Source organism: Pedobacter glucosidilyticus DSM 23534 (assembly GCF_000425145.1).
GTDB classification, from domain to species: Bacteria; Bacteroidota; Bacteroidia; order Sphingobacteriales; family Sphingobacteriaceae; genus Pseudopedobacter; species Pseudopedobacter glucosidilyticus.
This window is the reverse complement of the sequence record NZ_KE384314.1, coordinates 1-57671: the sequence shown is the minus strand read 5'-3', so window position 1 is coordinate 57671 and position 57671 is coordinate 1. Positions and strand designations below refer to the sequence as shown.

Annotated in this window: 49 protein-coding genes and 1 pseudogene (1 of these 50 running past the window's edge); 42 read left to right on the top strand and 8 right to left on the bottom strand. The window is 34.9% G+C overall.

Translation table 11 applies throughout. The annotated features are described in order from the left end of the window. Both H510_RS0116820 and H510_RS0116815 read left to right on the top strand, forming a co-directional pair. A protein-coding gene (locus tag H510_RS0116820) for a phospholipase D-like domain-containing protein (RefSeq protein ID WP_211226598.1) crosses the window boundary here: on the top strand, positions 1 to 281 show its 3' portion. The gene continues 2533 nt to the left of window position 1, outside the view; the window shows 281 of its 2814 coding nt (coding positions 2534-2814); its start codon lies off the left edge, out of view; it ends in the stop codon at positions 279 to 281. A gap of 87 nt (positions 282 to 368) precedes the next feature. Then, positions 369 to 1757, top strand: a complete 1389-nt coding sequence (locus H510_RS0116815; RefSeq protein WP_026905377.1) for a Gfo/Idh/MocA family protein — start codon at positions 369 to 371, stop codon at positions 1755 to 1757. Positions 1758 to 1832: 75 nt separating this feature from the next. Here the strand turns inward: H510_RS0116815 and H510_RS0116810 are convergent, their stop codons facing one another. Then, entirely contained in the window at positions 1833 to 2597 is a 765-nt protein-coding gene (locus H510_RS0116810) for a DeoR/GlpR family DNA-binding transcription regulator (protein ID WP_026905376.1), read from the bottom strand. A gap of 190 nt (positions 2598 to 2787) precedes the next feature. Between H510_RS0116810 and H510_RS19290 the strand changes: the two genes are divergently transcribed. The 37 genes from H510_RS19290 to H510_RS0116625 all read left to right on the top strand — a co-directional run bounded on the left by H510_RS19290 (position 2788) and on the right by H510_RS0116625 (position 42099). Next, complete coding sequence (locus H510_RS19290; protein ID WP_051291366.1) at positions 2788 to 4401, top strand: glycerol-3-phosphate dehydrogenase/oxidase; 1614 nt, start codon at positions 2788 to 2790, stop codon at positions 4399 to 4401. Between the two features lie 4 nt (positions 4402 to 4405). After that, complete coding sequence (glpK, locus tag H510_RS0116800; RefSeq protein ID WP_026905375.1) at positions 4406 to 5896, top strand: glycerol kinase GlpK; 1491 nt, start codon at positions 4406 to 4408, stop codon at positions 5894 to 5896. Between the two features lie 60 nt (positions 5897 to 5956). Beyond that, the gene (locus H510_RS0116795; protein WP_026905374.1) at positions 5957 to 6685 is read left to right on the top strand and encodes an MIP/aquaporin family protein; all 729 of its coding nucleotides are present in this window, start codon (positions 5957 to 5959) and stop codon (positions 6683 to 6685) included. 225 nt (positions 6686 to 6910) lie between these two features. After that, complete coding sequence (locus H510_RS0116790) at positions 6911 to 10153, top strand: SusC/RagA family TonB-linked outer membrane protein (protein WP_051291364.1); 3243 nt, start codon at positions 6911 to 6913, stop codon at positions 10151 to 10153. 13 nt (positions 10154 to 10166) lie between these two features. After that, the gene (locus H510_RS0116785) at positions 10167 to 11699 is read left to right on the top strand and encodes a SusD/RagB family nutrient-binding outer membrane lipoprotein (protein ID WP_026905372.1); all 1533 of its coding nucleotides are present in this window, start codon (positions 10167 to 10169) and stop codon (positions 11697 to 11699) included. Positions 11700 to 11716: 17 nt separating this feature from the next. Next, positions 11717 to 13303: a DUF5689 domain-containing protein gene (locus H510_RS0116780; protein WP_342662640.1), complete on the top strand. Its 1587-nt coding sequence runs from the start codon at positions 11717 to 11719 to the stop codon at positions 13301 to 13303. 154 nt (positions 13304 to 13457) lie between these two features. Further along, complete coding sequence (locus tag H510_RS0116775; RefSeq protein WP_026905370.1) at positions 13458 to 14864, top strand: calcineurin-like phosphoesterase C-terminal domain-containing protein; 1407 nt, start codon at positions 13458 to 13460, stop codon at positions 14862 to 14864. A 20-nt stretch (positions 14865 to 14884) separates the two neighbouring features. Continuing rightward, positions 14885 to 15556, top strand: a complete 672-nt coding sequence (locus tag H510_RS0116770; protein ID WP_026905369.1) for a GDSL-type esterase/lipase family protein — start codon at positions 14885 to 14887, stop codon at positions 15554 to 15556. 173 nt (positions 15557 to 15729) lie between these two features. Then, positions 15730 to 17409 carry a GMC oxidoreductase gene (locus H510_RS0116765; protein ID WP_026905368.1) on the top strand — a complete coding sequence of 560 codons (1680 nt, stop codon included), beginning with the start codon at positions 15730 to 15732 and terminating at the stop codon, positions 17407 to 17409. A 10-nt stretch (positions 17410 to 17419) separates the two neighbouring features. Continuing rightward, complete coding sequence (locus tag H510_RS0116760; protein ID WP_026905367.1) at positions 17420 to 18862, top strand: Gfo/Idh/MocA family protein; 1443 nt, start codon at positions 17420 to 17422, stop codon at positions 18860 to 18862. A 24-nt stretch (positions 18863 to 18886) separates the two neighbouring features. After that, entirely contained in the window at positions 18887 to 19459 is a 573-nt protein-coding gene (locus H510_RS0116755) for a gluconate 2-dehydrogenase subunit 3 family protein (RefSeq protein WP_026905366.1), read from the top strand. Between the two features lie 5 nt (positions 19460 to 19464). After that, positions 19465 to 20607, top strand: coding sequence for a Gfo/Idh/MocA family protein (locus tag H510_RS0116750; protein ID WP_026905365.1), 1143 nt, complete (start codon positions 19465 to 19467; stop codon positions 20605 to 20607). Positions 20608 to 20649: 42 nt separating this feature from the next. Continuing rightward, positions 20650 to 21702: a sugar phosphate isomerase/epimerase family protein gene (locus H510_RS0116745; RefSeq protein ID WP_026905364.1), complete on the top strand. Its 1053-nt coding sequence runs from the start codon at positions 20650 to 20652 to the stop codon at positions 21700 to 21702. Positions 21703 to 21712: 10 nt separating this feature from the next. Then, positions 21713 to 22108 carry a c-type cytochrome gene (locus tag H510_RS0116740; RefSeq protein WP_026905363.1) on the top strand — a complete coding sequence of 132 codons (396 nt, stop codon included), beginning with the start codon at positions 21713 to 21715 and terminating at the stop codon, positions 22106 to 22108. After that, positions 22108 to 22797, top strand: coding sequence for a 3-keto-disaccharide hydrolase (locus H510_RS0116735; protein ID WP_026905362.1), 690 nt, complete (start codon positions 22108 to 22110; stop codon positions 22795 to 22797). Before H510_RS0116740 ends, H510_RS0116735 begins: the two co-directional genes overlap by 1 nt. Positions 22798 to 22833: 36 nt before the next feature. Continuing rightward, positions 22834 to 24102: an MFS transporter gene (locus tag H510_RS0116730; protein ID WP_026905361.1), complete on the top strand. Its 1269-nt coding sequence runs from the start codon at positions 22834 to 22836 to the stop codon at positions 24100 to 24102. A gap of 8 nt (positions 24103 to 24110) precedes the next feature. Further along, complete coding sequence (locus H510_RS0116725; RefSeq protein WP_342662639.1) at positions 24111 to 24998, top strand: hydroxypyruvate isomerase family protein; 888 nt, start codon at positions 24111 to 24113, stop codon at positions 24996 to 24998. A gap of 12 nt (positions 24999 to 25010) precedes the next feature. Continuing rightward, positions 25011 to 25877 carry a sugar phosphate isomerase/epimerase family protein gene (locus H510_RS0116720; RefSeq protein ID WP_026905359.1) on the top strand — a complete coding sequence of 289 codons (867 nt, stop codon included), beginning with the start codon at positions 25011 to 25013 and terminating at the stop codon, positions 25875 to 25877. Between the two features lie 34 nt (positions 25878 to 25911). Then, positions 25912 to 26952, top strand: coding sequence for a tetratricopeptide repeat protein (locus H510_RS0116715; protein ID WP_026905358.1), 1041 nt, complete (start codon positions 25912 to 25914; stop codon positions 26950 to 26952). Positions 26953 to 27037: 85 nt separating this feature from the next. Then, positions 27038 to 27766 carry an acyl-CoA desaturase gene (locus H510_RS0116710; RefSeq protein WP_026905357.1) on the top strand — a complete coding sequence of 243 codons (729 nt, stop codon included), beginning with the start codon at positions 27038 to 27040 and terminating at the stop codon, positions 27764 to 27766. A 394-nt stretch (positions 27767 to 28160) separates the two neighbouring features. Next, positions 28161 to 28817, top strand: coding sequence for an N-acetyltransferase (locus H510_RS0116705; protein ID WP_026905356.1), 657 nt, complete (start codon positions 28161 to 28163; stop codon positions 28815 to 28817). A gap of 64 nt (positions 28818 to 28881) precedes the next feature. Next, positions 28882 to 30075, top strand: a complete 1194-nt coding sequence (gene argG / locus H510_RS0116700; RefSeq protein ID WP_026905355.1) for an argininosuccinate synthase — start codon at positions 28882 to 28884, stop codon at positions 30073 to 30075. 1 nt (position 30076) lies between these two features. Continuing rightward, positions 30077 to 31108, top strand: a complete 1032-nt coding sequence (gene argC / locus H510_RS0116695) for an N-acetyl-gamma-glutamyl-phosphate reductase (RefSeq protein WP_026905354.1) — start codon at positions 30077 to 30079, stop codon at positions 31106 to 31108. Positions 31109 to 31131: 23 nt separating this feature from the next. Further along, positions 31132 to 31494, top strand: a complete 363-nt coding sequence (locus H510_RS0116690) for a four helix bundle protein (RefSeq protein ID WP_026905353.1) — start codon at positions 31132 to 31134, stop codon at positions 31492 to 31494. Positions 31495 to 31528: 34 nt separating this feature from the next. Next, on the top strand, positions 31529 to 32662 hold the full coding sequence (locus tag H510_RS0116685; protein ID WP_026905352.1) for an aspartate aminotransferase family protein: 1134 nt from the start codon (positions 31529 to 31531) through the stop codon (positions 32660 to 32662). Positions 32663 to 32699: 37 nt separating this feature from the next. After that, positions 32700 to 32897: a hypothetical protein gene (locus H510_RS0116680; protein ID WP_026905351.1), complete on the top strand. Its 198-nt coding sequence runs from the start codon at positions 32700 to 32702 to the stop codon at positions 32895 to 32897. Further along, positions 32894 to 33184 (top strand): type II toxin-antitoxin system RelE/ParE family toxin, encoded by a 291-nt coding sequence (locus tag H510_RS19285; RefSeq protein ID WP_036693332.1) that lies wholly within the window; start codon positions 32894 to 32896, stop codon positions 33182 to 33184. Before H510_RS0116680 ends, H510_RS19285 begins: the two co-directional genes overlap by 4 nt. 72 nt (positions 33185 to 33256) lie before the next feature. After that, complete coding sequence (locus H510_RS0116670; protein WP_211226597.1) at positions 33257 to 33478, top strand: DUF433 domain-containing protein; 222 nt, start codon at positions 33257 to 33259, stop codon at positions 33476 to 33478. Next, positions 33478 to 33819: a DUF5615 family PIN-like protein gene (locus H510_RS0116665; RefSeq protein ID WP_026905349.1), complete on the top strand. Its 342-nt coding sequence runs from the start codon at positions 33478 to 33480 to the stop codon at positions 33817 to 33819. The genes H510_RS0116670 and H510_RS0116665 overlap by 1 nt, the downstream gene beginning before the upstream one ends. 15 nt (positions 33820 to 33834) lie before the next feature. Further along, a complete protein-coding gene (locus H510_RS0116660) occupies positions 33835 to 34782 on the top strand; it encodes a Rossmann-fold NAD(P)-binding domain-containing protein (RefSeq protein ID WP_026905348.1) in 948 nt (315 codons plus the stop codon). After that, a complete protein-coding gene (argB, locus tag H510_RS0116655) occupies positions 34782 to 35573 on the top strand; it encodes an acetylglutamate kinase (protein ID WP_026905347.1) in 792 nt (263 codons plus the stop codon). The genes H510_RS0116660 and argB overlap by 1 nt, the downstream gene beginning before the upstream one ends. Before the next feature lie 4 nt (positions 35574 to 35577). Further along, complete coding sequence (proC, locus tag H510_RS0116650; RefSeq protein WP_026905346.1) at positions 35578 to 36399, top strand: pyrroline-5-carboxylate reductase; 822 nt, start codon at positions 35578 to 35580, stop codon at positions 36397 to 36399. A gap of 6 nt (positions 36400 to 36405) precedes the next feature. After that, the gene (locus tag H510_RS0116645) at positions 36406 to 37467 is read left to right on the top strand and encodes a M20 family metallo-hydrolase (RefSeq protein WP_026905345.1); all 1062 of its coding nucleotides are present in this window, start codon (positions 36406 to 36408) and stop codon (positions 37465 to 37467) included. 48 nt (positions 37468 to 37515) lie between these two features. Further along, positions 37516 to 37755 (top strand): ORF6N domain-containing protein, encoded by a 240-nt coding sequence (locus H510_RS19935; protein WP_155978031.1) that lies wholly within the window; start codon positions 37516 to 37518, stop codon positions 37753 to 37755. Positions 37756 to 37869: 114 nt separating this feature from the next. Continuing rightward, the gene (locus H510_RS0116635; RefSeq protein WP_026905343.1) at positions 37870 to 39219 is read left to right on the top strand and encodes a Fic family protein; all 1350 of its coding nucleotides are present in this window, start codon (positions 37870 to 37872) and stop codon (positions 39217 to 39219) included. 79 nt (positions 39220 to 39298) lie between these two features. Continuing rightward, positions 39299 to 40630, top strand: coding sequence for an argininosuccinate lyase (gene argH / locus H510_RS0116630; protein ID WP_026905342.1), 1332 nt, complete (start codon positions 39299 to 39301; stop codon positions 40628 to 40630). Positions 40631 to 40842: 212 nt separating this feature from the next. After that, positions 40843 to 42099 (top strand): pyridoxal phosphate-dependent aminotransferase, encoded by a 1257-nt coding sequence (locus tag H510_RS0116625; RefSeq protein ID WP_026905341.1) that lies wholly within the window; start codon positions 40843 to 40845, stop codon positions 42097 to 42099. 8 nt (positions 42100 to 42107) lie between these two features. Here the strand turns inward: H510_RS0116625 and H510_RS0116620 are convergent, their stop codons facing one another. From H510_RS0116620 to H510_RS0116610, 3 genes and pseudogenes are all read right to left on the bottom strand, one after another. Continuing rightward, entirely contained in the window at positions 42108 to 43610 is a 1503-nt protein-coding gene (locus H510_RS0116620) for a lipopolysaccharide biosynthesis protein (protein ID WP_026905340.1), read from the bottom strand. Between the two features lie 4 nt (positions 43611 to 43614). Next, positions 43615 to 43896, bottom strand: a pseudogene (locus tag H510_RS20720) (CatB-related O-acetyltransferase); the annotation flags it as partial. Between the two features lie 395 nt (positions 43897 to 44291). After that, a complete protein-coding gene (locus H510_RS0116610; RefSeq protein ID WP_026905338.1) occupies positions 44292 to 45167 on the bottom strand; it encodes a 6-hydroxymethylpterin diphosphokinase MptE-like protein in 876 nt (291 codons plus the stop codon). Between the two features lie 66 nt (positions 45168 to 45233). Here H510_RS0116610 and H510_RS0116605 point away from each other — a divergent pair, with 66 nt between their 5' ends. Next, positions 45234 to 45968, top strand: coding sequence for a glycosyltransferase family 2 protein (locus H510_RS0116605; protein ID WP_026905337.1), 735 nt, complete (start codon positions 45234 to 45236; stop codon positions 45966 to 45968). A gap of 70 nt (positions 45969 to 46038) precedes the next feature. Here the strand turns inward: H510_RS0116605 and H510_RS0116600 are convergent, their stop codons facing one another. The 3 genes from H510_RS0116600 to H510_RS0116590 all read right to left on the bottom strand — a co-directional run bounded on the left by H510_RS0116600 (position 46039) and on the right by H510_RS0116590 (position 52336). Next, positions 46039 to 48522, bottom strand: a complete 2484-nt coding sequence (locus H510_RS0116600) for a hypothetical protein (protein WP_026905336.1) — start codon at positions 48520 to 48522, stop codon at positions 46039 to 46041. Between the two features lie 127 nt (positions 48523 to 48649). Continuing rightward, complete coding sequence (locus H510_RS0116595) at positions 48650 to 51037, bottom strand: T9SS type A sorting domain-containing protein (RefSeq protein WP_026905335.1); 2388 nt, start codon at positions 51035 to 51037, stop codon at positions 48650 to 48652. 9 nt (positions 51038 to 51046) lie between these two features. Then, positions 51047 to 52336, bottom strand: coding sequence for an OmpA family protein (locus tag H510_RS0116590; RefSeq protein ID WP_036693327.1), 1290 nt, complete (start codon positions 52334 to 52336; stop codon positions 51047 to 51049). A 142-nt stretch (positions 52337 to 52478) separates the two neighbouring features. On the opposite strand from H510_RS0116590, the gene H510_RS0116585 reads away from it, so the two are divergent. Next, a complete protein-coding gene (locus H510_RS0116585) occupies positions 52479 to 53237 on the top strand; it encodes a LytR/AlgR family response regulator transcription factor (RefSeq protein WP_036693324.1) in 759 nt (252 codons plus the stop codon). Here H510_RS0116585 and H510_RS0116580 read toward each other — a convergent pair whose 3' ends face one another. Continuing rightward, the gene (locus H510_RS0116580; protein WP_026905332.1) at positions 53238 to 55061 is read right to left on the bottom strand and encodes a sensor histidine kinase; all 1824 of its coding nucleotides are present in this window, start codon (positions 55059 to 55061) and stop codon (positions 53238 to 53240) included. Between the two features lie 373 nt (positions 55062 to 55434). Here H510_RS0116580 and H510_RS0116575 point away from each other — a divergent pair, with 373 nt between their 5' ends. Next, a complete protein-coding gene (locus tag H510_RS0116575) occupies positions 55435 to 57501 on the top strand; it encodes a LamG-like jellyroll fold domain-containing protein (protein WP_026905331.1) in 2067 nt (688 codons plus the stop codon). Positions 57502 to 57671: the final 170 nt, after the last annotated feature.

Sequence of the window (57671 nt, the reverse complement as noted above, 5' to 3'; positions counted from 1 at the left end):
CATTATCTGAAATCAAAGTTGTAAATTATGGTTTGTTAACCAATGAGTTAAAGGCTTATGCCGATGATGTTAAAGTGATAGCTTTTATAAATCAACAAGAGGTAGATGAAGGTTATTTAAGTATTTTCGACATATCAGGGAAGCAACTTTTGTCAGAAAAGGTAAAATTAAGTTCGGGCTTAAATAAGATAATATTACCTATCAATTTAGTTAAAGGTGTGTATGTATTAAGGTTAGATAAATTACAGGAAAATTATACAATAAAATTTATAGCAATCTAAATTCTAAATAAGAATCTTTCTTAGTCATAATAATTTTTTTTATTTTTATTTAAGCTAACTTTTAAAAAAAATTATAAAACCTAATTCATGAATCGTAGAAATCTATTAAAAACAATAAGCATCTCTTTGGGTGCTTCAGTGATCAGCACAGAGGTTATTGCAAAATTGGCTAATGATTCTTTTTTGTATAACAGCAAGCCAAATTTATTACATAAGCCTCTTAGTAAGGCAGTAACAGCCATTACCATTGGGGCTGGCAACAGAGGTACAGTTTATGGTAATTTTGCAGCTAAATTTCCAGATCAATTAGATATTATTGGTGTAGCAGAGCCAAACAGTTTTAGAAATCAGAAATACGCAAAACAACATCAAATAGCAGATAAAAATAGATTTAAGACTTGGGAAGATGTTTTTAAACAACCCAAGTTTGCTGATGCTGTTATCATCTCTACCCCAGACGATTTACATTATGCACCTTGTATGAAAGCCCTAGAAATGGGTTATGATATTTTACTTGAAAAGCCTATTGCACCAACAGAAAAAGAATGCAGAGCTATCTTAAGTTTGGCTAAAAAGAAGGGTAGAATTGTTGCAGTTTGTCATGTGTTGAGGTATGCACCTTATTTTGTTAAAATGAGAGATTTGATAGCGCAGGGAGCTATTGGTGAGGTAGTGAGCATTCAGCACTTTGAGCCAATAGAACATACACACATGGCACATTCTTACGTAAGAGGTAATTGGCATAATGCAAAGCAAACAACACCTATTATTTTGGCAAAATCTTGCCATGATTTAGATATCATTAAATGGATTATTAATAAACCAAGTCAAAAAATAGTTGCCATGGGCGATTTGAAATGGTTTAAAAAGGAAAATGCACCGGAAGGAAGTACTGCCCGTTGTACGGATGGTTGTAAGGTAGAAAGAGAATGCCCTTATTCTGCTATAAAAGAGTACTACGAAAAGAGGAAAAGATTAGGTGTTTTAGATTTACCTGAGGATAAAACTAAACACGCAGATGTGATTATGGAACGTTTAAAGACTACCAATTATGGCAGGTGTGTTTACCGTATGGAGAACGACCAGCCAGATCATTATGTTACCAGTATCCAGTTTGCTGATAGTGTTACGGCAAGTTTCTCTATGGAAGCTTTCACATCATACCACGGAAGAAGAACCCGTATTATGGGAACTATGGGAGATATGGTTGGCGATATGGAAGAATTAGTTGTAAGTGACTTTAGAACAGGTAAATCGGTTAAATTTATACCTAAAGTAGAAGATGTTGAGGGTTATAAAAACAGTGGTCATGGTGGTGGCGATTGGCTTTTGGTTAAAGATTTTGTGCAAGCCGTAGGTCAGCAAAATGCTAGTATTTTAACTTCTACTATTGATGAATCTATCGAAAGCCATATCATGAGTTTTATGGCCGAAGAAAGTAGAAAAACCGGTAAGATAATGGATATTAAGATTTAAATTTAGTTTGGAGATGTATAACCACAGCGCTTCTCTTTTTAGGAGGGCGCTGTTTTTTTTATTTCTGATAAATAATTAAACAACAGTAACATGTATACCCATACTTTCTAAAGCCTGTAAAGTTGAAGCAGATATACCGCTATCTGTAATGATATGGTCTATTTCATCAATTGGACAAATTTTGCCAAACCCTCTTTTACCAAATTTTGTAGAATCGGCCAAAACAATGGTTTTTTGGGCAACTTTTATCATTTCTCTGTTTAACTGAGCTTCCATAGAACTGGTTGTGGTTAAACCAAATTCTAAATCAATACCATCAACACCTAAAAAAAGCTTATTACAGAAAAAATCTTTTAAAATGGTTTCTGCATAAGAACCCGTAACAGATGAAGAACTTTTTCTTAATAAACCACCCAATTGCATAACTTCAATGTTTTGGTGCCTAGTTAATTCTAGCGCCACGTTTAAAGCTGCTGTAACAACTGTAAGATGCATGTTTGCAGGAATAGCCCTTGCTAAAGCTAAAACAGTAGTGCCAGATGCAATAATTAAAGCATCGTTCTCCTGTATCGTTGCTGCTGCAGTTGATGCAATTTTAACCTTCTCCAGAGATTGAATTTTCTCTTTTTCATTAACAGGCCTATCTATAGTGTATGGGTTCTGTAATGTTGCTCCACCATGCGTTTTGAAGAGTAAGTTTTTTTCCTCTAGTAACTTTAAATCTTTTCTAATCGTTACAGGAGATACATCAAGTTCTTTACACAAATCTACTACGGCTATATACTCTTCTTTTTGAAGTTTATTCAAAATAAACTGATGGCGTTCTGCAATATTTATCATTACACTAATTTTTTGATTTTCTAAGGTAATAATTAAATATAAAAAGAAAATGTTTTATAGGTTATCAAAATATTTTCTAATCTCTTTTCAATGCATTAAGGTTTTCTTTTTATTTTTATTTGTTCTTTTTTATTTCGATTTATTTTCTTATAATTGTTTAGTGTTTCGATTTACTTTCGATTTTTAAATTATGGATAGCAATAGAGAAGGCCAAGTAAAAGAATTAGAAAAAGATATACAGTGGGATATTGTGGTGATAGGAGGTGGTGCAACTGGTTTAGGTTGTGCTGTTGATGCTGCTTCAAGAGGTTTTAAAACCTTATTAGTGGAGCAATCTGATTTTGCAAAGGGAACCTCAAGTAGAAGTACCAAATTGGTGCATGGCGGTGTTAGGTATCTGGCAGCCGGAGATGTGGCATTGGTATACGAGGCTTTAAGAGAAAGAGGTTTGTTATTAAGGAATGCAGCTCACTTGGTTAAAAAACAACCTTTTATTATACCATGTTTTAGTGTTTTTGAGCAGCTTAAATATGTAGTAGGTTTAAAACTTTACGATTGGTTATCCGGAAGGTTTAGCTTTGGATCATCAACTATCTTAAATAAAAAAAGTGTAGAGAAAGCTTTGCCAGGTTTAGATAGTACGAAGTTAAGAGGTGGTGTAGAGTATTATGATGGTCAGTTTGATGATGCCCGCTTAGCAGTAAACATGGCGCAAACCGCCATAGAACAAGGCGCTACTGTACTTAATTATATGAAGGTAGAGGGCTTGCTTAAATCTGGTTCTAAGGTTAATGGTATTGCTGTAAGAGATTTAGAGACGCAAATTACTTATAATATTAAAGCCAAAGCTGTAATAAATGCTACAGGAGTTTTTGTTGATGATATTTTAAGTATGGATAAACCAGGCTCAAAAGCTTTGGTAAGACCTAGTCAGGGTGTGCATATCGTGTTAGATAAATCTTTTATGCCTGCTGATGCTGCCTTAATGATTCCAGAAACTTCTGATGGTAGGGTACTCTTTGCAGTGCCATGGCATAACTATCTAGTAGTAGGTACAACAGATACACCGCTAGATAAAAACAGCCTCGAGCCAAAAGCACTACAACAAGAAATAGATTTTATTTTACAAACGGCAGCGCTATATCTGGCTAAAAAGCCAACCGAGAAAGATGTATTAAGCGTTTTTGCGGGCTTAAGACCTTTAGCTGCGCCAACAAAAAATACAGGTAAAACAAAAGAAATATCTAGAAGTCATAAGCTTATTGTAAGTGATACTGGCTTGGTAACCATTACCGGTGGCAAATGGACTACCTACCGTAAAATGGCAGAAGATACCATCAATCAAGTCATTCAGGTTGCTCAATTATCAAAAGCAGATTGTAAAACAGAAGCCTTAGCTATCCACGGAAGTACAACCCAGAAACTTGGTAATCATTTAGATTTTTACGGTCTTGATGCGGTATATATTCAGAATCTTATGAAGCAAGATTCAAGTTTAAAAGCTTTGCTACATCCTAAATTCCCACATTATTTAGCAGAAATAGTTTGGGTTACTAAAAACGAGATGGCCCGCACCGTAGAAGATGTATTGGCTAGAAGATTGCGTATTTTATTTGTTGATGCGCAAGCGGCTATAGAAATGGCTCCTAAAGTTGCAGATTTAATGGCATCGGTTTTAAACCAAAATGAAGAATGGAAAGCCCAACAAATAAGCAATTTTATAACTTTAGCTAAGCAGTATTTATTAAACAAGCATCCGGTAACGCCAGCTTATAAAGAAGACCAATTATTAACTAAAGCTTGATATCATGAGTAAATACATTTTGTCTTTAGACCAAGGAACATCAAGTTCAAGAGCAATCATTTTTAATGATGAAGGCAAGCAACTGGCTGTTGCTCAAAAAGAATTTACGCAAATATATCCACAAAGTGGCTGGGTAGAGCATGATGCTATGGAGATATGGAGCTCGCAAATAGGTGTGGCAACAGAAGCTGTTATCAAAGCCAGAATTTCTCCGCAAGATGTTGCTTGTATTGGTATCACCAATCAAAGAGAAACTACCATCGTTTGGCATAAACAAACCGGCGAGCCTATTTGTAATGCTATAGTTTGGCAGGATAGAAGAACAGCTTCTTTTTGTGATGAGCTAAAAGCAGCTGGTAAAGAACCATTGATTAAGGAAAAAACCGGTTTAATGGTTGATGCCTACTTCTCTGCTACCAAATTAAAATGGATTTTAGACAACGTTGAAGGTGCAAGAGCAGAAGCCAATGCAGGAAACTTACTTTTTGGTACAGTAGATAGTTGGTTGGTATGGAAACTTACTGGTGGAAAAGTTCATATTACCGATGTGAGTAATGCATCAAGAACAATGCTTTTCAATATCCATACTTTAAATTGGGATGACGAATTGTTAAGCATTTTTGATATTCCAAAATCGGTTTTGCCAGAAGTTAAATCATCAAGTGAAGTTTATGGAGAAACGGCTGGAGCTATATTTTCTGCTAAAATTCCAATCGCAGGTATAGCGGGCGACCAGCAAGCGGCACTTTTTGGGCAGCTTTGTACACAAGCGGGTATGGTGAAAAATACCTATGGTACAGGTTGTTTTATGCTGATGAATACCGGTAACAAACCTGTAATGTCTAAAAATAATTTGGTTACTACCGTAGCTTGGAAGATAAACAACGAAGTTCATTATGCTTTAGAAGGCAGTATCTTCATGGCTGGCGCTATTGTACAATGGTTAAGAGATGGTTTAGGGATTATTAAAACATCTTCAGAAATTGATGATTTGGCTAATGCTTGTGAAGATAACGGAGGTGTTGTGTTAGTTCCTGCCTTTACTGGTTTAGGCGCTCCACATTGGAATCCTTATGCTAAAGGAACAATTTTTGGCTTAAGCCGAGGGACTAAATCATCGCATATTGCGAGAGCAGCTTTAGAAAGTATAGCCTATCAAACCATGGATGTTTTAAAAGCTATGGAAGCCGATGCAGATTTTGCCATTAAAGAACTACGTGTGGATGGTGGTGCTACCGTAAATAATTTATTAATGCAGTATCAGGCAGATGTTTTGGATACATCTGTTATAAGGCCTAAGGCAGCAGAGTTAACTGCTATTGGTGCAGCCTATTTAGCAGGTTTGGCGGTTGGTGTTTGGGCTAATATAGAAGAAATAAAGAAGCAGTGGGAAGTAGATCAAATTTTTGAGCCAGCCCATACAACACAGGTTCAAAATAACATTAAGCAATGGAAAAAAGCTGTTCAGGCAGTTAACCATTGGACAACTTTATAAAATAAATGCACCCAGTCTAGAAAAGGTGCATCACCAATTATAAACTAAAATAAAGAAAACATGAATCAGTATGTAGCCGAGTTTTTGGGTACATTTTTCCTGATTTTATTGGGAAATGGTGTTGTAGCCAATGTAGTGCTCAATAAAACAAAAGGACAAAATTCTGGCTGGATAGTAATTACTACTGGTTGGGCCTTAGCTGTTTTTGTAGGAGTTGTTATTGCAGGGCCTCATAGTGGTGCGCATCTAAATCCTGCTGTAAGTGTAGCTTTGGCTGTTGCCGATAAATTTGCTTGGGCAGAAGTTCCTGCTTATGCATTATCACAACTATTAGGAGCGGCAGCTGGTTCCTTAATGGTATGGTTTTTTTATCATGATCATTTCAAAAGCACAGACGATATTAGCCTTAGAGCTGCTTGTTTTTATACACAACCTGCCATTTTAAACAAAGGCATAAACTTCATGAATGAAGTGGTAGGAACGTTTGTACTCATCTTTACCATTTTTTATTTTACTGATGCCGAATTGGCAAATCCTAAAACAATAGTGGGTTTGGGCTCTCTTGGTGCTATACCTGTTGCTTTTTTAGTTTGGGCAATTGGATTATCATTAGGAGGCACAACCGGGTACGCTATAAATCCGGTAAGAGATTTAGGGCCACGTATTGTTTTCTTTTTCATCAATAAAGGAAAAGCCGGTGTATGCCAGTGGTCTTATTCATGGATACCCATTATAGGACCCTTAGTTGGAGCAGTTTTGGCTGCTTTATTATTTACACTACTCTCATAAATAATCATAACAAATACTTAACATTAGAATAACCCATTAATAACATTTAATTGCTCTATTTGTGCCGCTTAACAACAAAAGGAAACAATAAAAAATAAATTGTAAATAATATGATGTTTTTAAATGTTTTTATTTTTAAATTTAATAAACAAAACAACTTCATAATTTTATTATCGAAGTTAAGCCTAAAATTAAACAACTAGTTGAAAATCAATTTTTTAAATAATGAATGAGAAATGTTTACCCCGCTTAAAGAAAGTGGTAAAAGCAAAAGGTTTAGGCCTTTTATTTCTATCCTTTTTTTTAATTATTTTTAATACGTTAAGTGTTTTTGCCCAAACGGCACAAATAACGGTTAAAGGAAAACTTCTAGGCGATGATGACGGTCAGCCTATTATTGGTGTGATTATAACCGATAATAATAAGAAGAATTTAGGTACAACCAACTTCGATGGTGAGTTTTCTATAAACATACCAAAAAACACTACAGTTACTTTTTCTTACATAGGCTATGATCCTACAACAAGGACGTTTGCAAATAGCCAAAGCAACTTATCTATCAGATTAAAAGTTGCTACTACTGCTTTAAACGAAGTTGTTGTAACGGCTTTAGGTATTAAAAGGGAAGAGAAAGCCTTGGGGTATGCTGTTACAACAGTTCAAGGCGAACAGCTAACAGATGCTGTTTCCAATAACTGGACAGATGCATTATCTGGTAAAGTAGCGGGTTTAAACTTAGTAAGATCTAATAGTGGTCCTGCTGGTTCTAATAAAATTATCCTTCGTGGAGAAAACAACTTAACAGGAGATAACGAAGCTTTAATTGTTGTTGATGGGGTTGTGATTAACCAAGGTACAGGTAGGCGTACTGCTAACGCTGGCGAAAGTGCTTATGGTACAGGAAGTGATAATATGCCTGCGGATTATGGTAGCGGTCTAAATGATATCAATCCGGAAGATATAGAAAGTGTTTCTGTTCTGAAAGGACCGGGTGCGGCTGCTTTATACGGGCAAAGAGGAGCCAATGGTGCTATTATCATTACTACAAAATCTGGAAGTGCTAAAAGAAAAGGTTTAGGAGTTACATTTAATTCAAACGTGGCTTTTGAGAGCGGTAATCGCTGGCCAGACTTACAATACGAATACGGTCAAGGTACTGGTGGTGCCAATTATTATTCTTTTGGCGCTGGGCCAGATGGGCCAAGTACCAGCGGAACAAGTTCGGCATACGGACCAAGATTTGACGGACAAATGTTTTTTCAGTATGACCCAGTAACACAAGCTAGAGGTACAGAAAGAACTCCATGGGTACCTTATCCTGGTAAATTAAACGATTTTTTTGATGTAGGTCAGACTTTTACCAATTCAGTTAGTTTAGATGGCGGAACGGATAAAACTACCGCTCGCTTTTCTGTTACTAATGTTAAAAACACTTGGATAACACCCAACACTGGATATGATCGTAATTCCGTAGCTTTATCCGTAAGCTCTAAAATAAATCCAAAACTTCAAGTTACCTCTAAAGTAAACTATACAAACAGAAATAGTGATAATTTACCAGGTGCTGGTTATGGTAACCAATCTTTAATGTATTGGTATATATTTTGGCAGCCAAGTGCTGATCCAGACTGGTTAAGAAATTATTGGAGAAACGGTGAAGTTGGAAGACGTATTCAATATCCATTTAGTTCTTTCCCAGAAAACCCTTATGCTATTTCTTACGAGTTCATCAACAAATCAGACAGAAATACTTTAACAGGAAATATCCAAGCTACCTATAATTTCACCAAAAACTTAAGCTTAATGGTGAGAACTTCCTTAGATATGGGATACGAGAGAAGAGCGCAAGAGCGCCCTTACGATGCAGGAACTAGATTACCAAAAGGATCTTATAGATTCCAAAACATTTATTCGCAGGAAGCAAGTAGTGATTTCTTATTAAGATATACGAAGAAATTTAAAAAAGATTTCGAGATAACTGCAACTGCCGGAGGTAGTGTGCTTAAAAACATCTATAATAGAGATGAGATTAGAGCCGATTCTTTAAACCAGCCAGGTGTTTATACCATAGCTAATAGCGCTGGACCTTTAGCAACCTTTCCATTTAAAAGTCAATACAATATCAACAGCTTTTATGGATTATTTTCTGGTGTTTACAAAGACTTCCTTTATCTTGATTTAACTGCAAGAACAGATTGGAACAGTGTATTAGCTACTCCAAATCGTACTGATAATGTAAACTTTAACTACCCATCAGCCAGTTTAAGCTTTTTAGCTTCTGAATTATTAAAACTTCCAAAAATTATAGATTTTGCTAAATTTAGAGTATCAGCTTCTGGGGTTGGTAGTGGTTCTACTACACCTTATAGAACTTCTTATAATTATGAAATTGCAGGAAGTGGCTTATATCCAGGCGGAGCTTTAAATAATCCTACACTTTTGCCTAATCCTAATTTAAGACCTTTAAGAACAACGACTTACGAATACGGTGCTGACTTTAGGCTCTTTAAAAACCGTTTAAATTTTGATGTTGCTTATTACTATGGTAATACTAAAGATCAAATCTTAACCCGTGTAGTAGATCGTTCAATAGGCTATAATCAGGTTCTTGTGAATCTTGGTAAAGTAACCAATAGAGGTTTTGAGCTAGCAGTTAACGGTACACCAATTAGTACAAAATCTGGGTTTAAATGGACTTCTTATTTCACTTTCTCCTCAAACAGAAACAGGGTTGAAGAATTGGGAGATAGCTCTGTAGTGTTAAGAAACGGACCAGTTGGTGGAGGCCAAATTGTAGTAAAAGTTGGTGGTAGCATGGGTGATTTATATGGAAGAGGTTACCAACGAGCTCCAGACGGACAAGTAATTTACGATGAGCAAACAGGTTTTGCAAAAATAAGTGATGAGGTAGTATATCTAGGAAACACCATCCCGAAGTTTAGAACAAGTTTAGGGAACGAGTTTAGATATAAGCAATTTAGATTTAATGCCTTATTTGATGCTCAAATTGGAGGTGTAGCTCACTCATTAAGTCATTATAAATTGGTTGAGCAAGGTAAACTAACCAAAACATTACCAGGTAGATATAGTGGTATCATAGGAAATGGTGTTATTCAAAATGCTGATGGAACATTTCGTCCTAATGACGTCATTACTTTCGATGTTGATGGTTATTACAGATCACACATGGGTATCGATAACGCAGAGGGAAGTACTTTTAGAACAGATTTCTTGAAATTTAGAGAAGCCAGATTGGATTACACGCTCACCCCTAAACTTGTTAGAAAATTAGGCATGCAAAGGGCTTCAATAGGGGTTTATGGACGTAACTTGTTTATATGGTCTCCATGGCCAATATTCGACCCAGAATTTGGTACGCTTGCCGGTACTGATATTGTGCAAGGTTTTGAAACTGCTCAGTTTCCATCAACAAGAACCTACGGTGTAAACTTAGTTATAGGACTTTAATCAAAACATAGAAATGAAAACGATATTAAGAATAACGATGATATATATGACCATCTTGGTGTTTATAGCACCAGGATGCCAGAAAGATTTTAAAGAAATTAATACCGACCCTAATGGTACTCCAACTGCATCACCTGCACAGCTTCTTGCTCCAGCTTTGGTGAATACCTTAACGGTAAATATGGTTAGAAATAGAAATCTTAACAACGAGTTGATGCAGGTAACAGTTAATCAAACTGATGCAGAAGCTACAATTTTTAGATATGAAATTAGAAGAAACCTTTCTGACTATGCGTGGAACAACCTATATGTTCAGCTAAACAATTTTAAAGATATTTACAATCTTGCCAATAGTACAGCAAACATAGATAAATCTTACAGAGGTATATCTTTAATCTGTCAAGCTTGGATATTTTCTATCTTAACAGATACTTATGGTGATATCCCATACAGTGAAGCTTTACAAGGGAGAAATTTAATTTTTGAACCTAAGTTTGATTTACAAAAAGATGTTTATGCGGGTATTTTCCAACAATTAGAAGAAGCTAATACTTTATTAGCTGGCGCACCAAATATCCCCGCAGGTAGTGATCCTGTTTATCAAGGAAATGCCTCTAGATGGAGAAAATTCGGAAACTCTCTTTATTTAAGATTGCTACTTCGCTTGTCAGGTAAAGCAGAGGTAGCACAACAAAGTATTGATAAGATAAAAGATATGGTTGATACTAACCCTTCAAATTATCCAAGAATGGTTAACAACGATGAGTCTGCAATTTTACGTTGGACTGGTGTTGGACCATTTACTTCACCTTATGTCTTAAGTGTGAGAGAGCAGGATTGGAGAGACCCAGCCATAGCATCTTTCTTTATAGACCATTTAAGAGATTGGAATGATCCTCGTTTAGATATTTCTACTTGGGGAAGAAATGGTGTAAACAGATGGGGTATTTCGCAAGGGGCTAATGGTTTTGCAGGTGTCCAAAGTGGTTATACTCCTGGTGCTGGAGAGCCTAAACAATCTTTCTTTTACTCTATTGGTTCTGTTGTATCTGGTGCTCCAGCACAAACACTTCAAAATGATCCTTTAACAGGGATGATGATGAACTACGCAGAGCTACAATTTATATTAGCCGAGGCAGCAGTTAAAGGTTGGATAAACGGTTCAGCAGAAGATTTCTATAAATCTGGAGTATTAAATAGCATTACGCTATGGGTACCAACATGGAATATAAGTGTTGATACTTATTTGTTTAATGCAGATATGCAATTTCTGCCAACGGATGGTTTAGCAGAGAAGATGGAGAAAATACACTTACAAAAGTATTATGCCCTATTTTTAACAGATAACCAGCAGTGGTATGAGTATAGAAGAACAGGATATCCAACTTTACCAAAAGGTGCGGGTTTAAGAAATAATGGTATTATGCCAGCTCGTATGACTTATCCTGTTTATGTAGAATCCGCAAACCCAACAAATTATAAACTCGCTGTTGCCGCACAAGGTCCTGATGAAATATTTACTCAAGTTTGGTGGCAAAAACCTTAATCTTAAATTTTAATATCATGAAAATGAAAAGAAATATATTTCTCAGTTTATGCATACTTTCCTTATCGGTGATATGGATAGGATGCGAGAAAAGTAATTATCCAGGAGGTGTTGTAAGTCCTTACATTCCTATATTTGATTTAAGAAGCCTATATAAAGGCGCAGATTTAAATCTTACAGTTGATAATATGTTTGGCTCTTCAAAAATTAGTGCAGTTGTAGTGTCAGACCATTCAGGTAACAATCTTCCAGAAGGATTATTAATCGTTCAAGATAAAAAAAGATTGAACGAGTTAAGAGGAATTTCTATTCCTATAGGGCCAGAAGCTGCTAATTATGTTCCAGGAGACTCTGTAGTAGTAGAAATTGCAGGTGGCGTTTTAAAAAGGGTTGATGGCTTATTACAAATAACAGGTGTTGACGCTTCTAAAGTTACCAAGGTTGCCTCAGGTAAAAATATCCCGGTAAATAGGGTGGGTAGTAATCTTATTCTGGCCAATCCAGATAAGTATGAAAGTACTTTGGTGGCTATTGTAAAAGCCGGTTTTGACCCAATTCCAGCCCCAACAGAAGTTTATGCAGGTGATAAGGTTATTAATGACGGTTTTGATAATCTTACGCTACACACAGCCTCTAATGCCACATTTGCAAATAACTCAGGATTACTCTTCTTAGCCAACTACTACGGCGTAGTTATTAGTAAGCAAAATGCTGAAGGAAATCTTGTTCCCGAGCTTCGTGTAAGAACTTTAAATGATATTATACCTTTAAGTTCATCACCAGAAATTGCAGATGTAATTATCAGTGGTTTTATTAATGATGTTATAGGTGGTGATGGTAATTATGAATACGTTCAATTATTAGCTACAAAAGATATAGATTTTTCTGTAACACCGTATTCAGTGGTCTTTTCTAATAATGCCGGAACTTCACAGCCAACAGGTTTCCCTACAAATGGTTGGGCAACAGGTGGTGGTGCAACCTCTTTTAGAACATATAAATTTAATTTAACCTCTGGTACCGCTGCAAAAGGGACTTTCTTTTATGTTGGGGGCTCTGCTAAATTAATTAATGGTGCTAATTCTACTTCAATTAGTACTGCAAATTGGATTAGGTCTTTCAATTACACTACAACAAATGGTGATGGCTTCGGAACAAGAACTAGTGGTTTAATGGCTAATAGTGGTAATGCTTTTGGTATTGCTGTTTTCAAAGGAACTAATGTTACAAGAGATACACAGCCTATTGATGTAATATTTGTTGGAGCAGGAGGAAGTCTTCTTTCTAGTACTAATCCGCCTGTTGGTTACAGAATTGCTAACACAGATTATTATGATGTTGTTAACCCTATAACATTAGAATCTCAACCTTTCTACAGACAAGGTAGTAATACTTTAAATTTAAATTATACCACACCTACTGATGCTGGTTTCTTTTACAAATTAGGAGGTATTTATAATCCAACATTGGGAAGATGGGTTAGGGCAAGAACACAAACTACTATCATACTAACTAAAACTTCTACTTTAGAGGAGATAGAGGGAATCTTCCCGGCACCTACAACAGATAATCCTGATGGTGTTTCACCAACAACTTTGAGATAATGTAACTAAAATCAAAGAGGCTGTCTCAAATCACCACTTTGTGTCAGGCTGAGCGGAGTCGAAGCCTTTTCTGAGCATATCAGAGAACATTTCGACTCCGCCCAATGTGACAAATAGGATTTTTGAAACAGCCTCGTTTAGTATTCACACAAAAATGAACAGAAGATTTTTTATCAAAAGCACTAGTTTACTAGCCGGCAGTGCTTTTATAAGTTTAAATAGCCATGGTTTTTTAAGTAAGGCTGATAAAACCATCAGCGGAAGCGTAAAAACAGATGGTAAACCATTGGCAGATGTGATTATCTCAGATGGTTTTAGTGTAGTGAAAACCGATAAAAATGGTTTTTATAAACTAAAAGCCCACAATAAAGCTACCCATGTTTTCATGAGTACCCCGGCTGGTTACGAGTTTAAAACTCAAAATCACATCTCTAAGCAATATGAAAATTTAAGTGCTACAAACAGCTTTGATTTCAATTTAACAAAATTGAAACAGAGTGATGATGAACATTATTTCATCATCTGGGCAGATCCTCAGGTTAAAAATAAAGCCGATGTAAAGCAAATGATGGAAGAATCTGTACCTGATGTTCAACAATTGGTTAAAGATTTAGGTGATAAATCTTTGATACACGGTATAGGCGTTGGAGATTTAGTTTGGGATGAACTTGAACTATTTCAAGACTATGCCGAAGCAGTTAAACAAATGGGTATTCCGTTTTTCCAAGCTTTAGGTAATCATGATATGGATTATCGCCAAGGCGGAGATGAAACTTCCGATAAAACCTTTAAGCAAAATTTTGGACCCACTTATTATTCCTTTAACAGAGGAAAGGTTCATTATATAGTATTAGATGATGTGCGCTATCTAGGTGAAGAAAGAAAATACGATGGCTATATTACAGAAGACCAGTTAAATTGGTTACAGAAAGATTTAGCTTTTGTTCCTAAAGAGTATTTGATTGTTATTGGTTTGCATATTCCGGTACATAATTCAGTAAAAAATAATGTAGCATTATATGAGATCTTAAAAGGCAGGCAAGTGCATATCATGTCTGGACATACACATTATAACGATAATTACATCACAGATAATGTTTATGAACACGTACATGGTACTGTTTGTGGCGCTTGGTGGACAGGTCCCATCTGCGGCGATGGCGCACCTCGTGGTTATGGCGTTTATCATGTAAAAGGTAATCAGTTAAGTTGGTATTATAAATCTATGCGTAAGCCTAAAACACATCAAATAAGTTTACATATAGAAGAACTAACAGCGCAAAAAAGGCTTTTAGCCAATGTTTGGAATTGGGACCCACAATGGAAAATAGAATGGTGGGCTGATGATAAATACATGGGCTTACTAGAACAAACCAAAGGTTTTGATCCTTTAAGTGTGAAACTATATAAAGGAGATCAATTACCTAAACCACGCTCTTTTGCAGAGCCTAGAAGAACCGAGCATTTATTTATGGCGCATATCAACCCAGAGGTAAAAAATATCAAAGTACAAGCAACAGATAGGTTTGGTCATAAATACGAAGAGAAAACTGTAATTTAAGCCTCTATAAATTTAAATATATGAAGAAGTTATTATTTTTTAGCCTTGCGCTATTTTTCTTTGCTAGCCATAGCAATGCACAAGCTGTAAAATGGGATAGCACTTACCGCCCCAATAATTTTGAGCTAAAAGTAGAATTATTTAAAAGCTATCCAAACGCTTCAACAGATATCATCTTTTTGGGGAATAGCATTACCGCAGGGGTAGATTGGGCAGAGCTATTAGGTAATCTAAATATCAAAAACAGAGGTATTTCTGGAGATATATCTTATGGTGTTTTAGAAAGATTAGGCGAAGTAACAGAAGGTAAACCAGCTAAGGTTTTTTTGTTAATAGGTATTAATGATATCTCAAGAAATATTCCTGATAGCTTAATCATCAATAATTATTACCGTATTGTAAAGCAAATCAAAAAGGAGTCTCCGGCAACTAAAATTTATTTACAAACCGTATTCCCTGTAAATAATACATTTACACAATTTAAAAATCATTACAATAAAGACGAACATATTGCCGCAGTTAATGCAGGTTTAAAAAAATTAGCAGCAGAAGAAAAAGCCACCTTAATAGATACGCATAAAATATTTTTAGATGCTGATGGTCGCATGAAAAAGGATTATACTCATGACGGTTTGCATTTAAAAGCTGCAGGTTATGCTATCTGGGCACAATCGCTAAAAAAATATTTATAGTTTATAACACTTAAAGCTTTTTTAAGCTTCTTAAACCATACTAAATCATATTTAGTGTGGTTTTTACGTTTATTGGGAAATCCTAATATTACATATTGTAAAAAATACACTTAGGCTATTGTTTATAGAAATTTAATTTCTATATTCACCTAACCAATTTTAATATTAAACGAATGTCAGAACAAAGCTATGATGCCATAGTGATAGGTTCCGGTATCTCCGGAGGCTGGGCAGCGAAAGAACTAACCGAAAAAGGTTTAAAAACTCTTGTGCTTGAAAGAGGTAGAAATATAGAGCATGTTAAAGATTATAAAAATGCTACTAAAGCACCTTGGGAGTTTGAACACAGAGGCAGAAGAACCCAAGAAATGGTTGAAAACTATCCAGTTCTTAAAAGGGACTATGCACTTTCAGAAAAAAATCTTGATTTCTGGGTAAATGAGAAGGAAGCACCTTATACAGAAGTAAAACGCTTTGATTGGTATAGAGGTTATCATGTAGGAGGCAGGTCTTTAATGTGGGGAAGACAGTCTTATCGTTTTAGCGATTTAGACTTTGAAGCAAATGCTAAAGAAGGCATCGCAGTAGACTGGCCCGTTCGTTATCATGAAATTGCCCCTTGGTACAGTTATGTGGAGAAATTTGCAGGTATCAGTGGGTCTAAAGAGAATTTAGCTCACTTGCCAGACGGCGAGTTTCTGCCACCAATGGACATGAACTGTGTAGAAAAAGATGTTGCAGCCCGTATCAGGCAACAATATAAAGATCAAAGACACATGTTTATAGGTCGTGTTGCTCATGTTACGGCTCCTGTTAAAGGTCGTAGCAATTGTCAGTTTAGAAATAAATGCTCGTTAGGTTGTCCTTTTGGAGCTTATTTCAGTACACAATCTTCTACCTTACCAGCAGCCATGGCAACTGGCAATCTTACGCTTCGTCCGCACTCTATCGTTACTAAAATTCTTTATGATAAAGACACCCAAAAAGCTACAGGTGTTGAGGTTTTAGATGCACAAACTAATCAAACTTATGAGTATAAAGCGAAGGTAATTTTCCTTTGCGCATCAACCTTAAACTCTGCTTGGGTTTTAATGAATTCTGCAACCGATGTTTGGGAAGGCGGTTTAGGAAGTAGCAGTGGCGAGCTTGGTCATAACCTGATGGATCATCATTTTAGATTAGGTGCATCTGGCGTTGCAGAAGGCTATGATGATAAATACTACTACGGAAGAAGACCAAATGGTATTTATGTACCACGTTTTAGAAATATGAATGGCGAAAAGCGAGATTATCTACGTGGTTTTGGTTATCAGGGAGGTGCTAGCAGGCAGGGTTGGAATCGTGAAATAGCAGAGTTAAGCATAGGTGCCGAGTTAAAGGAAGCTTTAATACAACCCGGTCAATGGACTATGGGTATTACAGCTTTTGGCGAGATTTTACCTTACCATGAAAATAAAGTTACCCTAGATAAAACCGTAAAAGACAAATGGGGCTTGCCTGTTTTAGCTATCGATGCTGAGATAAAAGAGAATGAAATTAAAATGCGTAAGGATATGATGGATGACGCTAAAGAAATGCTTGAAAAAGCAGGTCTTAAAGATGTTAAAGCGCATGATAATGGTTACGGTTTTGGTCAAGGTATTCATGAAATGGGTACAGCCCGTATGGGTAAAGACCCTAAAACTTCTGTGGTAAATAAGCATAATCAAGTTTGGGATGCTAAAAATGTTTACGTTACTGATGGCTCTTTCATGACATCGGGAAGCTGCGTAAATCCATCTTTAACCTATATGGCTTTTACTGCCAGAGCAGTATACCACGCTGTTTCTGAACTTAAAAAGATGAACCTTTAATACCTTAAACATGGAAAATAAAAGTAATCAACAAAGTAGAAGAAACTTTATTAAATCTGGTGCAATTGCAGCGGCAGCTTTTACTATTGTACCCAGACATGTTTTGGGTAAAGGCTTTTTAGCACCTAGTGATAAACTTTATATTGCTGGTGTTGGGGTTGGCGGTAAAGGTTATAGCGATTTAAAAAGCTTTCACACATCAGGCAAAGCCGTTATCAATTTCTTATGTGATGTTGATGATAGAAGATCATTAAAAGCAAGACAAGATTATCCAACAGCAAAATATTATAAAGATTGGCGAGAGCTTTTTGATAAAGAATCAAAAAACTTTGATGCCGTTTGCGTTTCTACACCAGACCATAACCATGCTATTACAACTTTAGCAGCCATGCAGTTAGGTAAGCATGTTTATGTACAGAAACCGCTTACACATGATATTTATGAGGCTCGTGTCTTATTAGATGCCGCTAAAAAATATAAAGTAGTTACCCAAATGGGTAATCAAGGCGCTTCAGATGATGGAGTTAGGCAAATGCAAGAATGGTTTGATGCTGGAGTTATAGGTAAAGTTCATACCGTTTACTGTTGGACAAACCGCCCCGTATGGCCACAAGGTATTCCTTGGCCTACACAAGCCGCAGAAATTCCAAAAGAATTAGATTGGGATTTATGGTTGGGTACAGCACCTCAAAAAAACTATGTAGATAAATTAGTGCCTTTTAACTGGCGTGGCTGGTGGGATTATGGCACCGGAGCACTAGGCGATATGGGTTGCCATTTAATGGAAGGTCCGTTTACAGTTTTAGGTTTAAATGCAGCAACTTCTGTTGAAGCTAGTGTTGGTTCTGTTTATGTTGATGAGTTTAAACGCGGATATTTCCCAGATTCTTGTCCACCTTCTAGTCATGTTATCCTAAACTTCCCGGCAACGGCAAAAAATAAATCGGCAATTAAATTACATTGGATGGATGGCGGTATACAGCCAGAACGCCCAGAAGAATTAGGCCCTAATGAAGTATTTGGCGATGGCGGCAACGGTATGTTATTTATAGGTACAAAAGGCAAAATGATGGCGGGTACTTATAACCAAAACCCTCGTTTATTACCTACCAGCAAAACTCAGGAAGTAAAAGTTAAACAAAAATACGATAGAGTAACCGGAAGCACCAATGGCCATTATGCACAATGGGTAGAAGCTTGCTTAGCAGGTTATGGTAACAAAGAACTGAGCTCGCCATTTGAAAAAGCAGTTCCTCTAACAGAAGCTCTTTTAATGGCCAATTTAGCCATCAGGTCTTATGATATCAAAACGCAAAAAGATGGTAAAGACATTTTCCCAGGCAGAAACATCAAATTACTTTGGGATAATGCGCAAATGCGGGTAACCAATTTTGAAGAAGCCAATCAGTTTGTAAAAAGAAACTATAGAGCCGGCTGGACGCTAGGTGTTTAATTAAAGACCAAAAACATTAAAATCATGAATAGAAGAGAAGCCATATCATCAGTAGCCCTGTTATTAGGGGGAACTGTTTTAGGGGCAGAAATTTTCACTTTAACAGGTTGTACATCATCGCCAAAGCAAATAAATGATTTGTTTAATAGCAATGATGTTTTACTATTAGATGAAATTGCAGAAACCATTATTCCAGAAACCAATACACCAGGTGCCAAAGCTACCAAAGCGGGCGAGTTTATGGCCTTAATGGTGAAAGATTGTTATGATAAAGAGCATCAAAAAGTTTTCCTTGATGGGTTAAAAAACATTGATGAAGAAGCTAAAAAACAATATAAAGCAGATTTTCTTGCTTTAGACAAAGACCAGAAAAAAGCTTTATTAACCAATTTAGATAAACAACAAAAGGCTTATCAAGAAACCAAGGAAAAAGATACTCCACCACATTATTTTAGAATGATGAAAGAACTAACCTTATTAGGATATTTTACGTCAGAAATAGGTGGTAGTCAGGTTTTAACTTATGTAGAAGTGCCAGGCAGATTTGATGGATGTATCCCTTACAAAAAAGGAGATCCGGTTTATCTAAATCCGTAATATTTATGAAGCAGAAATTAAGATTAGGAATGATAGGTGGCGGTCCCGATGCTTTTATTGGGGCAGTACACCGTATTGCGGCAAGAATTGATGATTGTTACGAGCTGGTTTGCGGTGCTTTCAGTAGCTCGGCAGAAAAATCTGCAAAAACAGGAGCTTTGTTAGGCTTATCGCCAGAGAGAGCTTATCCATCTTACCAAATACTCATAGAAACCGAGAAAAGTTTACCAGAAGACGTAAGAGTAGAAGTTATCAGTATCGTAACACCAAACCATTTACATTTCGAGCCAGCTAAAATGGCTTTAGAAAATGGTTTCCATGTTATTTTGGATAAACCTATCACACTATCCCTTCAAGAAGCATTAGCGTTAGAAAAAATACAGCAACAAACAGGTAAAAAACTGTTGTTAACCCATACTTACACGGGTTATCCTATGGTGAAGGAAGCTCGTCAGCAAGTTTTGGCAGGTAAACTAGGAGCTATAAGAAAAATCTATGTAGAATATCCACAAGGCTGGTTAAGTACAGCGGTAGAAAATAAGCAAGCCGATTGGCGTACAGACCCATCTAAAAGTGGTATTGCCGGAGCCATGGGCGATATTGGTACTCATGCTTTTAACCTTGCAGAGTATGTAACTGGTTTAAGTGTTACTAAGCTTTGCGCTGATATTAATACCGTTATTGATGGCAGAAGATTAGATGATGATGGTGCCGTTCTACTTAAATTTAATAACGGTGCAAGTGGCGTTTTAATGGCTACACAAATAGCTGCCGGTGAAGAAAATAATGTTAAAATAAGAGTATACGGAGAAAAAGGAGGTTTAGAATGGCAACAAGTGGACGCTAATTCTTTAGTTATAAAATGTTTAGATGCACCTGCGCAAACCTTCAGAACTGGTGGTGCTTATGTAAGTTCTTTTGCTTCGCATAATACACGTACACCAGCTGGGCATCCGGAAGGTTATTTAGAAGCTTTTGCTAACTTGTATAGAAATTTTGCTTTAACTGTTTTGGCAGAAATGAACCAGCAGCAGCCAGCAGCAGAAGCGCTTGATTATCCAAGCGTAACAGAGGGTGTTAGAGGGATGACTTTTATTGAAAAAGTTATCGAGTCTGGAAAATCATCCCAAAAATGGATAAATTTTTAGTTTCTCTATACTCAATACGCAAATCTCATATCTAAAAGAAAAATGAAAACAATAAAAGGACCAGCATTATTTATAGCACAATTTATAGGAGACCAAGCGCCTTTTAACAGTTTAGATAATATTTGTAAATGGGCAAAAGACTTAGGTTTTAAAGGCTTGCAATTACCTACAAATGATAGTAGGTTTTTAGACCTGAAATTAGCAGCAGAAAGTAAAACTTATGCCGATGAAATCAAAGGAAAAGTAAATGCAGCAGGTCTAGAAATTACCGAACTCTCTACACACCTTCAAGGGCAATTGGTAGCCGTACATCCTGCTTACAACGATTTATTTGATGCTTTTGCTCCTGCAGAATTACATAAAAATCCAAAAGCTAGAACAGCTTGGGCCGTACAGCAATTAAAGTATGCCGCACAAGCATCAAAGAATTTAGGTTTAAATGCACACGTTACTTTTAGTGGCGCTTTGCTTTGGCCTTTTGTTTACCCTTGGCCACAACGCCCAGCAGGTTTGGTTGATACCGGTTTTGATGAACTGGCAAAACGCTGGAAACCTATTTTAGACGTTTTTGATGAAAATGGCGTAGACCTTTGTTATGAACTACATCCTGGCGAGGATTTACATGATGGTGTAACTTTTGAAATGTTTTTAGATAAAGTAAATCATCATAAAAGAGCCAATATATTGTATGATCCTTCGCATTTTGTATTACAATGTTTAGATTATTTGGCTTTTATCGATATTTACCATGAGCGTATAAAAATGATGCATGTTAAAGATGCAGAGTTTAACCCAACGGGCAAACAAGGGGTTTATGGCGGCTATCAAAACTGGATAGACAGAGCTGGACGTTTCCGCTCTTTGGGCGATGGACAGGTGAATTTCAAATCGGTATTTAGCAAGTTGGCACAATACAATTACGATGGTTGGGCAGTTTTAGAATGGGAGTGCGCTATCAAGCATCCAGAAGATGGAGCCAGAGAGGGAGCAAAATTTATTGCAGATCATATCATCAGGGTAACAGAAAAAGCTTTTGATGATTTCGCAGCTTCCGGTGGCGATACAAATTTTAATAATCAAGTTTTAGGTATATAACAGTATCATTATGAAAATCAATAAAGTATTAAGTTTAAGTATTCTTGCAGTTAGTTTATGGGCTTGTGGTGGCGGTCAGCAAAATACAGAAAGTACAAATTCAGAAACTTCTGCAGCGACAGAAAGTGTAGCAACACCAGATGTAGAAGAACCAAAGGGTAAGCAATTAATAGCACAATCAGACTGTTTGGGTTGCCATAAAGAACAACAAAAATTAGTAGGACCATCTTATGCAGATGTAGCTGCGAAATATGAAGCTACACCAGAAAATATTACCATGCTTGCTGGTAAAATTATCAACGGCGGACAAGGAAATTGGGGAGAAGTTCCAATGTCTGCTCATCCGCAAGTTAGCCAAGCTGATGCTGAAGAAATGGTTAAATATATTTTAACAATTAAGAAATAATGAGAAGTATTTTAACCTGTATGTTGGTGTTATTGGTAACGCTATCATGTAAATCGCAAAAAATGAAAGCTAATAAAGGCTGGGAAAATTTATTAGCAAACGGTACTCAAGGTTGGCATACTTACGGTAAAGCAGAAACAGGTACCGCTTGGACGGTAGAAGATGGTGTTCTCCATTTTAAACCTGTTGCAGATAAGGCTCAACGTGGAGACTTAGCTACTGATAAAGATTACGCAAACTTTCATTTAAAATTAGAATGGAAAGTTGCTAAAAAAGGAAATAGTGGCATCATGTTCAATGTGCTTGAGGATGCTAAAAAATATCCACAACCATACCTTACTGGTCCAGAAATGCAGGTTTTAGATAATGATGGTCATCCGGATGCTAAAATATTTAAACACAGAGCTGGAGATTTGTATGATTTAATTCCTTGTAGCAAAGAAACCGTTAAGCCAGCTGGCGAGTGGAATAAGGCAGAAATTATAAGCAATAATGGCAAGTTAGAATTTTATTTAAACGGAGTTAAAGTAGTTTCTACCACCATGTGGGATGATGCTTGGAACAAAATGGTTGCTGCCAGTAAGTTCAAAACCATGCCTGATTTTGGTAAATTTAAATCAGGAAAAATTGTATTACAAGACCATGGCGATGAAGTTTGGTTTAAAAACATCATGATAAAAGCGCTTTAATTCAAACCAACCAATTATAACCTAACCCAATTTTAAATGAATAATATTAATAAAAGCCAACTATTTTGGGCAAGCTGTCTTGCGCTGTTGGTTACCTCTTTATCTTTCGGGATAAGGGCCGGTATCTTAGGAAAACTAGGAACAGATTTTCAATTAACCGCAACAGAATTAGGTACGATAACAGCTACCGCTTTTTGGGGTTTCCCTTTAGCTGTAGTTATAGGTGGTTTTATTGTTGATGCCATTGGTATGAAAAGATTATTGGTGATGGCCTTTATCTTTCATTTGCTAGGTATTGTCTTAACTATTTTTGCACAAGGATATTGGACACTTTTCATTTCTACTTTACTTATTGGTATTGCTAACGGAACAGTAGAAGCAGCTTGTAACCCATTAGTTGCAACCATTTATCCTGATAATAAAACTACCAAGCTAAACCATTTTCATTTATGGTTCCCAGGTGGTATATTTTTAGGAACACTTATCGTAATTTTATTTAACAGCCTAGGTTTAAGTTGGCAAATACAAGTAGCTGTCATGATAGTGCCAACCTTGGTATACGGTTACTTATTCTCTAAATTAGATTTTCCAGTAACAGAGCGTGTAGCTTCTGGTGTTTCTACAGCTACCATGTATAAATCGGTAACATCGCCTTTATTTATTTTCATGTTCATTTGCATGTTTGGCACAGCTATTACCGAGCTTTTTACAGGCCAATGGATAGATGTATTACTTAAAAACGTTACCGATAATGCTATCCTGATATTAACCCTTACCACAGGTGTAATGGTTATAGGAAGAGGCTTGGCAGAACCTATTGTTCACCGTTTTTCTCCGCAAGGGGTATTGTTAATTTCTGCTATTTTAGCTGCTTTAGGTTTATACTTATTAAGTACTTTAACAGGAAATGCTATTTATTTTGCAGCCTTTATTTTTGGCTTAGGCGTATGTTATTTCTGGCCTACCATGTTAGGCTTTGTGGCAGAGAATATACCAAAATCAGGTGCTTTAGGTTTAAACCTGATGGGTGGTGCTGGTATGTTTGCAGTTTCTATTTATACCATTTTTATGGGTGGTTTTTACGATAGATTAATCGTTAAAAAACTGCCTGTTGGTGCTAATGAAGCTGAGTATTTAAGTGCTGCACCAGGTACAGAAATGGCTAACTTACTTAACCAAGCGAAAAATGCAGCCGGTCCAGAAGTGTTGCAAGCTACTATGGTAATTCCAATGATTTTAGTGGTAGCTTTCACAGGTTTGGTAATCTATATGAAGAATAGGAAAAAACAGGCTTTAACTCATTAATTTGCATCATGATGCCTAAAATAACGAATAGAAGAACGGTTATTAAAAATATAGTGACAGGAACTGCCGCTTTAACTTCAATACCTATGCTAAATTTTGCACACCCCTTAGATGGAGAACAAAGCACCAAACTAAAAGGCAATATTAACCACGCAGTATGTAAATGGACTTATGGTTTCTTGTCTTTAGAAGAGCTTTGTATTTTATCAAAAAAAATAGGTATAAAAGCTATCGATTTGGTTGGTCCTAAAGAGTGGGATATTCTCAAAAAACATGGTATAGATTCTAGCATGTGTAACGGCGCAGAAATCAATTTGGTTGATGGCTTTGCAGAGCCTAATTTTCATGAGAAGCTTATCCAGAATTATACCGAAATGATTCCTATAGTTGCTAAAGCAGGTTATAAAAATCTCATTTGTTTTAGCGGAAACCGCAGAGGTATGGATGATGAAACAGGTTTAAACAATGCAGCTAAAGGTTTAAAAAAGCTGATGGCACTAGCAGAAAAGCATAAAGTAACCTTGGTAATGGAACTTTTAAACAGTAAAATTAACCATAAAGATTATTTTGCTGATAAAACAGCTTGGGGTGTTGAACTTTGTAAAAGAGTTGGCTCAGAAAATTTCAAATTACTTTATGATATTTACCACATGCAGGTAGATGAAGGAGATGTTATCCATACCATAAGAGATAGCCACCCTTATATTGCGCACTACCACACAGCTGGCGTACCAGGCAGAAATGAGATAGATGATAGCCAAGAGCTCAACTATCCGGCTATTATGAAAGCCATTGTAGCAACAGGTTTTAAAGGTTATGTTGCACAAGAATTTATTCCGATAAAAGAAAATAAAATAGCATCTTTATATCAAGCAGTAAAAATTTGTGATGTTTAGTTTTTATTTAAAATGGATAACAGAAGAGTATTTTTAAGGCAGGTAGGCTTAGCTGCCGCATCGGTTTTAGTATTACCAAATCTTGGATGTTTGGTAGATGATAAAAAAAGAATAGGGATACAACTATATTCGTTAAGAAACGAATTTTCTAAAGGTGTAGAAAATGTAATTGCTGAGGTATCAAAAGCAGGTTATTCTTGGGTAGAAGCCTATGGTTACTCGGTAAAAGATGGTTTCTGGGGTTTAAAACCAACACAGTTTAAACAACTTTTAGATAAGTATAACCTTACTTGCCCAAGTGCCCATTACGAATTTAGCGATTGGGAAAAAACAGGTGATGATAATATTTTAGCTTCTTACATAGAGGCGGCAAAAATATTGAAGCAAACTTATATTATAGTTCCTTTTATTAATCCTCAAATATTTAATACCGTAGAAAGCGTAAAAGCTTTTGCCGATAAGCTTAATAAAGCCGCACTCAAACTAGAAAATGAAGAATTAACATTAGCCTACCATAATCACGATTTTGAGTTTAAACAACTAGGAAATAAAACGGCCTATGAAATTTTATTAGAACACACAAGTCCTAAAATAGAGTTCGAATTAGATTTATACTGGGCTGTTAGAGCTAAACAGGATGTTGTAAAATTATTTAAAGATTATAAAGGACGTTTTACTTTATGGCATGTTAAAGATATGGATGAAGTTAATCCTGCAAAGAATACTGAAATAGGCAGCGGAACCATAAATTTTGAGTCTTTTATAAAAGAAGCTAAAACTGCCGGACTTAAATATCCTATCGTAGAGCAAGAAAATTTTGATATTGACCCTTATGAGAGTATAAAAATAAGTGCAAAAAGATTAAGAAGGATTATTTAATTTTTTTTCTTTCTTTTACTTCTTAAACATGTAAATGCTACGTCTGTTATTATTATCAACGTTTTTTATTTTTGTGTTAGAAGATAGTTTTGCAAACAAAAAGCTTAATTCTTACCCTACTCCTCAACAAAAATTTGTTGATACTGTATTTATTAAATCTTTTAATAACAGTCTCATAGCAGATGAATTAGCTTTATTAAACCCTCAAGAGCTTATCAAAAAAATAAGCGATGTTTTAAGTTTAAATATTGGGATAAGTGCAATAACTTATCATCAGCATCAACTTTATTTTAATTCCTTACCTCAGCAACTGATTTTTTATTCAGAGGCAAATTTGAAAGAAAGACAGGCAGGTTTATACATGATGATGGCTGTAACAGAAACCCTAGCAGGCGATTTAAATATAGCTTACCATCATTTTAATAAAGCTCTAATCCTGTATCAAATGCAACTTAACCACGCTAAAGTTGCACAAATAGCTAGTTTTCTATATCAACTAGCGGTAATTTTTGGTGAAGACAAAGCCGCAGCAGATTATAATACCATTGCTTTGGCAGGTTTTCGTATTAGCCAAAACGATAAAAGTTATATAAATGCTTTACTACAACAAAACGAGCTATGGCTAAAGGCAGGATATTTTAAACAAGCAGAGCAACAAATTTTAACCAAAACTTTACTTATAGCTTACAAGCTTAATAGCAAACAAGCTGAAATTGATTGTTATATGCAATTGGGGCGGATATATTTATTCCAGAACAAGTTTACAGAAGCTAAATGGTTCTTCGTACAAGCAAATATTTTAGCAAACAAAATTCAACAACAAGAAGGTATCATACGTTCTTTACTGATGTTGGCAAAAGTTAAAAATAAAATAAAAGATTATGATCTTGCTTTAATAGATTTACAAAAGGCAGAAAAGCTTATTAATCATCAAAACGAACGCTTTCAATTTGATGTTTTAAAAAATCTTGCTATTACCTATTTTAAACTGGGAAGTAAAGAAAAAGCAGAAATATATAGCGTCATCTATAACAAAGAGCGTGAAAGTTACGTTAATTCTAATATTTATCGCTAAAATTTATTCTATGTTTTTAGTAGATAATAAACAATTACCTTAATTTAGCAACCAGATTATATTATCTGAATTTTTAAAATCACACATGTACATTCTTATTTTCTTTTTGGCACACTGGTTTTTGTCCCTTTTTGCCCAAACTTTCTACCTTCACCGTTATGCTTCTCACAAAATGTTTACCTTAAACAAGTTCTGGGAGAAAGCCTTTTACATTTTTACATGGTTTAGTCAGGGAGCATCTTATTTAGTGCCTAAAGCTTATGCTATTATGCATCGTATGCACCATGCTTTCTCAGACACAGAGAAAGATCCACACTCGCCACATTTTTTTGAAGATGTTTTTCAAATGATGTGGAACACTAGAGGTATGTATAATGGCTTTGCAGAAGGAACCTTACAAGCGGATAAAGAGTTTAAAGGGAACTATCCAGAGTGGAAATTTATAGATAAAGTAGCTTCTTCTTTTATCACTAGAATTTTATTTGGCTTAGGTTACATTGCATTTTATGTATTTTTTGCAACCTCTTGGTGGATGTTTTTATTATTACCAATCCATTTTATTATGGGTCCATTACATGGAGCTATTGTTAATTGGTGTGGCCACAAATACGGTTATTCAAATTTCGATAATGATGATAAATCTAAAAACTCAACTCCTTTTGATTTCTTTATGTTAGGAGAGCTTTTTCAGAACAATCACCATAAGTTTCCAAACAGTCCAAATTTTGCAAAAAAATGGTTCGAGTTTGATCCAGTTTACCCTATTTTAAAGGTTTTACATTGGGTAAAAATTATCAAATTAAGAAAGGTTTAATAACTTTCGCACAGAGGTGTTATGTAATCTTAAAAGCACCTCTGTGTTATATTCATATTAATTGCATTTTTTTATTGTAATTAATAAAAATAATACGCTCTTTTGCGTCAAATATTAGCCCTAAGTGGCTGATGGATAAAAGAAATGAAACAACAAAACTTACATACCTTCAAGAAATTAACAGCCCTTAAAAAGGTGCTTAATTTCTATATGTTGCTTTCTGATTTACACACATCTATTCGTTTACTACGACGAAGACCTCTGTTTGTCACCAGGGCCTAAACCTCTGCTGATAATTTCGACATCTTTTTCTGTTTGTAAGTAAACAGGTCTCTAATTAATTTTTGTTTATTCTGATTAAAATCCCTCATGAAGGATTTATCTTTTTCAAAAAATGCATATTAACGATTTTAACATACTGGTTGCTGGTTTGCAACATGTAGGTTATGCAGAAACTATTTGCACAGAGATGGAAACCTCTGCAAAAGTACGTGGAACAGGTATAGCAAAGCGTTCTCCAGAATATGTTGCCAATAAAATGTTAGAAGGTAAAGCTGTTATTGCTTTGCACAAAGACGGTACATGGGCAGGCTTTTGTTATATAGAAACCTGGAGCCATGGCGAGTTTGTGGCTAACTCTGGTTTAATAGTTAACCCTATCTATCGTAAGGCTGGTTTGGCTAAAGCTATTAAGTTTAAGATATTTGATTTATCTAGGGAAAAATATCCAGACGCTAAGATATTTGGTTTAACAACAGGTTTAGCAGTGATGAAAATCAATTCTGATTTAGGTTACGAACCGGTTACTTACTCGCAACTAACACAAGATGAGAATTTTTGGAAAGGCTGTCAAAGTTGTGTAAACTACGATATCTTGATGAGTAAAAACAGGCAAAATTGTATGTGTACAGCCATGCTTTACGACCCAGAAGAGAAAAAAGCCGAAGAAGCTGAAAGATTAAAGAAGATAACACATAAAGCTACTTTACTAGAAAGAATAGAAGCTAAATTGCGTCGTTCTTTAAAAATGGTAGTAGCCGGATTAATTTAAAGAATAAATCTGTATCGAAATATGAGATCGCAAATCTCATATCTCAATACTCAATACTAAAAAAATGAAGAAAAAAGTAGTTTTAGCCTTTAGCGGAGGATTAGATACCTCATTTTGTTGCATATATCTTACTAAAGATTTGGATTTAGAAGTACACTCGGTAATTGTAAATACAGGAGGTTTTTCTGAAGAAGAATTAAAGCAGATAGAAGAAAGAGCCTACAGTTTAGGGGTAGCTTCTCATCATGCTGTTGATGCAGTAAAAGGCTATTATGATTCTTGTTTAAAATATTTAGTGTTTGGTAATGTATTAAAAAATAATACTTACCCACTTTCTGTAAGTGCAGAGCGTGTTACCCAAGCTACTGCTATTGCAAACTATGCAAAAGAAATTAATGCTGATTTTGTTGCTCATGGTAGTACTGGTGCTGGTAATGACCAAGTGCGCTTTGATATGATTTTCAATATCTTGGTTCCTAAAGTGGGTATCATTACGCCTATTAGAGATTTGAAATTGAGCCGAGAAGCTGAGATTGAATATCTACATAAACATGGCGTAGAAATTAATGCCGAAAAAGCTAAATACTCTATCAATAAAGGCATTTGGGGTACATCTGTAGGAGGTAAAGAAACCCTAACTTCTAATGGTATGCTACCAGAAGAGGCATGGCCAACTCAAGTAACCAAAACAGAGGCAGAAAATGTTGAGCTTGAATTTGTAAAGGGGCAGTTAGTAGCTGTAAATGGTAAAAAATATAACCATCCAACAGAAGCAGTTCAAGTTTTACAAGAAATTGCTGCTCCGTTTGGTGTAGGTAGAGATATCCACGTAGGCGATACCATTATTGGGATAAAAGGAAGAGTTGGTTTTGAAGCTGCGGCACCTATGGTGATTATTAAAGCTCATCATGCTTTAGAAAAGCATACTTTAACCAAGTGGCAGTTAAGCTGGAAAGACCAATTAGCTATGTTCTACGGAAATTGGATGCATGAAGGTCAGTTTCATGACCCAGTGATGAGAGATATTGAAGCTTTCTTAGAAAATACACAGAAAACAGTTAACGGAAAAGTATTTGTACAGCTGTTACCTTACAGATTCCAGATTATTGGTATCGAGTCTGAGAATGATTTGATGAGTAGTAAATTTGGTAGCTATGGCGAGATGAATGAAGGTTACACCGGAGACGATGTAAAAGGATTCTCCAAAATATTTGGTAACCAAGTAAGTATCTGGCATAAAGTAAACGAAGGGCTTTAAGATGAGTAATATTAAAGTAGGCATCATTGGCGGAGCAGGCTACACAGGTGGAGAGCTTTTAAGAATTTTGGTTAATCACCAAAAGGTTGATATTGCTTTTGTACATAGTAACAGCAATGCTGGTAATTTAATATCAGATGTGCATACAGATTTATTGGGCGATACTGATTTAACCTTTACTGATAAATTATCACAAGATATTGATGTATTGTTTTTATGCGTTGGCCATGGTGATGCTAGGAAGTTTTTAGAAGCAAATAGTTTTAATGATAATATCAAAATTATTGACCTTTCTCAAGATTTTCGTTTAAAAGCTAAAAGCTTAAAGCCAAAAGCTAAAAGCGATTTAGAAAATCAGTCTTCAGCTTTAGGCCTTCAGCCTTCTGCATTTATTTACGGTTTACCCGAGCTTAACAAAGAAGCCATAAAAACAGCTCAAAACATTGCTAATCCAGGTTGTTTTGCAACCTGTCTGCAATTGGCTTTGTTGCCTTTAGCTAAAGCAGGATTGTTAAAATCTGAAGTACACATCACCGCAACAACAGGTTCTACAGGGGCAGGGCAAAAGCCAACAACAACCTCTCATTTTAGTTGGAGGAGTAATAACCTATCGGTTTATAAAGCTTTTGAGCATCAGCATTTAAATGAAATCGGCGAAAGCCTTTTGCAATTACAAGCTGATTTTGATAAAGAGATAAATTTTATACCCTACAGAGGCGCTTTTTCGCGAGGAATTATGGCCTCAAGCTATATGGATTGTGATTTAAGTTTAGAAGAAGCAGAAAAATTATATCAAGATTTTTATGCAGATGCGCCTTTCACACATATCAGCAAAGAGAATATAGATTTAAAGCAAGTTGTGAATACCAATAAATGCTTAATTCATCTAGAAAAACACGGCAATAAACTGATGATATTATCTATTATTGACAATTTGTTGAAAGGAGCTTCTGGCCAAGCAGTCCAGAATATGAATTTGATGTTTGGTTTGGATGAGAGGGAAGGATTGAGGTTGAAAGCGATTGGGTTTTAGGCTATAAGTAGTAAGTTTTAAGCATGCAGAACTACAAAGAATTAAAGGTTTGGGAAAAGTCGCATCGTTTTACACTTAAAATTTATGAAATAACTAAAGTCTTTCCTAAAGATGAAATATTCTGTATGGTTAGTCAGATGAGAAGAGCAAGCTCTTCGATTCCAGCAAACATAGCTGAAGGTTGCGGCAAATTTACCCAATCTGATTTTGCGAGATATTTGAATATTGCTTTAGGTTCAGCAAATGAAGTTGACTACTTTTTAACTCTTAGCAGAGATTTAGATTACATTAATCAGAATCAATTCGAAGAATCAGAAAAGTTAATCAATGAAATTAAAGCAATGTTAATTGTATTGATACAAAAAGTTAGAGGTTCTGGTACTTAAAACTTATAACCTACAACTTTAAACTTAAAAAAACATGAAACTTTTCGACGTATACCCAATAAACAATATAGAAATCGTGAAAGGCCAAGGGAGCTTGGTTTGGGACGATAAAGGGCAGGAATATTTAGACCTTTATGGCGGGCATGCTGTAATCTCTATAGGTCATACGCATCCGCATTATGTAGAGCGCTTAACGCAACAGTTAGGTAAATTGGGTTTTTACTCAAACTCTATTAAAATTCCTTTACAGGAAGAATTGGCAGATAAACTTGGTAAGGCATCAGGCAGAGAAGATTATCAGCTTTTCTTGTGTAACTCTGGTGCCGAGGCTAATGAGAATGCTTTAAAATTGGCATCTTTTGCCAATGGAAGAAAAAAAGTTGTGGCTTTTACCAAAGCTTTCCATGGCAGAACATCTTTAGCAGTATCGGCAACAGATAATCCTAAAATTATAGCTCCGGTTAACCAAACAGAAAATGTTGTTTTCTTGCCACACAACAATGTAGAAGCATTAAATGAACTTTTTGCAAAACAAGGAGATGAAATTTGTGCTGTCATTATAGAAGGTATTCAAGGGGTTGGCGGTATACAGGTAGCTAGCGATGAGTTTTTAAAAACCATACGTAACCTATGTACTCAATACGGAGCTTATTTCATTGCAGACTCTGTACAATGTGGTTACGGAAGAAGCGGTAAGTTTTATGCTTCAGATTTTGCAGGTGTAGATGCTGATATTTATACCATGGCTAAAGGAATGGGTAATGGTTTTCCTATTGGTGGTATTAGCATTAGTCCAGCATTAAAACCTTGGCATGGCATGTTAGGTACCACTTTTGGTGGTAACCATTTGGCTTGTGCGGCAGCCTTAGCCGTTTTAGAAGTGATGGAGCAAGAGCATTTGATGGATAATGCAGCTAAAATAGGCAGCTATTTAATTCAAGAGCTTCAGAAACTAAACCATATTAAAGAAGTACGTGGCAAAGGTTTAATGATTGGTATTGATTTACCAGAAGAGCTTAACCAAGTGAAGAAAAACTTGTTATTTAACCATCATATTTTCACTGGCGAAGCTAAACCTAACGTGATTAGATTATTACCAGCATTAAATCTAACCAAAGAACACGCTGATAGATTTTTAGAAGCATTAAGTAAGGAGTTGAAAGCTTAGGTTTTCAACTCTTTTTGATAATGGTTATATTTGTGATATGACAGTTACTTATTTAGTAGACGAGAAAGGAAATAAAACAGCTGTACAACTAAGTATGGAGGATTATCTCTCATTATTAGAAAGTGCAAATCTTTTACCCGACCACGTTAAGGAAGGAATTAAAAGAGGTCAGGAGCAGGGTAAAGCCGGACTTACAAAATCTACAGAAGAAGTAATGAGAAAATATAACGTATGAAATTTGAAATACGTTGGTCTGATGAAGCTGAAGTAACCTTTGATGCAATATATCAGTTTGTTTCTATTCAATGGAATATCAAACAAGCAGAAAAGTTAAGAGTGCAAACATTAAAAGTTTTAGAACAAATAGCTGTAAATCCTTATTTATTTAAGGAATCAGAAATTAAAAATGTTCGCAAAGCATTCATATCAAAGCATACCTCCCTATTTTATGAAACATCACAACAAACTATTTTATTAGTGTTCTTTTGGGATAATAGACAAAATCCTATTGTAAGCTTCTAAGGATTAATAATTATATGGGTTTTCAACTCTTTTTGATAATGGTTATATTTGTTCAGCATAAAAACTTAAGCTATGATAGCATATCAAAATTATATTTCTATTGAGCCAAATATAAGGTTTGGAAAGCCTTGTGTTTGTGGTACCAGAATATCTGTATATGATATCTTAAGTTGGCTAGCTAATGGCATGACCATAGCGCAAATAACAGAAGATTTTCCTGAGTTATCTGATAACCAAATTAAAGCCTGTTTGGCTTATGCGGCTGATAGAGAACATAAAATACGAGTTGCATAGTGAAACTACTCTTTGACCAGAATATTTCATTTAGAATTTTAGCTAAAATACAAGAGTTTTATCCCGATGCTGGTCAAGTAAGGTCTTTACAGCTTGAGAATTCCTCTGATAAAGAAATTTGGGATTTCGCAAAGAAGAACGAATATACCATCGTAACTTTTGATGCAGATTTTTTTGAAATAGCAAATCTTAATGGGCATCCACCTAAAATTATCTGGTTAAGATTTGGAAACACCACTACATTAAATATTGCCGAGATTCTTTGCAATAAATATCAATTGATAAAAGATTTTATAGATAATCCTGATTATCAGGAATTAGCTTGCTTAGAAATAGATTAATAACCCTCAATAAAGATGAAACTATTCTCCTCCGTTAAAGACGTAACTGATGTTAACCAACTGGTTTCAGAAGCTATTCAATTAAAAGCCAATCCTTTTGCTGATGAGCAATTAGGAAAGCATAAAACGCTTGGTCTAATATTTTTAAATCCTAGCTTACGTACCCGTTTAAGCACCCAAAAGGCAGCTATGAATTTAGGTATGCAGGTAATGGTGATGAATATGGATAAAGAAGGCTGGGCTTTAGAAACACAAGATGGCATCATCATGAATGGTACCACCGTAGAACATATCAGAGAAGCTGCCGGCGTTATGGGAGAATATTGTGATATCATCGGTATACGTTCTTTTCCTGGTTTAAAAGATAGAGATGAGGATTATTCTGAGTTGATATTTAACAAGTTTGTACAGTTTTGTGGCGTTCCAGTAGTAAGTTTAGAATCGGCAACCAGACATCCTTTGCAAAGTTTGGCCGATTTAATTACCATTGAGGAGCTAAAAACAACAGCTAAACCAAGAGTGGTATTAACATGGGCACCTCATGTTAAACCTTTGCCACAAGCTGTTGCCAACTCTTTTGCAGAGTGGATGAATAAAGCAGATTATGATTTTGTTATTACCCACCCAGCAGGTTATGATTTAGCGCCAGAATTTGTTGGAAATGCTGTCGTAACCAACAATCAAGATGAAGCTTTAGCCGGGGCTGATTTTGTTTATGTGAAAAATTGGTCTTCTTATCAGGATTATGGTAAAATACTTTCTGATGGTGAAGGTTGGATGATGACTAACGAGAAGTTAAAACTCACAAACAACGCCGGTGTAATGCATTGCTTACCTGTAAGAAGAGGTTTAGAGCTTTCTCACGAAATACTAGACGGACCAAATTCTTTAGTGCTTAATCAAGCAAATAATAGGGTTTGGGCTGCTCAGGCGGTAATTAAATCAATGTTAAAAGGAAGCTAATGAATCCATTATATATTATTAAAATAGGCGGTAATGTTATTGATAACCCCATACAACTTGCACAATTTTTAAAAGATTTTGCGAGCTTATCTGGAGCTAAAATTTTAATTCACGGTGGCGGCAAGATAGCCACACAAACGGCAGCAAAACTAGGTGTAGAAACGCAAATGGTTAATGGCAGAAGAATTACTGATGCTGCTATGCTAGACGTAGTAACCATGGTGTATGGTGGTTTAGTGAATAAAAATATTGTTGCTCAGTTACAAGCTAACCAAATTAACGCTATTGGGATGACAGGTGCCGATGCAAACGCTATAAAAGCCATAAAACGCCTCGTTAAAGATGTTGATTTTGGCTTTGTAGGAGATTTATTGCCTGATTCTGTGAATGCCAATATCATCAAAACCTTATTAGAAGCAGGTTTAGTACCTGTTTTTAATGCGCTTACGCATGATGGAAATGGTCAATTATTTAATACCAATGCAGATACTATTGCTTCGGCTTTAGCGCTAGGCTTATCATCTTTATATGAAACAAAATTGATTTATTGTTTTGAGAAAAATGGCGTGATGCGAGATATCAATGACGATAATTCTGTTATTAAAGAAATAAATCCATCTTATTTTGAAGAGCTAAAAGCCGATGGAATTATTGCTGATGGGATGTTACCCAAGCTACAAAATGCTTTTGATGCCATACAAAATGGGGTGAAAGAAGTTTATATCGGTCATGCTGCTAAATTAGCTGCTTTACAAAAAGAAAGTATATTTGGAACAAGATTAACAAAATAAGCCCATGGACTTTAAAAAATCAAATCAAATAGCCATTCTTGGAAGTGGTAATATCGGTTTATCTCTGGCTAAAGGTTTAGCACAATCTGGTTTATATCCAGCATCCAGCATCACTTTAACCAGAAGAAATATTGAGGCTTTAGATGAGTATAAATTTCAAGGCTTTCAGGTTAGTGCAGATAACGTTTCAGCATCTGCCCAAGCTGATATTATTGTTTTAGCGGTTTTACCTCAACAACTAAATCAGGTATTAGATCAAATTGCTGGACAAATAGATGTAAGTAAGCATTTAATCATTTCCGTAATATCTGGCGTTTCTTGCGAGGATATCAGAAACAGGTTGAAAAAAGATGTGCAAGTAGTAAGGGTAATGCCTAATACGGCTATCGCTATTAAGCAATCCATGACTTGTATTTCGGTAGGCAATGCGTCCCAGGAAAATATAGAGTTGGTGAAAAATATCTTTAATACGGTAGGTATTTGTGTGGTGATTAACGAAGAGCTCATGACATCAGCTACAGCCTTATGTGCTTGCGGAATTGCATTTTTCTTACGTTCTATAAGAGCAGCTTCACAAGGTGGTGTTGAGGTTGGTTTTCATGCTGGCGAAGCTTTAAAAATGGCAGCACAAACGGCTAAAGGAGCGGCAGATTTACTTTTACAGCTAGCATCACATCCAGAGCATGAGATTGATAAGGTAACATCGCCGAAAGGCTGTACCATTGCCGGTTTAAATGAGATGGAGCATAACGGCTTTAGCTCGGCCATGATCAAAGGAATAAAATTATCAGCACAAAAAGCTGGCGAATTATACGATAAAGATTAATTTTTGATGGATACAGACATTTTGTTTCAAGATGCTTTAGCCTTATTGCAAAGGTTAATTGCTATCCCATCGTTAAGTAAAGAAGAAGATAAAACAGCTGATGAGATAGCTGTTTTTTTAGAGCAGCGAGGCGTAAAAATCCATCGAAAAGGGAATAATGTTTGGGCTTACAATCTACATTTTGATGCAAAGAAGCCAACAATTTTGTTGAATTCGCACCACGATACGGTAAAGCCTAATCAAGGTTATACTCGCGACCCATTTTTGCCAGAAATTATTGATGGAAAGCTTTTTGGTTTGGGAAGTAATGATGCCGGAGGCGCTTTGGTATCTTTAATAGCTACTTTTTTATACTTTTATCCGCAAGAAAATTTAAAATATAATATCCTTATTGCAGCTACGGCCGAAGAAGAAATCTCTGGTAAAGAAGGTTTAGAGCGCATTGTGCCAGATTTAGGTAAACTAGAATTTGCCATTGTAGGTGAGCCTACAGAAATGCATTTGGCAGTGGCTGAGAAGGGTTTGCTGGTATTGGATTGCGTGGCTAAAGGAAAATCTGGTCATGCTGCAAGAAATGAAGGTGAGAACGCTATTTATAAAGCTTTAAAAGATATTGCTTGGTTTAGAGATTATAAGTTTACAAAAGTATCACCAACATTAGGCCCTATTAAAACAACAGTTACAATTATCAATGCGGGGTCGCAACATAACGTAGTGCCTGATGAATGTAAGTTTACAGTTGATGTAAGGGTAACAGATGCTTACACCAATGAGGAAGTTCTAAAAATTATAAGGCAATTTGTGGATTGTGAAGTGATACCACGTTCAACCCGGTTAAAGCCATCTTCTATCCCAATAGATCATCCTATTGTACAAGCAGGTATTGCTTTAGGTAGAAAAACTTATGGTTCGCCAACAACATCAGACCAAGCTCTATTAAATATTCCATCTTTAAAATGTGGTCCGGGAGATTCTGCCCGCTCCCATACCGCAGATGAATTTATTTATGTTGATGAAATTGAAAAAGGCATAAAGCTGTATGTGAAGATGATAAGTGAGATTATTTGAGAGGTAAGCATTAATTAGTAGGTTAATTGTTTTTTAGTACTAAGAATTTTGAATAGCCCTATAACTATACCAGAAGAAATCATTCTTAACAAGATTTATTTGTTAAGAAATCAGAAAGTAATGTTAGACAGAGATCTTGCAGAACTTTTCGGTGTAGAAACAAAAGTGCTTAAACAATCTGTAAAAAGAAATATCGAGAGATTTCCAGAAGATTTTATGTTTGAGATGTCTCCGGAAGAATTTAAGAATTGGAGGTCACAATTTGTGACCTCCACTATTCAGAAATAAAGTGGTAAAGACGATAAATAATATCAATTTGTATTGAATTTGATTGAATGATGATTTAAAAATTTCAGAATTATTTTAGAAGTAAGATTTACGATTTTAGACTTATATTAGACTATGTCAAGAACAATAGAAATTATAGATCAGTTGTGGACAAGACTTGAGGATTTAAAACCTATAAAGTCTGAGTATAAGACTAAACTAGATAAAAAGTTCAGACTAGAGTTTAATTTTAATTCTAATCATTTAGAAGGGAACACTTTAACATACGGAGAGACAGAGCTTCTACTTATTTTTGATGATACAAAAGGAAATCATACTTTAAGAGAGTATGAAGAAATGAAAGCTCACGATGTTGCTTATCTACTTGTAGAAGAATGGGCGCAGGATAAGGAGAGCCCATTGATTGAACAAAAAATAAAAAATTTAAATGAGATTATACTTGTTAGACCTTTTTGGAAAGAAGCTATAACTCCTGATGGTCAGAATACAAGAAGACTCATTAATATCGGTAATTATAAGAATCATCCTAATTCTGTAAGGTTAGCAAATGGTGAAATTTTTCACTACACTTCTCCAACAGATACTCCTTTTGAAATGCAGGATCTTATAAAATGGTATGCTGAAGAAGAAGATAATCTGCATCCTGTTAAACTTGCTGCCATGTTGCATTATAAGTTTGTTAGGATTCATCCTTTTGATGATGGTAATGGTAGAGTATCTAGATTATTAATGAATTATGTGCTTTTGAGGCATAATTATCCTCCTATTATTATTAAATCAGCCGATAAGCAAAATTATCTGAGAGCTCTGCATTTAGCAGATGTGGGAGATTATGAACCTTTTATAGAATATATAGCACAGCAAGTAAAATGGTCTTTAGAGATTTCTATAAAAGCAGCAAAGGGAGAAAGTATTGATGAGCAAGGCGATTTAGAAAAGAAAATATCAGTTTTAAAGAAAAAGTTAAAACGAGAAAAGGAGGTTAAGCTTAAATTTGACAATAGTGTTCTTGAAAAATTGATAAAGAAGCATATTTTTCCTCTTGCCTATGAATGGGAAAAAGGTTTAAAAAAATTTGATCAGTTTTTTTTCTCTAGAGAAGTCGCTTTAGATACTGGATTTGGAAAGGTGAGTGGAATGGAAATAGATGAAAAGCTCACAAATGACTTTCTGAATATTCTTTTTATTTTAATGAATACTAATGAAAAAATCAGTAGAATCAGGTTTTCATCGAGTTATAAAAAATTAATAAGTTTCGAAGATAGTGGTAGTTTCAATGGTGGATTTATTGAAATGCAATTTCATCAAAATGCTTATGAGATTTCTTATTCTGGTTCTAAAACAACAATAAGTAAACTTTATGACGAAGAGTTAACCAAAGAAGAAATGGAATCAATCACTAATTCTGTAGGTAACTGGTTTCATACACAAATAGAAAAAGCCATAGAGCTTTACAATAAATAATATCACTTTGTATTGAATTTGAAGAAATGATGATTTAAAAATCTCAATACTCAATACTCAATACTCAATACTCCAAAAAATGAAATTGTGGCAAAAAAATACATCAACAAATAACCTGGTAGAAACTTTTACGGTTGGACAGGATAGAGAAATGGATCTTTATCTGGCTGCTTTTGATGTTTTAGGTTCTTTAGCACATACTCAAATGCTAGAAAGTATTGGCTTAATGACTAAAGAAGATTTAGAGAAAGTACAACGTGAGTTGAAAAATATTTACAGAGAAATTGCTGATGGAAATTTCACTATAGAAGATGGTGTAGAAGATGTACACTCGCAGGTAGAAATGCTTTTAACCCAAAGAGTGGGTGATGCAGGAAAGAAAATCCATAGCGGACGTTCTAGAAACGATCAAGTTTTGGTTGATTTAAAGCTGTTTTTTCGTAGTCAAATTCAGGAAATGGTGCTTTCTACAAAAGAGCTGTTTGATTTATTAACCCAGCTTGCCGAGCAACATCAAGATAAATTATTACCCGGTTATACACATCTTCAAATTGCCATGCCATCGTCTTTTGGTTTATGGTTTGGAGCTTATGCGGAAAGCCTGATAGACGATTTGGAGTTGATGTTAGCAGCCTTTAAAATCAGTAATAAAAACCCTCTGGGTTCTGCTGCAGGTTATGGCTCATCTTTTCCTTTAAACCGTACTTTAACTACCCAATTATTGGGTTTTGATACACTAAATTACAACGTGGTTTATGCGCAAATGGGACGTGGTAAAAGCGAAAGAGTGGTTGCACAGGCTATGTCTTCCATCGCGGCAACGCTAAACCGTATGGCTATGGACGCTTGCTTATTCATGAACCAAAATTTTGGTTTCATCAGTTTCCCTGATGAATTAACAACCGGTTCAAGCATTATGCCGCACAAGAAAAATCCAGATGTGTGGGAGTTAATAAGAGGTCGTACAAACCAGTTACAAGCTTTGCCAAATCAAATCATGATGTTAACCACCAATCTACCCTCAGGTTATCACAGAGATATGCAACTGCTTAAAGAAACGCTTTTCCCGGCATTTAATAGCCTAATGAGTTGCTTAGATATGGCAAAACTGATGCTGAAAAATATCAAGATTAAGGATAATATCTTGGCAGATGACAAATATGCGTATCTATTTAGCGTTGAGGTAGTAAACAACTTGGTTTTAGGCGGGATGCCATTTAGAGAAGCTTATAAAAAAGTAGGTTTAGATATCGAAGCAGGAAATTTTGAGACCGATAGAACCGTTAATCATACCCACGAAGGAAGTATCGGAAACCTAAATTTACCGGAAGTTAAAGCCATGATGCAGGATTTACAAGCACAATTCAAGTTTGATAAAATAGCAATGGCAGTTGATAAATTAGTGAAGTAAAGGTGCGATAGAATCGCTAAGCCATATTAAGCACTCGTTACAAACGAGCGCAAGGAAAAGAGTGCAAGGAAAAATCAAAAATCGTCAATCGTAATTCAACAATAAAGGTGCGATAGAATCGCTAAACCATATTAAGCACTCGTTACAAACGAGCGCAATGAAAAGAGCGCAAAGAAAAATCAAAAATCGTCAATCGTAATTCAAAAATAACAATGAAAGTATCAGTATTAGCAGAAACCTTAATTGGGTCAGAGATTATAAAAATAGCAGGCGAAGTAAACCAAATGAAGGCCAAAGGAGCACAAATAGCTAATTTGACTATCGGTGATTTTGATGCTCAATTATATCCTATCCCTGCTGAGCTACAAAGTAATATTGTTGACGCTTACGCTGATTTTCAGACGAATTACCCACCTGCTGATGGTGTTTTAACTTTAAGAGAAAGCGTTGCTGATTTCTTGAAAAGCAGAATGGGTTTAGATTACGCGGCAAAAAATGAAATTCTGATTTCTGGAGGCTCTCGTCCGCTAATTTATGCTACTTATTTAGCTTTGATTGATGCCGGAGATAAAGTAGTTTTCCCAGCTCCATCATGGAATAATAACCATTACGTTCATTTACTAGGTGCTCATGGAATTAGTGTAGTTACCCAGCCTGAGAATAATTTTATGCCTACTGCTGCCGAGTTGAAATCACATTTAAAAGGTGCTAGTTTATTGGCTTTATGTTCTCCGTTAAACCCAACGGGTACCATGTTTTCTGAACAAGGGCTCAGAGAGATTTGCGAATTGGTGATTGCAGAAAATAAAAGTAGAGCTGCAGGAGAAAAACCATTATACATCCTTTATGATCAAATATATTCTCAATTAACTTTTGGCGAACACCAACATATAGACCCGGTAACTTTATTTCCAGAATTAAGAGATTATACCGTTTTTATTGATGGTAGCTCAAAATGTTTTGCAGCAACGGGTGTGAGGGTAGGCTGGGGCTTTGGTCCGGCAGAAATTATTGATAAAATGAAAGCTATTGTAGGCCACATGGGTGCTTGGGCACCAAAGGCAGAGCAAGTAGCTATGGTCAAGTATTTAAAAGATACTTTAGCTGTTGATACTTATTTAGGAGATTTTAAAACCCGCATACAAAATAGTTTAGATACACTTTATAAAGGTATTAATGCCTTAAAAAACGAAGGTTTTGCAGTAGATGCTATTGAACCTATGGGTGCTATCTACCTTACCCTAAAAATTGATTATTTAGGCAAAAGCACCCCAGAAGGAGAGGTCTTAAAATCATCCATAGATTTAAATTTTTACTTGATAAAAGAAGCTAATATTGCTTTGGTGCCTTTTTCTGCTTTCGGTACCGATGATATGTGTTGGTATAGAGCATCTGTAGGCGCTTGTTCTGCCGATGAAATTGCAGCTAAAATTCCACAGTTGAAAGAAGCATTGGCTAAGTTAAAATAAGCCGTGTTCTAGCTTAATAATTTGGTTTTATATTTATCAATGATGGTATTCATTTCTGGAGCTAGTTTAAGAACATAAATGCTGCTTACATATACTAGAGTGATGATGCCCGAGCGTAAGATAATATCCCAAACAAAAAAAGATTGTTTTGGTAAATAACCAATGATGAAGAGGGTAAACAAGCCTATCATCAGTATGAAAAGGTTATTTAAACCCATAGGTTGCATCTTAAACTTCATAACCAAGAAAAGGTATCTGAAGAAATTAAATAATAGCGTAGCCAAAGCTGTAGCCATAGCAGAACCCGTTATCCCCCAAATAGGGATAAACATATAATTGGTAGCTATGGTGATGAAAATAAGTGCTAAAAAGAAATACGTATCGTACTTATAATATTTAGAAGTGGCAATGATAACACCGTTAAAGCCGGTTGCCATTTCTATTAAGCCAGAAAGGCTGATGAATAAAATCACATATTTACCGGCCTCGTATTCTTTAGGAATCATTTCAAATACGTTATCAATATTGGCCCAAATGCCAATAAATATCAACATGGCAATTAAAAGCTGATTGATACAACTTTTCTTGTATACAGATTTTATCCCTTCTATATCATGAACCTTCCATTTCTCTGCTATGATGATGCCACCAATTCTGTACATGATACGTGAAGGCATTAATACTACAGTACCAAAAAATGCGGTGATACTATATATCCCTGTTAAGGAAGTATTAATCATCTCATTAATCATGATTTTATCAATGTATTGGATAATCATGGTGGTGAAACCTGTAAGCACAGCAAATAAACTTACACTGCTCAGCATTTTAACCATTTCTGGATTTAAGAAAGCAAAATCGGGTTTAAGGTTAAAAGCTCTTTTTCGGTATAATTTGATAAATATCCATACAGTTGGGATGAGATTTGCTAATACCCAAATCCATAGAAATAATGGAAAAGGTAAGGTAAAATAAAGCATCAAACCCATGGCTATGGCTACCGTAAGTTTTTGTACAAATTCTTTAAGTGTTGAGCCTGTAACTGCATCTAATAAAGCTGTTCTGTTAAAAGTATCTAAGGCATTAAATAGAACCGTACCTAAAGTGAGTACCAGTATAACAGGCGTATAATCTTGAAAAAGTGTAGTGAAATTACTTTCTACAGGTAATATAGATTTACCTAAGTAAAAAAGTAGCATGAAAAGTAAAAGCCCCAAAAAAGGTATTGCTAGTAATAAAAACATAAAACCGTTATGGTTTCTTGTTTCGTCTCTAAAATAGGGAAAGCATCTGATACTGGCATTGAAAAAGCCTAGAGAACCCAATTGAGCCAAAATCATGGTGAAAGACAGAATTAAATCTAATATCCCGTTTTCTTCTGGCCCCAATCCGTGAGAACGTAAAACAGTAACACTAAAAAAGCCAATGATGATTCCTAAATAAGAATAAATGCTTCCTTTTATGGTTTGCGAGCCAATGGTGCCTGTTTTATAAGATTCCTTTTTATCCAAGCTATTAACGATTAAATTTTTTCATCAGTAAATCCACATCAAGAAATAAATCTTTATGTTCTTTTAGCCAATCTAAATTTTGCTCCCACCATTTAAATTTCTGTAGAAAGTTTATTTGCTCTTGAGCAAATCTATATTTTATGAATTTTGCCGGTACACCACCAACAATACTATAAGGTTCAACGTCTTTGGTAACTACAGCACCCGAAGCTATAATTGCCCCATTTCCTATTTTAACACCCGATTTAATAATGACTTGTGCACCTATCCAAACATCGTTTTCTATAATCGTTTCTTGATATTCTTGAAAAAGTTCTTTTTCTACCAGTGTTAAACCAGATGCTTGACCAATGGTGGAATAAAATAAAGGATGACTAGATACATATTGAGAACTTGGATGCGCACCTAAGCCTATACTTACATGAGGGCCAATACAGCAAAATTTACCAATCTTAGCATGTTGTACCAAAGTATTACGAGCCACATAGCTGAAACTATCTATACTTGTATTTCTAAGTCTGGTATACTTATATATAGTGTTATAATAACCAAAAGTACAACCACTAAGCTCTACCATATATTCTATTTTAAGATGCTTACCTCTGTTTTTAAAAAGGTAAACAGCTTTGGTAAAAAGCCATCTTAGCCAAAGCGATATTGGGTTTAATAACAATGTTTCCATTATGATATTTTTTTTCTTTCAAATGCGTCTATAAAAGAAACATGGCTGGCATTATATATAGTTGTATCGCAGTATTTTGCGTAATTTTTGATATGCTCGTAACCTTTAAAAACCTTTGTCCAGTTTTCAAAAATCTCTGATACTTTAAAGGTTTCTTGCGTGTTCAAACCTTTGTAAAATGGTTTATAAGAAACTTGCTCACCCTCGCTATAAAAATGAACATTTTTTAAGCAAAGTATATTTTCATCATTAACAATTAAGTTTTCATGCCAAGTATGGTCGGCACCTATAAAATAAATCTCTTTATATTTTAAATTAATGGTTAGGAATAAGGATGCTACCAAAACATTTTGGCTTTGCGGCATGGCCAATTGTCGCTTAAATAAGTAATAAGCAATAGCATCAAAACCTTTAAAAATGGTGTAATTATAATATACCACTTTTACATATTCTGAGTTTAACGCTTGTACAAAAGCCGATTTCCGAGCTCTATAAGGGAAAAATAAGGTAATAGGCCAATTTGTTTTTTCTTTTATAGCAGCAAAAACTTTTTGTGGTAAAGGTAATTCGGTTTTCCATAATGCAGGGTCATGCATCACATAGTAGGCAGGTTTTAGCTGTTCATACTCTGATGTTAGTGCAAAAAGATTTACACAAACTAACGGATACTTAGTTAAATGATTTTGATATTCTTTTAATGAATTTGAAAGTGATGGACCGTTACCTAGAATAATACAGGTATGATGGGAAGTGGTTTTATGTATTTTTTGATTAAAACCAGAAATAAGGAATATTTTACAAAAAGAAAAAAATGTATTGATCAGATTGGAGAAAAACCAATGAAAGGATTTATAAATTTTTTCTAATTGTTGCATCAAGCACAAATTTAAAAATATTTAATTAGCTTTCCGCAGCTAATCAAAAGCTACTAAAAATAGGTTATGCAAAAGAAAAAACCTCTTTTATCAGTTATTACTATAGTTTTTAATGATGCAAAGCATATAGAGAGGACTATGCTTTCTGTTTTACATCAAACTTATCCTTATATCCAATACATTATAATTGATGGTGCTTCTACAGACGGAACGGTTGATGTGATTAAAAAATATCAAGATAGCTTGTTTTATTTTAGTTCTGAACCAGATAAAGGCATTTACGATGCTATGAATAAAGGTTTGGCTATTGCCACTGGAGATTATGTTCTTTTTATGAACTCTGGCGATGAAATATATGCTTTAGATACTGTAGAAAAAGTTTTCGCTTGCGCTGATGGTGCTGATATCTATTACGGAGAAACACTGCGTATTAATGAGAAATTAGAAAGTTTAGGTCCACGGAAACATCTTATACCAGAGCATTTCTCATGGAAAAGTTTTAAATACGGAATGAATGTTGGTCATCAAGCTATTTACGTGAAAAGAGCATTAGCCCAGCCTTATGATTTGCAATATCGCTTAAGCGGAGATATAAACTGGATTTTAAAAATTGCTAAAAAGGCTAAGCATATTATAAACACCCAAATGTATGTAGCTAAATTTTTAGAAGGCGGAGCCTCTAAACAAAGGCAAAGAGAAAGTTTAAAAGAGCGTTACCTTATTCTTCAAAAATATTACGGTTTTTGGCCTAATATTTTTAACCACCTCATTATTACGATAAAAGCAATACTCAAAAAATAGTTTATAAAACGTCTGTAAACAACAATCCCGATGTGGTTAGCATCGGGATTTTAGGTTTTTACTGGTTGGTTTAAGCTTTCAACTTTTGTATTCTCTCTTTAAAAAATGCAAAAGCTAGGATTAAAGATAATAGTATAGAACCAATTAACGAAATTTTTTCTCCAAAATAATAAGACTCTGGTTCAAATTTCCATTCTAAAGTATGATTTCCGCCAGGTAATTTGGCCGCTCTTAGTAAATAATTGGCTCTTATATATGGTTTTTCTTCACCGTCTATATATAATTTCCATCCTTTGGGATACCAAATTTCTGAAAAAACAGCTAATGCACTTTTGCCAATAGAATATTCGTATTTAAGATGGTCTGGATGATAGCTTGTTAAATTAATTTTGCCGTTAAAGCTGGTACCTAAATTTTTATCATCTAGTTGTGTCTTAAATTCATCATGAATGATAGCCTCTTTTTTAGGGTCAAAAGAGCTGATGGCTACCATCTCTTCATCGTTATTTTTTACAAATTGTACCTTATCTACAAACCAAGCATTACCACAAGCAGTGCTATTTACCTGCATAGAAGTGTTTTGCCCATCTTTACCAGGTGTAATAAAGTATTTAGCATTCAGCATGTCTAAAACATCTTGATTCATGCTACCGGTAAATTGCTTTTCAACAACTTCTTGAAATCTTTTAAGCTTAGCTGCGTGGTAGCCGCCCACTGTTTTATGGAAATAAGAAGCATTAGCACTAGAAAAAGTTGGTATGGTTAAATCTAAAACCCTATAATGAGGGTCTTGGTCACGTAATATAAACTCATCTACCTCTCTGGTTTTAAATTGTTGATCAATAACTGCTTTAGTAACAAAGTTTTCGTTATTAAGGTAACGCTTATCAACGGCCCATAAATCTGTAACAATTAAAACTCCAATGGCCAATGTACCTAAAGTAGTATTAATTTTTTTACTGATGATTGCCCATAAAATACCTGCACCTATTGCGATAAAAATTAAAGTTCTTAAAGCATCGGCTTTAAACAAGCTTATCCTATCTTCTACTAAAGATTGTGCAATGCTGTTGGCAAAAGACATGTCGCCAGTTACCTGGTTTAATTGGTTAATAAAATCCTGATGATTATCCGCTTTAAAGCTGAACAATATAGTTGGTACAGCTAGCAAAACAATTACTATTCCACCTAGGATATAGCTGGTCTTTTTTAGAGCATTTAAGATTGTTTTCTGGTCTTTATCTGCTTTTAAAATCTCGGCGAAAGCCAAAATAGCTAAAATAGGAATACATAAAGAGGCGATAACTAAGGTAGATTCTACCGCTCTAAACTTGTTGTATAGCGGGAAATAATCAAAAAATAAATCAGAAATAAGGCTGAAATTTTTTCCAAAGGATAAGAACAAGCTTAATAAAGTTGCGCCTAATAACCACCATTTTAAACGACTTTTAACAATAAATAATCCTAAAACAAATAAGAAAAATACAAAAGCACCAAAATACCACGGACCTGAGGTGAATGGTTTTGGTCCCCAATAGCTTGGTAATTGTCTTGCAAAGTCTAAAGATTGATTGATATCTATCCCTTTTGAAGTTAAGTTTTTTACCACCTCAGATTTTTCATCTAATAATGATGCTGAACCGCCTCCGTAAGCATTAGGAATTAAGAAAGTAATAGACTCTCCAACTCCTTGGCTCCATTGGTAAGCATACTCTTTATCTAAACCTGTGTTTGCAGGTGTATTTGTACTGGTTAAATTAGATTTTCCTCTGATTGATAATTGGCCATACTCATAGGTAGTCCATAACATGCTGGCATTGATAACCAAAGCAATAATTACAGCACCAGTTAAATAACTAATAGATTTGAAGAAATCTTTAGTAAGCTTTTGCTTATAAGCATGATAAAATTCTATCCCTACTAAAATTAGCAAAGCTAAGAACAAGTAGTAAGTCATTTGGATATGATTAACCCTAATTTCTAAGGCTAAAAATAAGGCAGTTAAGGCAGCACCTATTAGATATTTACCCCTTAAGGTTAACAAAATACTGGCTAAAACCGGCCCAAAAAAACCTATGGCTAAAGCTTTATTGCCATGTCCGGCTTCTAGGATGATGAAATTATAGGAGGAGAATGTAAAAGCCAATGCACCTATTACAGCAAGGTATACATTTAGATTTTTTTGTTTTTCATTATATAGTGCTAATAAAACACTAAAAAGAAAATAAGCACCCAGCATGTATAGCATAGCCATATCTACCGGGTTTGGAAACAAGGCTCTATAGCTTGTCATGATATAGGTCGTAATATTTTTAGGATAGGTAGCCCAAATTTGGTAAGATGGCATTCCTCCAAACATACTATTTGTCCATAATGGTGCTTTACCATCTATTTCTTTGTACTTCATGATTTCCATTTGCATAGCTTTTGCTTGCGAAACATCATTTTGTACTAGTATTTTACCTTGAAAAGCGGGTGTGAAATAGACAAAACATAAAATTACGAATACACCTATAACAGCCAAGTGTATACCATTCTTCTTAAACCAATTCATTTTATATATAAAGTGTTGAACATCAAAAATAGAAAAATACAAGATATATCAGGTATGTGAGCATGTAAAATAAAAAAGACCTCTTCAAAAAGCTGAAGAGGTCTTCGTTTAAAGAGCGAATAAAGTTTTATTTTTTAATCAGCTTGATATGTTTTCCGTCTGATAATTTTATAAAATATATGCCAGAAGCCATGCCAGAGCAGTTTATTTCCATGATTTCATTCTGTAAAATAAAGGTGTTAAGTTTTACACCCTGGTTGTTTAGCAGTACGGCTTTCGTATTTAGATAAGCTTTATCTACCACTAGCGTTGTTTGATTTTCTACAGGATTAGGATATAAGCTGATATTTTGCTTGTTATTTAAACTTAAACGTACTACTCTTACCGGGCTATAAGTAAAGCTGGCATCAATATCTATCATTTTAAGCTGATAATAAACCCACTCTGCCTGATGAATTTGTTTTAAATCATCTCTGTAGCTATAAGTATTATTTCCAGTGCCAAAAGCTTGTTTTTCCGCAATCTTAATAAAGTCCGTACCGTTTATGCTGCGTTCTATTTCAAATTTTTGAGTGTTAATTTCAGAAGCTGTATTCCATGAAAGTAAGGTATGGTTATTTTCTTTTTCTGCATGAAAAGCAACCAAATCCAGAGGTAAGGTTGTTGGGGCTGTATTTGCAAAGAAACCACTAAATCCGGTTACATTAAATGTAATTTCCCACCTGTTGGCATTAGCATTCCAGATAATTTTATCGTCATCTGGATCTATCAGGGTAGTAGTGCCAGTGTAAGAATCCATTAACCCTGTACCGTTGTTACTACTACCACTTATTTTTACAATTCTGATATTTGCTTTCCCTTGGTTATCAGAAGGAGAAAGAGGAAAATCTGCTGTTTTTGCTGGGTGTGCGTTAAAATCTAGAAATTCTTGCTGACTAAAAAATAGGGTTACTGTACCTGTACTTGTAGTGATGTTATTGGTTGGGGTTATTTCATAATGTCTGGCTAAATAAGGTAAACTATTAAAGGTAGGTACGGTACTTTCATTCCACACCTTTGCAGTGGTTAAATTACCAGTAAGTGGCACAGCACCATTAACACCCAATTTTAATATAGCTTCATTATTAGGACTTAAAAATAAATAATCACTTATTCTACCTATGGCAGCGCTTGCTACACTTGCAACATTTGAAAGTGTTAAATTTACAGCCTTAAAAACATAGGTGCCTCCCATAAAATACTGCGCATTCACCCCATTTTGGTCTAGTGATGATTGTGAAGCACCAACGGCAATATAATCACCTTTAATAGCTACGCTTGTTCCAAATCTTGCACTACCATTTCTATCACCGGCTACCAGTTTTTGAGTTTGAACCCAAGTAGCACTATTATTTCTTTCAAAAACATAAGCAGCACCAGCTCCGTCAGAAAAATTAGCGCTTTCTCCTTCGTAGTCTCCGCCTTCTGCTCCTATAACTAGTTTATTGCCTGATAAAGCTACTGAAGTACCAAAATAGTCATTAGCTCTTCTATCGCTTGCAATAATCTTTTGCTTATAGATCCAGCTCTCTGCATTATTTTTCTCAAAAATATAAGCTGCTCCAGCGTCAAATAATAAATTCGCACCAGAAGCATCTCTTAAAGCGTTACGTACGCCCAAAACAGCATAATCTCCACTTAACGCTAAGCTGCTTATCTCTGTAGATTCATTTACTGCTGTTACACTGATGGTTTGTTGTTTTGTCCAAACGTCGCTACCGTTATTTTTAAAAATGTAAGCATTAACGTAAGATGATATGAGTAGATAGTCTCCGGAAACCGAAATTTTCTGACCAAAAGTAGCAGGTTGTTGTACAATAGCATCAGGTGATAGTTTTTGAATCTGGTTCCAGTTTCCGTTACCATCTTTTTTAAAGATATAAACGCCACCATGTTTTGGATTTCTTGTACTTAAAGCCGGATTAACATCTGTCCCAACAAAAGCATAATCTCCAGAAATAGCTACGCTGGTACCAAAATAATCTAAATTTACACCGTCTGATGCCAATATACGCTGCTTAAATACCCAAGTCTCGGCAACTTTTTCAAAAATAACTGCTGCTCCTAATCCATCAGCAGTTTGTCCTGTGGTAGCATCAAAGTAAAACGGTTCTCCAACTATTGCAAAATTACCATCTATAGCTACGCTAGTACCAAATCCAGTGCTGGTACCTAAGTTTGGTCTATTTCTGTCTATAATTTTTTGATTATCTGCTTCGCCTAAATCATCTAATGATGCAATATAGGCAGGTGATACACGAGGGTCGCCAAATACCAATTGGCGAAGGGGTTGTCCTAATGTACCGGTAATAACATCCGTTTGGGACAGTGCTACAGAAGAGCCCAAAAATCTTTGCTCTGTTCTTTGGTTAACCGGTATATCAACCATTTTATTAATTTGTATAAAAGGCTGTGCTTGTAATGGCAAAACAAAGCCATAAAATATAATAAGGATGCTAAGTAATCGTTTTTTCATCTTAAGTATTTAAAGTTTAATAAATTCTACACGTCGGTTGTTGGCTTTAGCCTGAGTACTTGTGTTTGGTTCTGATGGTTCTGCTGCGCCTTTACCATCGGTTTGCATGCGGTTTGCTTCAATGTTATAAATGCTGCTGAGGGTGGTTTTTACTGCTTCTGCTCTTTTTTTAGATAATTCTAAATTTGCGGTTGCAACGCCATCATTATCTGTATGGCCAACAATTTTTATTTTTACGGTTGGGTTTTCTTGCAATACATTAGCTATTTCTTTAAGTATCCCACCAGATTCTGGTCTTATTTGTGCCGAGTTAACATCAAACAAAATACCTCTGGTAACTAATTTTCCATCGGTAATCAATTTATTTCTGGTGTCTGGCGCACCTACTGCAACTTTAAGATTGTTTAAAAATGCTGCGCCCTCAAAAATATTGGTAGCAAATAAGATGGAATAATTGATGTTTGGAATGAAAGCTCTAGGTAAATCCCAAACTTTACTTTCATTGATGTAGACCCTTAATCTGCTTTTTTGTCTCCAAATAGAAACGCGATTTACTTTTGAGGATAAATAAGCGAATTTTGCATCATTGTTAAGGATGTTTTGCCCATTGTTGTCTATAACAAAAATGTTTGATGTACCAGCATTACTTTGGTCTGGATGTATATCTAAAGATACCGATACTTTATCTGTAAAATACTGGTCAAAAGTTAGATTTCTATCTTGTAAAGAAGGAAAAATTACTTTTAATCCTGATTGCATAGCTGATAAATCATCAGATACGAGCATATCAAACTCAATAGTAAAATTTTCTGGTAGCGCATTAATGTATTCTGGATAAAAAATCCCTTTTTGTCCAAATTTTAACCATTTGCCAGTTCCGGCAGTAACACTAACCAGCTCTCCGCTACTATTGGTATTCCATTTTGCAGGGAAATCTCCTATAGCATCTTCTTTAAAATCTTCAAAACCAATGATTTTCTCTCCAGAAATAAAATCAAATTTAGAGCTTGCAGAAAGTTTCATGGTACTTGCATTTGCAGCTGTTTCTGCTGTTTTCTGAACGTCGTTTTCTGTTGTAGCTGTACTTTTTTTGGTTGATTTTGGCTTTCCATCTATAGCCTCATCAATTTCCTGATCTACTTTTTGCTCTCCTTTACCAATAATTTTATCTATGGTTTGGTCTGTAGTGCGTTCTTTTGCTTCTGCCAGTTTTCTTTTAAGCTTATCTTTTAAAGACTCTTGTGCATGAGCAAATAGGTTGATGATGATAAAAGAACTAAGAATAAATAAGATTCTCATGGTTATTAAGGGCTTTAAGTCCAAAAAACATAATTATTCATCCAAATTAAATATGTTTGTATATTAGAAAACCTGTTAATGAGTATTTGCGTTAATATGCTATAGATTTAAACCACTTGAGTAAGAATTTAAATAATATCAAATGATTAAAGCAGTACTTTTAGATGATGAGCAACACGGATTAGATTCTTTAAGTACACAACTTAAACAACTTGATAAACCCATTCAGGTGGTTGCATCTTTTAATCATCCGATACAAGCATTACCTTTTATTAAAAGCCAAAAGTTTGACATTTTATTTTTGGATATTGATATGCCTGGTTTATCTGGTTTTGATGTTTTAGAGCAAGTTACAGAACCCCATTTTGACGTAATTTTTACCACTGCATATAATCAATTTGCTATCAAGGCATTTCAATACAGTGCTATCAGTTATTTACTTAAACCTATTGATGAGGCTGAGCTTTTAAAAAGTATTCAGTTGTGGGAGAAAAAGACATCCAAACCTATTGATACAGAGCAGTATAAGCTGTTTTTAAATCATTATCATAAATCTGATACACAATACTCAAAAATAGCATTGCCAACAGCCGATGGATTGGAGTTTATTAAAGCTTCAGAAATTGTGCGTTGCCAATCTGATAGTAATTACACCTATTTTTATCTATCTAACCAAGAGAAAATTTTAATTTGTCGCACTTTAAAAGAGGTAGAAAGTTTATTGGCTTTTCATGGTTTTGTGCGTATACATCAATCTCATCTGATTAACCCGGCTTACCTAAGAAAATTTATCAGGCATGATGGTGGTTATGTAATGATGCAAGATGGTGAAGAAATAAGCGTTTCTAAAGCGCATAAGGATAAAGTAATGGCATTGTTTAACCAAATAGAGCGTAAATAATTAATCTTTGATGATTTTTATGACAACCAATGTGCCCTTTTCTACAGAGTTTAAATAGCTTTTATCTATGATTTCTAAATGTATTTGTTGTTGATAAAGCGCATTCCATTGTTGGAGGTAATTTTTAGTAATTTCTGTTGCTCTTGAAACATGATTTTTCTGTTGGTTTTGATGATGTAAAATACCAATTCCATTATCTTCAATAGTTACACTTAAATCTTTTTCAGTTTCTTTAAATGATATTTTGATTTCCTTTACAATCGCTTGATGATTAAAAGCATGCTTAATAGCATTTTCTACAAAGGGTTGTACCAACATAGGGGGTAAAAATATAGTTTCAGCATCGTTTAATAAATCTTTAGTAATATTAAACTGTAAGGAGTCTCCAAACCTTAATTGCTCCATATTTAAATACATATTTAAGTACTCCATTTTATCAGCTAGGCTTACTTCTTTATGTATAGAGTTTTCCAGTGTGAGGCGTAAAAGTTTAGAGAATTTTAATAAATAAGACGATGCCATTTCTGTTTGTTGTTGCATCACCAAATTTCTGATGGCGTTAAGGCAATTAAAAGTAAAATGAGGATTCATTTGTGTTTGTAATGCCATCATTTGCACTTCAAGTACTTTTTTCTGAAATCTTAGTTTTTCCCTGCTTTCATCAATCATTTTTCCACCTAACCCGAGAGAGAAAAAGCAAAGCTCTAAAAAAGTACCTAGTTGGGTATAATTATTAGGAAATAATCCTCCAAAATTCCACTCAAATATTTGGTTTAAAGTACCTGCAATATTTCCCAGATAAAAGAATAAAATACCCCATAAAATGTATTTGTAAAATTTGATATGTCGGTTTTTAAAGAGTTTATAAATCACAAAACCATAATAAGGTATTACAGCAAATAAAATAATAGTGTTAAACTTATAAAGTGTATTTTGTAATGGTAAGTCAGAAAAGAAAAGAGTTAAAATATTAACAGCCATAAATACCATAAAAATGTAATTAAGCAGTTTTAACCCATGATAAATTTTTCTTAGATGCTCTTTTAACGATAAAAATTGCATCAGAAAAAGATGATAAAAAATCAGATAACCATATACCAAAGTTTCTTTACTGTTGATAGCTATCTCTGGATATTGCCAAATAAATAAATTATGGTATTTGATAGGAAAATCTGCAATGATGCTAAAAACCATTACAAAAATGAGATAGCAAGCGTAATATAGAAAATCCTTAACCTTATTTTCTAAAAATATCAAGGTGCTAAATAAAATCATGATAATTAAATTCCCCAAAAACAGTAATGAGAAGTATAGACTTACCTGAGTATTTTGTTCTTCTCCAGATTTTAAAGTTTGCCAGGCATCTGCAGATAAAAAGATAATTTCGCCATCAATTTCTTTTAAAGATTTATTATCAATACGTAATTTATAATTTAAAGAACTTTTAGGAGGTATTTCAAGCTTAAAAGTGTTTAAGTATGGATGCTCAACTCTATCACTTAGAGGTATTAAAGGGCCATTTTTAAAACTCCCCGTTTTGCTACTTAAAGTGATGCTATAATTTAGACCTGGCAAATTTCTAAAAACATCGATAGAATGATATTTAGCTAAATTTATAGTGCCAATTCTTACATAAACGGATGTTTGGTAATCATTAAAATTGTGGATGGTAATAGTAGCAGCATCCTTCGCAAGCTTAAAGGCAATTGATTTTTTTAGGTAAAGCTTGTGGGTATGGATAGTATATTGGGCATTGCTGGTCAATTGAAGCCCAATGCAAAAAAAGCTTATGATAAAAAACCTGATGATCCAACAAAAAGGCATGTTTTTACTGCTAATTTTTCATCAATAATAATGAAATAACTCAGCTTATAAAAACATGTTAAGTTTAAGTGATAAGTTATAATAGGGTTAAATAATAGTTGAGTTATAAAATTATGTTAAGCTCATCAAGCCTATTGATTAAATTTCCCGATATAAATCTTTATAAGCTTTTGAAAAGTTAATGTCTAAATAAAATTTACCTACCCGTTTTGGGTAGGTAAAGTTAGTAGTTATCACTGTATTTTTGTTGCTGGGTGTAACACTTTTGATTTGTAATAAAAACCTTTACATTTTAAAGTTTTTCATGATATGTCAGAGTTATTCTTTAAACAATTGTAATTAACAAAATTAATATATACTTAAAATTAGAATTATGAAGAAATTTTTATCTAATCGCTTTCATTACATAGTATTAATTACCGTAATGATCTTTTTCTTACACATTTTAAACCACAGTGCCAATGCCCAAGCGCCAGTGGTTGAATACACTTTTGATGGAACTTTAAATAATAGTTCTGACAATACTCCATTTAGTGGTACAGCAAGCTATACCACTAACAGAAATAATGAATCTAATAAAGCACTTAGTATGAATTTTACTGAGCGGATTGCAGCTATAACAGGTATTCCGCTAGGTAAAGCAAACAGGTCTGTCTCGTTATGGTTTAGGATAACGAATATTAATAACGGGACCCCTTTTCCGGCTTTATTTGCTTATGGCCAAAACTTACAATATCAAAAATTTGGTTTTTATTTAAATGGGTTGGATGGTATTGTACACCAAGGATTTGCTTATGATAATACTGTAAACTCTGTTACTACAAATTTAAACCAATGGTATCATTTAGTAGTGAGTTATGACAACGAAGTGGTTAAAGTATACATTAACAATGTTTTAAGAATGAATATAGTTCGTACGTTAATCAATACCACGGCGGGTAATTTTACAATTGGTGGAAATTTTACTGGAGCAATAGACGATTTAAAAATTTACGATTATGCCTTGACGACGAATCAAATAGCAGATATGTTTAATAACAATCCTCCGGTTTTTTCTAATATCAGCCCAAGGAGTTTACGTATTAATGAAGTCGATATAGATTTTACTATTAGCAATGGCGCAAATATTACTGGTTCATTAATTAGATTTGGTACTTCGCCAACTGCTTTAACTGCCAGTACCTCATTGCTTACTGGTGTGCCACCAATAAGTGGGTTAAAAACGCTTACTGGTTTAAGTCCTAATACTACCTACTATTATCAGTTAGAAGCTACCAACTCATTTGCTACATCGCAATCAGAAATTTATAGTTTTACTACTTCATCTGCCGATGTTGTTGCTAATTTTCCTTTTGAAAGCACATTAAGAGATATTAGCGGAACTATGCAATTTAACAACACCGGTAGTTATTCTTTAGATAGAAATAATGAGTTAAAAGCTGTTGCCAGCGTGGGTGAGCGTACTGCAACCATCCCTAATTTACCTGTTGGTAATGCTGACAGGACAATTTCTGTTTGGTATAACATTAGCAGTTTTGTTTCTGCTGGTTTTTACAATATATTCTCTTATGGATCTAATAACGCTAATCAAACATTTGGTATGTACTTAGAAAAAGATGGTACCGTTGGTAAATCTCTCATTTTTCAGGCAAATACTAATGATGTAGCTACCAATTTTACTTCCTCTTTAAATAATTGGTACCATTTAGTAGTAACCTTACAAAGTGGTGAAGTAAAAATATACGTAAATAATGTGTTAATAAGAGTTCTAACCCCAGTCCAAACTTTAAATACGCAATTGAGTACCTTTAGGTTAGGTAGCGATTTTAATGGCGCTATGGACGACCTTAAAATATATAATAGGGCTTTGTCAGCAGCAGAGGTTACAAATTTATACAATGTTAATACCCTGCCTGTTAGCTTAAAATCATTTACAGCAAAAGCACAAAATAATTCGGCTATACTAAATTGGCAAACTTCCAGCGAAAATAACAATAGCCATTTTATGGTAAAAAGAAGTACCAACGGTGTTAACTTTGATAATCTTGCTATCATAAATACAAAATCTGCTAACGGAGCATCTTATAATTATATAGATTACCAACCTGCTAACGGAATAAATTACTACCAATTGCTACAGGTTGATTTAGACAATAAAACTACCGATTTAGGTATTAAAACAGTCAGCTTTAAGCTTTCCACTTCGGATGTTCAGCTTTTTCCAAATCCGGTTAAAGATGTGGTGAATATCCGATTTAATGCTGGAGCTTATCATACTTTAGAAATAGGAGATGCTAACGGAAAAATTTTGCAAAGTCTTGTTTTAAACAAAGCGCAACAAAGTATCACTGTAGATATTTCTAATTATGTTTCTGATATCTATATCCTAAAACTTAAAGGTAATATGGATAGCGTAGTTAAGAAAATTGTGAAGAGATAAAAGAATAATCATAAACGATAAGAAGAAAACTATCAAACCTTTAAATTTTCGTAACTAAAATCAAACAACAATAATTATGAAAAAATCAAGCAATCTGAAAAAGAAAGAGTGACAGCATTATTGACAAGTAGAAAATGGTATTATCAATCGTTTAACACTTCAAGATGTTT

Coding starts and splice junctions, on each gene's coding strand:
- H510_RS0116670 (WP_211226597.1), top strand. CDS start 33,257: ATGATAGCATATCAAAATTATATTTCTATTGAGCCAAATATAAGGTTT.
- argB (WP_026905347.1), top strand. CDS start 34,782: ATGAATCCATTATATATTATTAAAATAGGCGGTAATGTTATTGATAAC.
- H510_RS0116735 (WP_026905362.1), top strand. CDS start 22,108: ATGAGAAGTATTTTAACCTGTATGTTGGTGTTATTGGTAACGCTATCA.
- H510_RS0116715 (WP_026905358.1), top strand. CDS start 25,912: ATGCTACGTCTGTTATTATTATCAACGTTTTTTATTTTTGTGTTAGAA.
- H510_RS0116710 (WP_026905357.1), top strand. CDS start 27,038: ATGTACATTCTTATTTTCTTTTTGGCACACTGGTTTTTGTCCCTTTTT.
- H510_RS0116595 (WP_026905335.1), bottom strand. CDS start 51,037: ATGAAAAAACGATTACTTAGCATCCTTATTATATTTTATGGCTTTGTT.
- H510_RS0116585 (WP_036693324.1), top strand. CDS start 52,479: ATGATTAAAGCAGTACTTTTAGATGATGAGCAACACGGATTAGATTCT.
- H510_RS0116815 (WP_026905377.1), top strand. CDS start 369: ATGAATCGTAGAAATCTATTAAAAACAATAAGCATCTCTTTGGGTGCT.
- H510_RS0116785 (WP_026905372.1), top strand. CDS start 10,167: ATGAAAACGATATTAAGAATAACGATGATATATATGACCATCTTGGTG.
- H510_RS0116770 (WP_026905369.1), top strand. CDS start 14,885: ATGAAGAAGTTATTATTTTTTAGCCTTGCGCTATTTTTCTTTGCTAGC.
- H510_RS0116610 (WP_026905338.1), bottom strand. CDS start 45,167: ATGCAACAATTAGAAAAAATTTATAAATCCTTTCATTGGTTTTTCTCC.
- proC (WP_026905346.1), top strand. CDS start 35,578: ATGGACTTTAAAAAATCAAATCAAATAGCCATTCTTGGAAGTGGTAAT.
- argH (WP_026905342.1), top strand. CDS start 39,299: ATGAAATTGTGGCAAAAAAATACATCAACAAATAACCTGGTAGAAACT.
- H510_RS0116760 (WP_026905367.1), top strand. CDS start 17,420: ATGGAAAATAAAAGTAATCAACAAAGTAGAAGAAACTTTATTAAATCT.
- H510_RS19285 (WP_036693332.1), top strand. CDS start 32,894: ATGAAATTTGAAATACGTTGGTCTGATGAAGCTGAAGTAACCTTTGAT.
- H510_RS0116690 (WP_026905353.1), top strand. CDS start 31,132: ATGCAGAACTACAAAGAATTAAAGGTTTGGGAAAAGTCGCATCGTTTT.
- H510_RS0116810 (WP_026905376.1), bottom strand. CDS start 2,597: ATGATAAATATTGCAGAACGCCATCAGTTTATTTTGAATAAACTTCAA.
- H510_RS0116795 (WP_026905374.1), top strand. CDS start 5,957: ATGAATCAGTATGTAGCCGAGTTTTTGGGTACATTTTTCCTGATTTTA.
- argC (WP_026905354.1), top strand. CDS start 30,077: ATGAGTAATATTAAAGTAGGCATCATTGGCGGAGCAGGCTACACAGGT.
- H510_RS0116590 (WP_036693327.1), bottom strand. CDS start 52,336: ATGAGAATCTTATTTATTCTTAGTTCTTTTATCATCATCAACCTATTT.
- H510_RS0116725 (WP_342662639.1), top strand. CDS start 24,111: ATGATGCCTAAAATAACGAATAGAAGAACGGTTATTAAAAATATAGTG.
- H510_RS0116575 (WP_026905331.1), top strand. CDS start 55,435: ATGAAGAAATTTTTATCTAATCGCTTTCATTACATAGTATTAATTACC.
- H510_RS0116705 (WP_026905356.1), top strand. CDS start 28,161: ATGCATATTAACGATTTTAACATACTGGTTGCTGGTTTGCAACATGTA.
- H510_RS0116790 (WP_051291364.1), top strand. CDS start 6,911: ATGAATGAGAAATGTTTACCCCGCTTAAAGAAAGTGGTAAAAGCAAAA.
- H510_RS0116645 (WP_026905345.1), top strand. CDS start 36,406: ATGGATACAGACATTTTGTTTCAAGATGCTTTAGCCTTATTGCAAAGG.
- H510_RS0116605 (WP_026905337.1), top strand. CDS start 45,234: ATGCAAAAGAAAAAACCTCTTTTATCAGTTATTACTATAGTTTTTAAT.
- glpK (WP_026905375.1), top strand. CDS start 4,406: ATGAGTAAATACATTTTGTCTTTAGACCAAGGAACATCAAGTTCAAGA.
- H510_RS0116625 (WP_026905341.1), top strand. CDS start 40,843: ATGAAAGTATCAGTATTAGCAGAAACCTTAATTGGGTCAGAGATTATA.
- H510_RS0116685 (WP_026905352.1), top strand. CDS start 31,529: ATGAAACTTTTCGACGTATACCCAATAAACAATATAGAAATCGTGAAA.
- H510_RS19290 (WP_051291366.1), top strand. CDS start 2,788: ATGGATAGCAATAGAGAAGGCCAAGTAAAAGAATTAGAAAAAGATATA.
- H510_RS0116600 (WP_026905336.1), bottom strand. CDS start 48,522: ATGAATTGGTTTAAGAAGAATGGTATACACTTGGCTGTTATAGGTGTA.
- H510_RS0116740 (WP_026905363.1), top strand. CDS start 21,713: ATGAAAATCAATAAAGTATTAAGTTTAAGTATTCTTGCAGTTAGTTTA.
- argG (WP_026905355.1), top strand. CDS start 28,882: ATGAAGAAAAAAGTAGTTTTAGCCTTTAGCGGAGGATTAGATACCTCA.
- H510_RS0116780 (WP_342662640.1), top strand. CDS start 11,717: ATGAAAATGAAAAGAAATATATTTCTCAGTTTATGCATACTTTCCTTA.
- H510_RS0116755 (WP_026905366.1), top strand. CDS start 18,887: ATGAATAGAAGAGAAGCCATATCATCAGTAGCCCTGTTATTAGGGGGA.
- H510_RS0116580 (WP_026905332.1), bottom strand. CDS start 55,061: ATGCCTTTTTGTTGGATCATCAGGTTTTTTATCATAAGCTTTTTTTGC.
- H510_RS0116745 (WP_026905364.1), top strand. CDS start 20,650: ATGAAAACAATAAAAGGACCAGCATTATTTATAGCACAATTTATAGGA.
- H510_RS0116680 (WP_026905351.1), top strand. CDS start 32,700: ATGACAGTTACTTATTTAGTAGACGAGAAAGGAAATAAAACAGCTGTA.
- H510_RS0116775 (WP_026905370.1), top strand. CDS start 13,458: ATGAACAGAAGATTTTTTATCAAAAGCACTAGTTTACTAGCCGGCAGT.
- H510_RS0116720 (WP_026905359.1), top strand. CDS start 25,011: ATGGATAACAGAAGAGTATTTTTAAGGCAGGTAGGCTTAGCTGCCGCA.
- H510_RS0116660 (WP_026905348.1), top strand. CDS start 33,835: ATGAAACTATTCTCCTCCGTTAAAGACGTAACTGATGTTAACCAACTG.
- H510_RS0116635 (WP_026905343.1), top strand. CDS start 37,870: ATGTCAAGAACAATAGAAATTATAGATCAGTTGTGGACAAGACTTGAG.
- H510_RS0116730 (WP_026905361.1), top strand. CDS start 22,834: ATGAATAATATTAATAAAAGCCAACTATTTTGGGCAAGCTGTCTTGCG.
- H510_RS0116750 (WP_026905365.1), top strand. CDS start 19,465: ATGAAGCAGAAATTAAGATTAGGAATGATAGGTGGCGGTCCCGATGCT.
- H510_RS0116765 (WP_026905368.1), top strand. CDS start 15,730: ATGTCAGAACAAAGCTATGATGCCATAGTGATAGGTTCCGGTATCTCC.